Source organism: Escherichia sp. R1 (assembly GCF_003000935.1).
Lineage (GTDB): Bacteria > Pseudomonadota > Gammaproteobacteria > Enterobacterales > Enterobacteriaceae > Escherichia > Escherichia coli.
Window position 1 is genome coordinate 57,672 of record NZ_PSRU01000010.1, and the last position, 57,671, is coordinate 115,342.

A 57,671-nucleotide genomic window follows, 5' to 3' on the forward strand; every position below is an offset into this window, starting at 1 on the left:
TACCGCCTCTTATCGATTCAACTTGTTGATAATTGTAGCGGAAAAGTGAAGAAGAAGAACTAATTGCTGTAAGAGGTATTGCCTGAGGAGGATGAGCAGACCTGCCCGAGAGCAGATCTGCGGCGGCTTGATTAGCCGAGAATTTTTTCCAGAGCTGCGCGAACTTCAGCCACCGGCTTGGTGCCGTCAACTTTCGCGTATTTGGTGTTACCCGCTTCCGCTTCTTTGGAGTAGTAGCCGATCAGCGGTGCAGTCATCTGATGGTATTCAACCAGACGTTTACGTACGGTCTCTTCCTGATCGTCTTTACGGGTAGTCAGCTCTTCACCGGTAACGTCGTCTTTGCCTTCTACTTTCGGCGGATTGAATTTAACGTGATAAACACGACCAGACGGCGCGTGAACGCGGCGGCCTACGATACGGTCAACAATCAGTTCGTCCGGTACGTCGAATTCCAGAACGTAATCAACATTGATGCCCGCTTCTTTCATCGCGTCTGCCTGCGGAATGGTACGCGGGAAGCCGTCCAACAGGAAACCGTTGCGGCAGTCTTCCTGAGCAATGCGCTCTTTAACCAGCGCGATCACCAGTTCGTCGGTGACCAGTTTGCCAGCATCCATAATGTCCTTTGCTTGTTTACCCAGCTCGGAGCCAGATTTGACCGCAGCACGCAGCATATCGCCAGTGGAGATTTGCGGAATACCATATTTCTCCATGATGAACTGAGCCTGAGTCCCTTTCCCCGCGCCCGGAGCGCCAAGCAGAATGATACGCATTGCGAAAATCCCCTTAAAATGTGTCGAATTTTTTGAAAAAGCGATAAACGATACCACCAACAGGCGATTGCCTCAAGAAAGGCACCTGAGGCTGAAACGGTTAATGGCAAGATAATTTGCGGAAAGTGCAGATGAAGAAAAGAAAAATGCCGGATGACACGAAGGTCATCCGGCATGACATCAGGAAACCAGCAGCTGGTTCATACGACGAATAAACAGGTTCGGATCTTCCAGCGTACCGCGTTCTGCCAGCAGCGCCTGATCCAGCAGCAGTTCTACCCACTCGCTGAACTTCGCTTCATCTTCAGTATCCGCCGCACGTTTCACCAGTACGTGATCCGGGTTCAGTTCGAAGATGTATTTCACTTCTGGCACTTTCTGGCCCGCCGCAGCGAACAGTTTCGCCATCTGAGTGCTCATTTCGTCCGCGTCGGTCGAAACGATCGCTGGCGTATCGGTCAGACGGTGAGTCAGACGGACATCTTTCACGCGCTCGCCGAGCAGGGCTTTCACACGGTCGATGAACGGAGTCAGTGCTTTCTCCGCTTCTTTCGCGCTCTCATCAACTTCGTCAGCCAGTTTTTCCAGCGACTCGTCAACTTTAGACACCGACTGGAACGGTTTACCGTCGAACTCAGTCAGATAGTTCATCATCCACTCATCGATGCGGTCGGAAAGCAGCAGAACTTCGATGCCTTTCTTACGCAGCAGTTCCAGGTGCGGGCTGCTCTTCGCTGCCGCATAGCTGTCTGCGGTGATGTAGTAGATTTTCTCCTGCCCTTCTTTCATGCGGGAAACGTAGTCTTCCAGAGATACGGTCTGCGCAGAAGAATCGGTATGGGTAGAAGCAAAACGCAGCAATTTGGCGATCGCTTCCTGGTTAGCGAAATCTTCCGCCGGACCTTCTTTCAGTACCAGGCCAAACTGTTGCCAGAAGGTCTGGTATTTTTCCGCGTCGTCTTTCGCCAGTTTTTCCAGCATTTGCAGCACACGCTTGGTCAGCGCATTGCGCAGGTTACGCGTTACCGTGCTGTCCTGGAGGATTTCACGGGAAACGTTCAGCGGCAGATCGCTGGAGTCAATCAGACCACGCACGAAGCGCAGATAGTTCGGCATGAACTGTTCTGCGTCGTCCATGATGAACACACGCTGGACGTACAGTTTCAGGCCGTGTTTATGATCGCGGTTCCACATATCCCACGGAGCCTGGGACGGAATGTACAGCAGGCTGGTGTACTCCTGCTTACCTTCAACGCGGTTGTGGCTCCAGGTCAGCGGATCGTTAAAGTCGTGGGCGATGTGTTTGTAGAACTCTTTGTACTCTTCATCGGTGATTTCCGACTTGTTACGAGTCCACAGCGCCTGCGCTTTGTTGATTTTCTCCCAGGAGATAATGGTTTCGCCGTCTTTCTCTTCGCGTTTTTCGATCTCTACCGGCAGCGCGATATGGTCGGAATATTTGCTGATGATGGAACGCACACGCCAGTCATCGAGGAACTCGTCTTCGCCTTCACGCAGATGCAGGGTGATTTCAGTACCACGATCTTCTTTAGTGATGTCGGCAACGGTGTATTCACCTTCGCCAGCCGATTCCCAGAAGACGCCGTTTTCTGGTTTTTCGCCTGCCGCGCGAGTACGCACGGTCACTTTGTCAGCCACGATAAACGCAGAGTAGAAACCAACACCAAACTGACCGATCAGCTGGCTGTCTTTCGCCTGGTCAGAGCCCAGGGATTCGAGGAATGATTTGGTGCCGGATTTAGCGATAGTCCCCAGATGGTCAATCACTTCGTCGCGGGTCATCCCCACGCCGTTATCGGAGATGGTCAGCGTGCGCTTGTCTTTATCGAAAGAGACACGAACGCGTAGTTCACCATCACCTTCGTACAGGTCCGGGTTAGAAAGCGCGCGGAAACGCAGCTTGTCCGCCGCATCGGAGGCGTTAGAGATAAGCTCACGCAGGAAGATTTCTTTATTGGAATAGAGAGAATGGATCATCAGGTGCAGAAGCTGTTTCACTTCTGACTGAAAACCACGAGTTTCTTGTCCTTTCATGTAGGTCTACCTCAATAATGCCATTTTAAGGTTAAAAACAGGATGAGGGAGAGATGGGGACAAGGGAGAATAATTTCAAGCGAGAGCAGGTGATCCTGCTCTCGTTTGCTTAAAAACGAATCTTATGACGCCCGGCAAGGGAGTGTGACAGCGTGGTGCCATCGACCATTTCCAGTTCGCCGCCAACCGGTACGCCATGAGCGATTCGGCTGGCTTCCACGTCATATTGCGCACAAAGCTCGGCAATGTAGTTAGCGGTAGCTTCACCTTCAACCGTGGGGTTGGTGGCGAGGATCACTTCAGTGATTTTTTCCTCTGCCAGACGCTGTTCCAGACGATCAAGCCCGATATCATCAGGACCGATGCCGTCCAGCGGTGACAGGTGCCCCATCAACACAAAATAACGGCCTGAAAACTGCCCCGTCTGCTCAATGGCGTAGATGTCCGCCGGACTCTCCACCACGCAGATTTGACCGTTTTCCTGACGACGCGGATTCGAACAGATGTTACAGACTTCCTGTTCGGTGAAGGTGCGGCAATCGGCGCAGTGACCGATTTCCGACATCGCCCGGGTGAGCGCCTGCGCCAGACGCATCCCGCCGCTACGATCGCGCTGAAGCAGCGTGAACGCCATACGCTGCGCCGACTTCGGGCCAACGCCCGGCAGACAGCGCAGTGCTTCCATAAGCTGTGTTAACAGCGGGCTGGTTTGCATCAGAACGGCATCTTAAAGCCAGGCGGCAGCTGCATTCCGGAGGATACAGAGGCCATTTTTTCTTTCTGCGTTTCTTCAATACGACGTGCTGCGTCGTTGAATGCTGCAGCCACCAGGTCTTCCAGCATCTCTTTGTCGTCTTCCAGCAGGCTCGGGTCGATCTCTACGCGACGGCAGTTGTGTGCACCGTTGATGGTCACTTTTACCAGACCTGCGCCAGATTCGCCGGTGACTTCCAGCTGCGCGATCTCTTCCTGCATTTTCTGCATTTTTTCTTGCATCTGCTGGGCTTGCTTCATCAGGTTACCCAGACCGCCTTTACCAAACATAGGTTTCTCTCTCAATCACGTTAAGGATGACGAACGTAAGCTGTGCTTACGATCAAATGGGGCGGATACTTTCTTCATCCAGCTCCGCATCGAAGAATCGACGCAGGGTCTGAATATTATTATCCGCAATAATGGACTCGCGCGCCTGCGCAAGTTTTTCTTCGTATATCGCCTGACGCCATTCCAGCGGCGTACGCACCGCGGGATTATCATCTTCAACGATAGTCAGTTCAACCGTTGAACCTTTTAACGTGCTCAACGCTTCAGCCAGTTTTTGCTGTGCGCCGCGGTTGTTCAAATGCCGCTGAGAGGAGCGCAAATGCAGACATACTGCGTTGTCGCTCTCCTCTTTCCAGGCATTTAACGCCACCTGTTCGACCAGTTTTGGTAGCGAAAGTTGACTCACCTGAGCCGCCCACGGGTCGCGCTCAATGGCTTCTGCCGCCAGCTTCGCCGCCAGTTCCGGCGTTTTTTCATGTTCCAGCGCTTTTTTCAGCGCCTTCGGCGTGGCGACCACTTCTTTTTGCTGCATCACTGGAGTGGTCGCCTTCCAGCGATACGCTTCTTTTTTGGCTGGCGCTTTTTCCAGCGCCGATGGCACCGGGCGCGCCTGAACGCGATCGGTGACCGAAGCCAGTCTTTCCAGCGCAGCGTTATTCACCGGCCGCGCGCGGGTAGCGGCTGCCGGTTCACTCTTTTTTGCTTTGGTTGCTCCCTGCACGCGCTGCAACTGCTGGCGCGCCGCCAGCACCTGGCTGGTGGTTTCCGGGAGCGGTACAGTCGGTGCCTGCTGCGGCGCTGATTGCGGTTGTGGCGGCACCTGGGTTGGCGTCATTACTGCCGTTGGCGCAACGGGCGCAAAGGACTGGCGTGGCACTTCTGGCTCAGGCAGAGGCATACGCGGATGGAACGCCAGCGCGCGCAGCAGCGTCATCTCAACACCCATACGGCGGTCTGGCGCATACGGTAATTCTTTGCGACCAATCAACAGCGTCTGATAGTAAAGCTGAATATCCGTCGGCGGTATGGTGCGCGCCAGTTCACGCATCCGCAGCTCAATGGCGGCCATGTCGTTGCCAAGAGCAGCAGGCGAAAGTTGTACCATCGCAATACGATGCAACAGACCGAGCATTTCCACCAGCAACGCTTCCCACTCGATACCACGGGCAGCAGCTTCATTAATTAGCGCCATTACGCGCTCGCCGTTGGCCTCGACCATCGCTTCAACCAGCGATAACGCCTGATCGTCGTCAAGCGTACCCAGCATCGCACTGACGGCCTGGGTTGAAACCTGGCCGTCACCGCTGGCAATCGCCTGGTCGGTCAGACTTAAGGCATCTCGCAGGCTGCCTTCAGCGGCGCGTGCCAACAATTGCAGCGCCCGCGGCTCGTGAGCGATATGTTCTTCGTTGAGGATGTGCTCAAGCTGATGGCGAATTTGCTCGACATCCAGCGCCTTGAGATGAAATTGCAGACAGCGTGACAAAATCGTCACCGGCAATTTCTGCGGATCGGTCGTCGCCAGCAAAAACTTAACGTGCTCTGGCGGCTCTTCAAGGGTTTTTAACAGTGCGTTAAAGCTGTGACGCGACAGCATATGCACTTCGTCGATGAGATAAACTTTGAAACGACCACGCGCCGGAGCGTACTGAACGTTATCCAGCAGGTCGCGGGTATCTTCGACTTTAGTGCGCGAGGCGGCGTCGATTTCAATCAGATCGACAAAGCGCCCCTGCTCGATTTCACGACAGTTATCGCACACGCCGCACGGCGTCGCGGTAATGCCGGTTTCGCAGTTTAGCCCCTTCGCCAACAGTCGGGCGATAGAGGTTTTTCCGACGCCACGGGTGCCGGAAAAAAGATAAGCATGATGAATACGCCCTAACGACAAGCCGTTCGCCAGTGCGGTCAGCACATGTTCCTGGCCGACGACGTCAGCAAAGGTTTGTGGGCGCCATTTTCGGGCTAAGACCTGATAACTCATTGGCAGGCTCTGAAACGCTGGAAGGTGGATTCACGAAGGGGTAATGCTAACACAGCCCCGTCAGAACGGCGAGGCTGAATGCACATCTTGTGCTGCCCGTAGCGTGAGCAGCGCAAGACTGACGATAATTAATGGCCCGGGAACGGGACAAGGCTGTAGCTGGTAATGCCCTGTTTTTCGAGACGCTGTTCGCCGCCGAGATCGAACAGGTTGATAATGAACGCAGCGTCAGCTACTTCACCACCCAGACGACGGATCAGTTTAACGGTCGCTTCGATAGTGCCGCCGGTTGCCAGCAGATCGTCCACCACCAGAACTTTGTCGCCCGGTTTGATGGCATCAACGTGGATTTCCAGCTGATCGGTGCCGTATTCCAGGTCGTAAGTTTCACTGATGGTTTCACGCGGCAGTTTGCCCGGTTTACGGACCGGTACAAAGCCAACGCCCAGACCCAGAGCTACCGGAGCGCCAAACAAGAAGCCACGCGCTTCGGTGCCGACCACTTTGGTAATGCCCGCATTTTTGTAACGCTCAACCAGCAAGTCGATGCTGAGAGCGTAAGCTTTCGGGTCTTCCAGTAAGCTGGTGACATCGCGGAAAAGAATGCCGGGTTTTGGGTAGTCCTGAATGCTTTTGATGCTATTTTTGAGATACTCAAGCTGCTGTGCAGTCGCGGTCATAAGTGTATGCCTGCTTGTTACGGTGGTACTCACGGCGCGTTTTAAACGTATCAAAAGTAACAGTTGTTTAACCTTTGACCGCCTGCGCCTGTGCTCGAAAACGCCAGAATGTACTGGCTGTACGCAATAATTGCAACTGCGATTGTTGTGCTTCAGTGCTTTTCTTGCTTTTCATCAATCACCGGAATTCGCCACATATAAAAAAGCAAACAGGCGAGAATTACCAGCAACATGATGCGCACCCACGGCATCTGGACGAACCACAGCGAAATCGTAAACGTAATCAAAATAAGCAAAATCGCCCGTGGTTTTGCGCCGCGCGGCATCGCATGATGTTTCTGCCAGAAACGTAGATAGCTGCCAAACCATGAGCGGTACAGCAACCAGGCGTGAAAGCGCGGGGAAGAACGGGCAAAGCACCAGGCCGCCAGCAGAATAAACGGCGTCGTCGGTAATACCGGTAATACCACGCCCAGCGTACCCAGCACTACCGCCAGCCAGCCAATGATGATTAAAATGATTCGTTGCATATTGAGTGTTGTCAGCTTACAGAGTGGCTACTTTAGCATAACAATTATCATTTTCATTGAGGTCTTATCGTGAAAACCGCCCTGCTGCTGGAAAAACTGGAAGGACAGCTCGCCACGCTGCGTCAGCGTTGTGCCCCGGTAGCGCAATTTGCCACGCTAAGTGCCCGTTTTGACAGGCACCTTTTTCAGACCCGTGCGACAACACTACAGGCTTGTCTCGATGAGGCGGGCGATAACCTGGCTGCGCTTCGTCATGCGGTTGAGCAGCAACAGCTGCCGCAAGTCGCCTGGCTGGCAGAACATCTGGCGGCGCAACTGGAGGCTATAGCGCGTGAAGCCACAGCCTGGTCGCTACGCGAGTGGGATAGCGCACCACCGAAAATTGCCCGCTGGCAGCGTAAACGTATTCAGCATCAGGATTTTGAGCGGCGGCTACGTGAGATGGTTGCCGAACGTAGAGCCCGTCTGGCACGAGCGACCGATCTCGTGGAACAGCAGACGCTGCATCGTGAAGTGGAAGCCTATGAAGCGCGCCTGGCACGCTGCCGCCATGCGCTGGAAAAAATCGAAAACAGGTTAGCGCGTTTAACCCGCTAGCAATGGAGAGAGTATGTCACTGGAAAATGCCCCTGACGATGTCAAACTGGCCGTCGATTTGATTGTGCTGCTGGAAGAAAATCAGATCCCAGCCCGCACCGTGCTGCGCGCGCTGGATATTGTAAAACGCGATTATGAAAAGAAATTAACGCGCGATGATGAGGCGGAAAAGTGAGAAATAAATGGGGCCGCTAAATGTCCCCTAAGATTGTGGGCAAACGCAAAACTGCCTGATGCGCTACGCTTATCAGGCCTACACCGCTCCTGCAATATATTGAATTCTTGCGGTTTCGTAGGCCGGATAAGGCGGTCACGCCGCATCCGGCATGAACAACGCGCACTTTGTTAGTAATCTCGGGGCAACTAAATGTCGCCCCCTTTGGTTATTACCCAACCGCTGGTGTCGGATCGTCGCCTTTGTAGTCGCGTTTGACTTCCGTCACCTCATCGCCCTTCTCGTTGTGCAGATGCACTTCAAGCTGGTTAAAGGCAATGTTGATGTCGTTTTCACGGCACAACTGATCGATAGTACGGTTCAGCTCATCGACAGTACGGCTACGGTCACGCAGTTCACGCACATACAGACGCAGCTCATGATCCAACGTGCTGGCACCAAATGCCGTAAAGAAGACTTCCGGCATTGGTTCGTGCATCACCCTTGGGTGCTCAGTCGCCGCCTTCAGCAACACTTTACGCACTTTTTCCAGATCGGAGCCATAAGCTACGCCGAGACGGATCACCAGACGCGTAGTCGTGTCAGTCAACGACCAGTTGATCAGACGCTCGGTAACAAACGCTTTGTTCGGGATAATCACTTCTTTGCGATCGAAATCGGTAATCGTTGTCGCACGAATACGGATCTTGCTGACCGTACCCGAGAAGCTACCAATGGTTACCGTGTCGCCTATGCGCACCGGACGTTCGAACAGAATGATCAAACCGGAAACGAAGTTACCGAAGATCTCTTGTAAACCAAAACCAAGACCTACGGATAATGCTGCCGCCAGCCACTGGAGTTTATCCCACGAGACGCCCAGCGATCCGAACACCGTCATCGCACCAACGGCAATGATGATGTAGTTAAGGATAGTGGTGATGGCATACGATGCCCCCTGGCGCATATTCAGTCGCGAGAGCACCAGCACTTCCAGTAAACCAGGCAGGTTGCGAATCAACGCCCAGGCCACCATTGAGGCGATAATCGCAAACAACAGACTGCCCATGGTGACGTTTTTCACCACCGCAGCACCAGCTTCAGTACCGTTGTAATGCCAGAGCGTAATGCTGTCGAGATAGCTGAACACGGTGATCAAATCAGACCAAATTGCCCAGAACATGACACCGAACAGCGCAAACATCAGCAACATGGTAATACGCAGCGTCTGCTGGTTAACCTGCTCCAGCGCAATGGTGGGTTCTTCCGGCGGTTCGGCACCTTCTGCGCCCTCTTTCACCAGATTCTGCCGACGCGCCAGTGCACGACGCCAGGCGATACGCCGCGCCGCTACGCTTAAGCCGCGCAATACCGTCTGGTACAGCAGGTTCCAGATGATCACCAAATAAACGGTTTCAATCCAACGCCCGGAGAGGCGCAGCGTGGTGTAGAAGTAACCCGTGGCGGTCAGCACCATCAACGCAATCGGGATAATCGACAGCACGGTAATGGTGACCAGTCGCATGGTGTGCGACTCTTTATCACGCCAGCTTTCGCGGCACATCGGCCACACCAGGAAGGCAATCAGCAGCAGGTTGAAGAAAATCATCGCCTGCCCCAGCACATCATCCATCAGATGCAGCGGGGAGAGTTCTGCCACCACAGACCAGAAATGGATCGGCAGCAACGCGAGGCTGATGCGGACAATTTGCCGACGCCAGTGGCTGGTCTGCTGTTCCGGCATACCAAAGTGACGCACGGCAACACCATTTTTCTCCAGCACTTTCCAGCACAGGCCAAATACCAGCCAGAAAATCGCCAGTTTTTTGCTGAACGACCACAATAACTCGCTGATATTGAGCTGCATAGTCAGCAGAATCAGGCCGACAGCGAGAATAATCAGGCACACCGGCAGTGCGCGGATCAGGTCGATAAGGATCGCTTTTGGTGTGTTGAGCTGGCTGTCGTTACGCAGGGAACCCACAGCGGAAGCCAGTTTTTGTTGATACGCTTTCAGCCAGCCCAGACGCCAGTGGATCAGCCCGGCAATCAACAGCAGCGGCAAACCAGCGAGGAAGGCGATGAATACGGCGGGCCAGGCTTTTTCCCAGTTCACCGTGATTTTCATCGACTTAAATTCATCTTTCAGCGTTTGCGGGAACGCTTTAATCCAGTCCCAGTCCATCGGGCGGTTACTGTTCACCCAAAAAATTTGCTGCGTCAGGATGGATTTCAGGTTTTTCGACACACTCATTAACTGCTGCTGGTTGATTTGCAGGTTAATGGCCATCATCAACTGGTTACCCAACTGTTTGTTAAGCTGATCCAGCAATTCGCGACGCATATCAACTACTTGCAATAATGCATCGTGAACTTCGCTGTTGACTTCGTTGGTGTGACCTTCTTCCAGTTTGCTGACGAACGCATCGCTCTGGAACAGCGCGTCACGCTGCTGGTTGACTTCAAACTGTTCGAGACGCAAATCCGCGATGCGGTTGGTCATGTTTTCCAGTTCATCTGCCGAGGGGAGTGTTTGTTGTTGCTGGTACAGGATACGTGACAACAGCAGACTGCCCTTCAGAACGGCAATCTGCTCCTTAATATTACGTTCCGATTGCAGCGCACGCTCCAGCCAGTTTTTGACTTTAATGTTTTGCTGCATCAACTGATTACCGTTTTGAGTCGCGGTAATCAGACGCTGACTTAACTGCTGGTTAATTTCCAGTTCCTGCTTCACCAGCGGATTAGCCTGAATACGCGCGGCTTCATCCGGGGAGACAGCTTCCTGCGCCGTTTTTTCGGTTAAAGTCAGGCGCTTGCTGTTTACCGCTTCTTGCAACAGTTGTAACTGGTGCTCCAGACGGGCGCTGTTCGCCGTCACGTAATCACGCTGCTTTTGCAAGGTATCCTGCAAGACAGTGTTCCCTTCCAGGCTTTTACGCTGCTGGTCAATCTCGGCATTCAGCAAAGCCTGCTGGACCTGCATTAACACTTTCTGGCTGGGACGTAAGGCAGTCTCGCCGACATCAGTCCCATCCAGACGACTGCGAATTTGTTGCAGCTGCTGCGAAGCGTTATACATCGCATTTTGTACGCGTTCGGGCTGCGTCTGTAGCGAAACCAGTTGGCTGTTATAAGACGCCAGATCGTTTTGTGCGTTTTGCAAATCGTCCAGCGCCTGGGCAACGCGAGTTTCCAGCTGGCGCAACGAAAGCGTGCTCAGAATTTTGCGCGTTTCTTCGTCGTTATCGACATCACTAAGTGCTGTTAACGCCGCGGTCGCCTGGCGCATTTTTTCCGGCGCTTCAGCGACTTTTTGCCGTAGCTGAACTGTCTCTTCTTTTACGCGATCGATTTTATCGAGGGTGGCTAATGTATCTGTCAGATCCTGCTGCACCAGTTTGTCCTGAGCAGAAAGATCTTTTTGTTTATTCAGTGAGTCAAGTTGTGCCTGCAGGTCCGCTTTTGTCGGTAAATCACCATTCGATGACGCCCGTGCAAACGCCGTGTTCTGGCATAACAAGACAAAAACAAAAGCAATAAATGCTGAAAAAACAAAATGCCGTGATCGTTTGTAATACTGGAACATAGTCATGATGAATGAAGGTTTCTGAACCTGAAGAACGACCTGAAAAAGTCAAACCGCAAGAATATCACGACGCAGTGAACCAGAATAGCAACGACGAAAATGTCCAGGAAAATTCCTGGAGTCAGATTCAGGGTTATTCGTTAGTGGCAGGGTTACGAAGCGTGGGGCACAGGAGATACATCTCCAGTAAGATGGCGACGTAATCGCGGGCTTCTTTTTTAAGATCAAAAGATTGCGGGGCAAAGAGCCAGTTTTCCATCAGGCCGGAAATATAGCCGCGCATAATAATTGCTGCGCGACGCGTCATTAAATCCGCAGGCAACATTTTCGCTTCAATACAATGTTTTAACGTTTGTTCTATACGGTCATAACTTTCCAGACAGAGATTACGTTGTGCCTGTTGCACAACAGCCATTTCGCCGACAAATTCGCATTTGTGGAATATAATCTCCATCAATAATCGACGCCGTTCTTCTGTCACCGTGGACTCAAGAACATGAATTAATATCTCTCTTAATACTGAGAGTGGATCGCCAGGGAATTTTGCCTGATACTCAAGCTCGAGTTCACCAATATTGGATTCTGACAGTTCCCAGATCTCACTGAACAAATCCGACTTGTCTTTAAAATGCCAGTAGATTGCACCGCGCGTAACGCCAGCTGCTTTTGCAATCTCACCCAGCGAGGTGGATGATACCCCCTGCTGTGAGAAAAGACGTAGAGCCACATCGAGGATGTGTTGGCGCGTTTCTTGCGCTTCTTGTTTGGTTTTTCGTGCCATATGTTCGTGAATTTACAGGCGTTAGATTTACATACATTTGTGAATGTATGTACCATAGCACGACGATAATATAAACGCAGCAATGGGTTTATTAACTTTTGACCATTGACCAATTTGAAATCGGACACTCGAGGTTTACATATGAACAAAAACAGAGGGTTTACGCCTCTGGCGGTCGTTCTGATGCTCTCAGGCAGCTTAGCCCTAACAGGATGTGACGACAAACAGGCCCAACAAGGTGGCCAGCAGATGCCCGCCGTTGGCGTAGTAACAGTCAAAACTGAACCTCTGCAGATCACAACCGAGCTTCCGGGTCGCACCAGTGCCTACCGGATCGCAGAAGTTCGTCCTCAAGTTAGCGGGATTATCCTGAAGCGTAATTTCAAAGAAGGTAGCGACATCGAAGCAGGTGTCTCTCTCTATCAGATTGATCCTGCGACCTATCAGGCGGCATACGACAGTGCGAAAGGTGATCTGGCGAAAGCCCAGGCTGCAGCCAATATCGCGCAATTGACGGTGAATCGTTATCAGAAATTGCTCGGTACTCAGTACATCAGTAAGCAAGAGTACGATCAGGCTCTGGCTGATGCGCAACAGGCGAATGCTGCGGTAACTGCGGCGAAAGCTGCCGTTGAAACTTCGCGAATCAATCTGGCTTACACCAAAGTCACCTCTCCGATTAGTGGTCGCATTGGTAAGTCAAACGTGACGGAAGGCGCATTGGTACAGAACGGTCAGGCGACTGCGCTGGCAACCGTGCAGCAACTTGATCCGATCTACGTTGATGTGACCCAGTCCAGCAACGACTTCCTGCGCCTGAAACAGGAACTGGCGAATGGCACGCTGAAACAAGAGAACGGCAAAGCCAAAGTGTCGCTGATCACCAGTGACGGCATTAAGTTCCCGCAGGACGGTACGCTGGAATTCTCTGACGTTACCGTTGATCAGACCACTGGGTCTATCACCCTACGCGCTATCTTCCCGAACCCGGATCACACTCTGCTGCCGGGTATGTTCGTGCGTGCACGTCTGGAAGAAGGGCTTAATCCAAACGCTATTTTAGTCCCGCAACAGGGCGTAACCCGTACGCCGCGTGGCGATGCCACCGTACTGGTGGTTGGCGCGGATGACAAAGTGGAAACCCGTCCGATCGTTGCAAGCCAGGCTATCGGCGATAAGTGGCTGGTGACAGAAGGTCTGAAAGCAGGCGATCGCGTAGTAATAAGTGGGCTGCAGAAAGTGCGTCCTGGTGTCCAGGTAAAAGCACAAGAAGTTACCGCTGATAATAACCAGCAAGCCGCAAGCGGTGCTCAGCCTGAACAGTCCAAGTCTTAACTTAAACAGGAGCCGTTAAGACATGCCTAATTTCTTTATCGATCGCCCGATTTTTGCGTGGGTGATCGCCATTATCATCATGTTGGCAGGGGGGCTGGCGATCCTCAAACTGCCGGTGGCGCAATATCCTACGATTGCACCGCCGGCAGTAACGATCTCCGCCTCCTACCCTGGCGCTGATGCGAAAACAGTGCAGGACACGGTGACACAGGTTATCGAACAGAATATGAACGGTATCGATAACCTGATGTACATGTCCTCTAACAGTGACTCCACGGGTACCGTGCAGATCACCCTGACCTTTGAGTCTGGTACTGATGCGGATATCGCGCAGGTTCAGGTGCAGAACAAACTGCAGCTGGCGATGCCGTTGCTGCCGCAAGAAGTACAGCAGCAAGGGGTGAGCGTTGAGAAATCATCCAGCAGCTTCCTGATGGTTGTCGGCGTTATCAACACCGATGGCACCATGACGCAGGAGGATATCTCCGACTACGTGGCGGCGAATATGAAAGATGCCATCAGCCGTACGTCGGGCGTGGGTGACGTTCAGTTGTTCGGTTCACAGTACGCGATGCGTATCTGGATGAACCCGAATGAACTGAACAAATTCCAGCTAACGCCGGTTGATGTCATTACCGCCATCAAAGCACAGAACGCCCAGGTTGCAGCTGGTCAGCTCGGTGGTACGCCGCCGGTGAAAGGCCAACAGCTTAACGCCTCTATTATTGCTCAGACGCGTCTGACCTCTACTGAAGAGTTCGGCAAAATCCTGCTGAAAGTGAATCAGGATGGTTCCCGCGTGCTACTGCGTGATGTGGCGAAAATTGAGCTGGGTGGTGAGAACTACGACATCATCGCAGAGTTTAACGGCCAACCGGCTTCCGGTCTGGGGATCAAGCTGGCGACCGGTGCGAACGCGCTGGATACCGCTGCGGCAATCCGTGCTGAACTGGCGAAGATGGAACCGTTCTTCCCGTCGGGTCTGAAAATTGTTTACCCGTATGACACCACACCGTTCGTGAAAATCTCTATTCACGAAGTGGTTAAAACGCTGGTCGAAGCGATCATCCTCGTGTTCCTGGTAATGTATCTGTTCTTGCAGAACTTCCGCGCGACGTTGATTCCGACCATTGCCGTACCGGTGGTATTGCTCGGGACCTTTGCCGTCCTTGCCGCCTTTGGCTTCTCGATAAACACGCTAACAATGTTCGGGATGGTGCTCGCCATCGGCCTGTTGGTGGATGACGCCATCGTTGTGGTAGAAAACGTTGAGCGTGTGATGGCGGAAGAAGGTTTGCCGCCAAAAGAAGCCACCCGTAAGTCGATGGGGCAGATTCAGGGCGCTCTGGTCGGTATCGCGATGGTACTGTCGGCGGTATTCGTACCGATGGCCTTCTTTGGCGGTTCTACTGGTGCTATCTATCGTCAGTTCTCTATTACCATTGTTTCAGCAATGGCGCTGTCGGTACTGGTGGCGTTGATCCTGACTCCGGCTCTTTGTGCCACCATGCTGAAACCGATTGCCAAAGGCGATCACGGGGAAGGTAAAAAAGGCTTCTTCGGCTGGTTTAACCGCATGTTCGAGAAGAGCACGCACCACTACACCGACAGCGTAGGCGGTATTCTGCGCAGTACGGGGCGTTACCTGGTGCTGTATCTGATCATCGTGGTCGGTATGGCCTATCTGTTCGTGCGTCTGCCAAGCTCCTTCTTGCCAGATGAGGACCAGGGCGTATTTATGACCATGGTTCAGCTGCCAGCAGGTGCAACGCAGGAACGTACGCAGAAAGTGCTCAATGAGGTAACGAATTACTATCTGACCAAAGAAAAGAACAACGTTGAGTCGGTGTTCGCCGTTAACGGCTTCGGCTTTGCGGGACGTGGTCAGAATACCGGTATTGCGTTCGTTTCCTTGAAGGACTGGGCCGATCGTCCGGGCGAAGAAAACAAAGTTGAAGCGATTACCATGCGTGCAACACGTGCTTTCTCGCAAATCAAAGATGCGATGGTTTTCGCCTTTAACCTGCCCGCAATCGTGGAACTGGGTACCGCAACCGGCTTTGACTTTGAGCTGATTGACCAGGCTGGCCTTGGTCACGAAAAACTGACTCAGGCGCGTAACCAGTTGCTTGCAGAAGCAGCGAAGCACCCTGATATGTTGACCAGCGTACGTCCAAACGGTCTGGAAGATACCCCGCAGTTTAAGATTGATATCGACCAGGAAAAAGCGCAGGCGCTGGGTGTTTCTATCAACGACATTAACACCACTCTGGGCGCTGCATGGGGCGGTAGCTATGTGAATGACTTTATCGACCGCGGTCGTGTGAAGAAAGTTTACGTCATGTCAGAAGCGAAATACCGTATGCTGCCGGATGATATCGGCGACTGGTATGTTCGTGCTGCTGATGGTCAGATGGTGCCGTTCTCGGCGTTCTCCTCTTCTCGTTGGGAGTACGGTTCGCCGCGTCTGGAACGTTACAACGGCCTGCCATCTATGGAAATCTTAGGCCAGGCGGCACCGGGTAAAAGTACCGGTGAAGCAATGGAGCTGATGGAACAACTGGCGAGCAAACTGCCTACCGGTGTTGGCTATGACTGGACGGGAATGTCCTATCAGGAACGTCTCTCCGGCAACCAGGCACCTTCACTGTACGCGATTTCGTTGATTGTCGTGTTCCTGTGTCTGGCTGCGCTGTACGAGAGCTGGTCGATTCCGTTCTCCGTTATGCTGGTCGTTCCGCTGGGGGTTATCGGTGCGTTGCTGGCTGCCACCTTCCGTGGCCTGACCAATGACGTTTACTTCCAGGTAGGCCTGCTCACAACCATTGGTTTGTCGGCGAAGAACGCGATACTTATCGTCGAATTCGCCAAAGACTTGATGGATAAAGAAGGTAAAGGTCTGATTGAAGCGACGCTTGATGCGGTGCGGATGCGTTTACGCCCAATCCTGATGACCTCGTTGGCGTTTATCCTCGGCGTTATGCCGCTGGTTATCAGTACTGGTGCTGGTTCCGGCGCGCAGAACGCAGTAGGTACCGGTGTAATGGGCGGGATGGTGACCGCAACGGTACTGGCAATCTTCTTCGTTCCGGTATTCTTTGTGGTGGTTCGCCGCCGCTTTAGCCGCAAGAATGAAGATATCGAGCACAGCCATACTGTCGATCATCATTGATACAACGTGTAATCACTAAGGCCGCGCAAGCGGCCTTTTTTATGCATAACCTACGAACATTAAGGATGTATTGAACCACCAACTCAGGATCTCATACGAAAACCAGTATTAACCACGTATAAAATTCATAAAAAATACTGATTGTTAGTTAATTTATATTAAGTAGTGCTAATAGATTTAATAATCCATAACCATTTAGAGGCTATTCTTAATTATTTGCGGTAATTCTTTATTCATTCCTCGGTTATTACGTCATATTCAGAGCAATCCTGGTATTAGTGTCACCAATTTCTTCTGGCGATAATTCTGAAATGTTATGAACAGTTCGAGCAAACTGCTTTTACCTGCTGCGGGTTGGTGCTAGTATGAAAAAGTGAGTCCTGTCCCGCTTCCTTCCTAATTGTAATTTTTCGTAATAATGCGATGAAAACCTACAAAGAGTGGCTTATAGTTAAGCTAACAAACGAGAGGGCAAGTCCAGGTCAGTAAGTTTTTTCCATCCCGAAAGGTGTCCGTTAGTTCAACCGCTAAGAAGGGGACGCGTTATGGATGAATACTCACCCAAAAGACATGATATCGCACAGCTTAAGTTTCTCTGTGAAACCCTGTATCATGACTGCCTTGCAAACCTTGAAGAAAGCAATCATGGCTGGGTTAACGACCCAACCTCGGCGATCAACCTCCAGTTGAATGAACTGATTGAGCATATTGCGACCTTCGCACTTAATTACAAAATTAAGTATAATGAAGACAATAAGCTCATTGAGCAGATCGACGAATATCTGGATGACACCTTTATGTTGTTCAGTAGTTATGGTATTAATATGCAGGATCTTCAGAAATGGCGGAAGTCAGGTAATCGACTATTCCGTTGTTTTGTCAATGCGACGAAAGAGAATCCTGCGAGTTTATCTTGTTAGAATTATTACAACCATGGGTAGAAGTATGTCCGAAAAACCTTTAACGAAAACCGATTATTTAATGCGTTTACGTCGTTGCCAGACAATTGACACGCTGGAGCGTGTTATCGAGAAAAATAAATACGAATTATCAGATAATGAACTGGCGGTATTTTACTCAGCCGCAGATCACCGCCTCGCCGAATTGACCATGAATAAACTGTACGACAAGATCCCTTCCTCAGTATGGAAATTTATTCGCTAATAAATAACTCACTTTCGGAGCTATAACTGGCTGTTTATTAAGAATTTTGCACTTTTTTCGCCATGAAGACATACCCTATGTGATCTTCATCACACAGATGTAATGGGAACGTTCTCTTCACTGACTTTTCGTCTTACTGTGTTGCCGCATTTTCAGCAACCGGAAGTCAGTAATGAGCACAGAAAAAGAAAAGATGATTGCTGGTGAGTTGTATCACTCGGCAGATGAGGCGTTATCTCGCGATCGCCTGCGAGCTCGTCGGCTTATTCACCGATACAATCATTCCCTGGCGGAAGAGCACACATTACGCCAGCAAATTCTTGCTGATTTATTCGGTCAGGTGACAGAGGCTTATATTGAGCCAACGTTTCGCTGTGACTATGGCTATAACATTTTTCTCGGCAATAATTTTTTCGCCAACTTCGATTGCGTGATGCTTGATGTCTGCCCTATTCGCATTGGTGATAACTGTATGTTGGCACCAGGCGTTCATATCTACACGGCAACACATCCCATCGACCCTGTAGCACGTAATAGCGGTGCTGAACTGGGGAAACCCGTCACCATCGGTAATAACGTCTGGATTGGCGGACGTGCAGTCATTAACCCTGGTGTGACCATTGGTGATAACGTCGTGGTAGCCTCAGGTGCAGTTGTCACAAAAGATGTCCCGGACAACGTTGTCGTGGGCGGTAATCCAGCCAGAATCATTAAAAAATTGTAACCAGCTTTTCTCAACTGTTATGCAAAATCGTGGCAAATCTGTTACTTCCCCTCTACTATTCCCACGTTAAAATAGGGTGTTCCCTGGAAAGTTGCAGATATCACGAAGGCAAACGATGACCGAAATACAACGCCTGCTGACAGAAACGATTGAGTCTCTGAATACCCGCGAAAAACGCGACAACAAACCCCGCTTTAGTATCAGTTTTATCCGTAAACATCCGGGGCTGTTTATCGGTATGTACGTTGCTTTTTTTGCTACCCTGGCGGTGATGTTGCAATCCGAAACGCTTTCAGGCTCTGTCTGGCTACTGGTTGTATTATTTATCCTGCTTAATGGTTTCTTCTTTTTCGATGTCTACCCACGTTACCGCTATGAAGATATCGACGTGCTGGATTTCCGCGTTTGCTATAACGGCGAATGGTACAACACGCGCTTTGTACCTGCCGCACTGGTTGAAGCCATCCTGAACTCTCCGCGTGTCGCGGATGTTCATAAAGAACAACTGCAAAAAATGATCGTCCGTAAAGGTGAACTATCTTTTTACGATATTTTTACCCTCGCTCGCGCCGAATCAACATCTTAAGTTAGGGTTACATACCAGGCGTAAAGCTCTACGCCTGGTCAAATGACAACGATCGTTTCCACCCATCACTTCACGAAATACCAGCCCTACTTCCTTATCTCCTGCCAGCCTTTTTCCACAATCAGATATACTTTCCCTACACTGTGTTAATAAGGATATGCTGGTGAGAACACGACATCTGGTCAGCCTTATTTCGGGAGTTCTGATTCTTTCAGTATTGCTGCCTGTCGGCTTAAGCATCTGGCTGGCCCATCAGCAGGTAGAAACATCATTTATTGAAGAGCTGAATACGTATTCCTCCCGCGTCGCTATTCGGGCCAATAAGGTGGCGACACAAGGGAAAGATGCGCTGCAAGAGCTGGAAAGATGGCAAGGCGCTGCCTGTAGCGAAGCCCATCTCATGGAAATGCGTCGGGTATCTTACAGTTATCGCTATATTCAGGAAGTGGTTTATATCGATAACAACGTTCCCCAGTGTTCGTCTCTGGAGCATGAAAGCCCGCCCGATACCTTCCCCGAGCCAGGTAAAATTTCGAAAGATGGTTATCGTGTCTGGTTAACATCGCATAGCGATTTAGGCATTATCCGTTACATGGTCGCCATGGGAACGGCACATTATGTCGTCATGATCGACCCTGCCTCCTTTATTGATGTTATTCCCTATAGCTCATGGCAAATTGATGCCGCCATTATTGGCAATGCCCATAACGTTGTCATAACCAGCAGCGATGAACTTGCTCAGGGAATTATTACCAGGCTACAAAAAACACCCGGTGAGCATATCGAAAATAATGGAATCATTTACGATATCCAGCCCTTACCGGAGATGAATATTTCGATCATCACCTGGGCTTCAACGAAAATGTTGCAGAAAGGCTGGCATCGGCAAGTCTTTATTTGGTTACCGCTCGGGTTGGTGATTGGCCTGCTGGCAGCGATGTTTGTGCTGCGTATTTTGCGCCGTATCCAGTCACCGCATCATCGGCTGCAGGATGCTATCGAAAATCGTGATATTTGCGTGCACTATCAGCCGATTGTCTCCTTAGCCAATGGCAAAATTGTCGGTGCTGAGGCACTGGCGCGCTGGCCGCAGACAGACGGTAGTTGGTTGTCACCAGATAGTTTTATTCCGCTGGCACAGCAAACGGGCCTTTCTGAGCCATTGACGCTACTGATTATAAGAAGCGTCTTTGAAGATATGGGCGACTGGCTGCGTCAGCATCCTCAGCAGCATATTTCGATCAATCTTGAATCCACCGTGCTCACCTCGGAAAAAATCCCGCAATTGCTGCGTGAAATGATCAATCACTATCAGGTTAATCCCAGACAGATCGCGCTTGAACTCACTGAACGCGAGTTTGCCGATCCGAAAACCAGCGCCCCGATAATTTCTCGCTACCGGGAGGCGGGCCATGAAATTTATCTCGATGATTTTGGTACAGGGTATTCAAGTTTAAGCTATTTACAGGATCTGGATGTCGACATTCTGAAGATCGATAAATCTTTCGTTGATGCGCTGGAATATAAAAATGTCACGCCGCATATCATCGAAATGGCAAAAACACTGAAACTGAAAATGGTTGCGGAGGGAATCGAAACCAGTAAACAAGAAGAGTGGCTACGCCAGCATGGCGTGCACTACGGTCAGGGCTGGCTCTACAGCAAGGCATTACCGAAAGAGGATTTCTTACGCTGGGCCGAGCAACATTTGTGAATTTTAGGGCTGACGGCACGCCGCACAGCCCGTCACGCTACCTACTCGTCGATGATTGATTCGAATCCACCATAGATCATTCGCTTGCCGTCAAACGGCATGGACTCGCCGAACTCTTTCATCCGTGGGTCCGACATCATCTTTTGATTAGCAGCGTCGCGGACCTCTTTTGAAGGGTATTCAATCCAGCTAAAGACAACCTCTTCATTCTCTTCCGCTTTCACCGCCATACGAAAATCGGTCACTTTACCATCCGGTACATCGCTGGCCCAGCATTCGACAATACGAAGCGCACCGAACTCTTTAAATAATGGCGCGGCCTTAGCGGCCATTTCCCGATAGGCATCCTTTTTATCGGCAGGAACGGCAACAACAAAACCATCAACATACTTCATCAGACATACCTCCGAAGCGTACTGCGCAGCCAGACAATTCTTGCGACGTCAGTTGTGGTTAAAGTTTAGCCATGTTGGGATTTTTTGACGAAACGGTGGGAGGCAGAAATGGGTGGGGGCCCTGCCAGCTACATCCCGGCACACGCGTCATCTGCCTTGGCTGCTTCCTTCCGGACCTGACCTGGTAAACAGAGTAGCGTTGCGGGAGAACCAACAGAGCCCCCATTGAGAGCGTTGAGAACCAACGCGCAGGCGCATTATCACTGCTGCCCCGGCTAATTGCAACCCATTGCGTGCCAGATGCTGGTTTCTTGCGCAATGCGGCTTCACTCGGGCGTTTTTCCAGATTATGCTGAAAAATTACCTCAGGAAGAAAAGATGGAAAAAGAAGATTCATTTCCCCAACGCGTCTGGCAAATCGTAGCCGCTATTCCCGAAGGCTATGTCACCACTTACGGTGATGTGGCGAAACTGGCGGGATCGCCGCGCGCCGCGCGCCAGGTAGGCGGTGTGTTAAAGCGTCTCCCCGAAGGCAGCACCTTGCCCTGGCACCGGGTGGTTAATCGCCACGGCACCATTTCACTGACCGGACCGGATTTACAGCGTCAGCGACAGGCATTACTGGCAGAAGGTGTGATGGTGTCGGGAAGCGGGCAAATCGACTTGCAGCTTTATCGCTGGAACTACTAACCCTCTCCGGGCGGAGAGGGTTAACTTCGCTTAATATTGCGTTGGAGCTGGAACTGCCGAAGACGGATTCACCTGGGTTGGTGAAGTTGAAGGTACGGTAGTCGTTGCGCCACCGCTAGCCTGAACCGGCACGGCGGTTTGCTGCACCGGCACCAATGTCAGGTCGGCTTTAGTTCCGCCCTGGTTGATCACCGGCTGAACGGTATCGGTAATAAATACCAGTTTGTCATTCACGGTAATCGCCGCACTCAACAGAATACGCGCGTTCGGCTGAACATCTGCCGGGTTAAATGGCAGAACAAAGCTGAATGGTGACTGTTTACCTTCGGTACGCACCGCTTTCTGCGCCAGCACTTTCGACGGCGCATCGGCTAACGACGCGTCAGAAAGTGTCACGGTCAGCACGGCATCAGGCGGCAGTGCGACTTTCTGACGGATCCAAACGGTACCGGAGACATTCGGTTGCTGGATAGCAGGTTGTTGTGTTGCTGAAATAGACGTATTTGCAGCCGGTGCTGGCGTCTGAATATCCGCGCTTTTATCTGCGCAAGCCGCCAACGCAATCGCAACCGCTAAACCACTGGCCATGTGCACGAGTTTCATTCACTTCTCCTTATTATCAATGCACCAGCGGGCTAACTTTCCTCGCCGGAAGAGTGGTTAACAAAATAGTAACGTCAACAAGTGTGGCACACATCACGCATTTCTGCCTGTAATTAGCCCGTAATTCAGACCATTGCACCCATCGGACCAGTGGCAAATTTGCGTTATACTCAACTCACTTTGGCTTGCTGCGGCAGCTTTGTTACTGGAGAGTTATATGAGTCAGGCGCTAAAAAATTTACTGACATTGTTAAATCTGGAAAAAATTGAGGAAGGACTCTTTCGCGGCCAGAGTGAAGATTTAGGTTTACGCCAGGTATTTGGCGGCCAGGTCGTGGGTCAGGCCTTGTATGCTGCAAAAGAGACCGTCCCTGACGAGCGGCTGGTACATTCTTTTCACAGCTACTTTCTTCGCCCTGGCGATAGTAAGAAGCCGATTATTTATGATGTCGAAACGCTGCGTGACGGTAACAGCTTCAGCGCCCGCCGGGTTGCTGCTATTCAAAACGGCAAACCGATTTTTTATATGACTGCCTCTTTCCAGGCACCAGAAGCGGGTTTCGAACATCAAAAAACAATGCCGTCCGCGCCAGCGCCTGATGGCCTGCCTTCAGAAACGCAAATCGCCCAATCGCTGGCGCACCTGCTGCCGCCAGTGCTGAAAGATAAATTCATCTGCGATCGTCCGCTGGAAGTCCGTCCGGTGGAGTTTCATAACCCACTGAAAGGTCACGTCGCAGAACCGCATCGTCAGGTGTGGATCCGCGCAAATGGTAGCGTGCCGGATGATCTGCGCGTTCATCAGTATCTGCTCGGTTATGCTTCTGATCTTAATTTCCTGCCGGTAGCTCTACAGCCGCACGGCATCGGTTTTCTCGAACCGGGGATTCAGATTGCCACCATTGACCATTCCATGTGGTTCCATCGCCCGTTTAATTTGAATGAATGGCTGCTGTATAGCGTGGAAAGCACCTCGGCGTCCAGCGCACGCGGCTTTGTGCGCGGTGAGTTTTATACCCAGGACGGCGTGCTGGTTGCCTCGACCGTTCAGGAAGGGGTGATGCGTAATCACAATTAAAAAAATAGCCGGAGGTGAAAACCGTCCGGCTGTTTTTTGCAGTGCTTGTTACGCGTTATAGGCATTCTCGCCGTGGCTGTTGACGTCCAGCCCTTCTCGCTCCTGCTCTTCCGGTACACGCAGACCAACCGTCAAATCCGCCAGTTTGTAGCCGATAAATGCCACCACACCAGACCAGACAATCGTAATGGCGATGCTTTCCAGCTGTACCAGCAACTGATGGCCCATCGTCACACCTTCAGCGAAGCCCACGCCGCCCAGCGAACTGGCGGCAAAAATCCCGGTCATGATACAGCCGACAATGCCACAAACACCGTGCACACCGAAGACATCGCAGGGATCATCCACCCGCAGCAAGCGTTTGAGCATGGTAACGCCCCACAAGCCCGCCAGACCAGCTACCACGCCGATAATCAACGCGCCGCCAACACCAATGTAGCCACACGCTGGCGTCACGCCGACCAGACCGGCAATCGCGCCAGAACACGCTCCCAGCAGTGAAGGCTTACCGCGCAGCGCCCATTCACCGAAGATCCAGCCAAGAATTGCTGCCGCCGTTGCGACCACAGTATTCACAAATGCCAGTGCCGCGATTTCATTCGCCGTGCCCGCTGACCCGGCGTTAAAGCCAAACCAACCGATATAGAGAATAGCAGTCCCGGTGAAGACCATCGGCAGGTTGTGCGGTTTAAACGCCTCTTTACCGAAGCCCACGCGTTTGCCTATCAGATACGCGCCCACCAGACCGGCGATTGCGGCGTTAATGTGCACCACCGTGCCACCCGCGAAATCCAGTGCCCCGTGAGAAGCCAGCAAACCGCCGCCCCAGACCATATGCGCAATCGGAATGTAGGAGAGCGTCAGCCATACCACCACAAAAATCAACACAGCTGAGAAGCGGATTCGTTCCGCCAGCGCCCCAACTATCAAGCCTACGGTAATGCAGGCAAACGATCCCTGAAACGCCACGTGGATATACTGATAAATGCTGCCCATCACCGCCGTCAGTTCAATGTTTTTCAGCATCAACCCGTTAATGTTGCCGAAGAAGTTGTTGCCTTCGCCAAACGCCAGCGAGTAGCCGTAAACCACCCAGAGAATACAGACCAGTGCAAACGTCACGGTCACCTGCGTCAGCATCGACAGCACGTTTTTGCCACGAATCAGCCCTCCATAAAACAGGGCAATCCCCGGAACGGTCATAAACAGCACCAGCGCAGTACAAATCATCATAAACGCATTGTCGGCTTTATCGGCCACCGCAGGTGCAGCCATTACCAGTCCCGGCAGCATCGCCAGTGAAGTAAGCCCAGTTTTTATCGTTGCTATCTTCATTTTTCGTTCCTGTTGCTGTGTGCCAGAGATTACAGCGCCGCTTCGTCGGCTTCGCCGGTACGAATACGAATGACGCGTTGCAATTCAGCGACGAAGATTTTGCCGTCGCCAATTTTTCCGGTGTAAGCCGCTTTGCTGACGATATCGATCACTTCATCGAGTTGGTCATCAGCAATCGCCACATCAATTTTTACTTTTGGCAGGAAGTTGACGCTGTATTCCGCCCCCCGGTACAGCTCGGCATGCCCTTTCTGACGCCCGAAACCTTTCACTTCGGTGACGGTCAGGCCCTGAATACCAATGGAAGATAACGCTTCACGAACGTCTTCAAGTTTGAATGGTTTGATAATCACGGTCACCAGCTTCATAGATCCCCTCCGGTCAGAATTCGGTAATGGTTCTGCTACACGAAGAAGGTATTGCAAGCGGTGTGCCAAAAATGAAAAACGAGAAAGAGAGCAGGAAGTTAAGAAGATTGAAAATGAAAACGCACTATGACAGTGCACAGTGCGTTACATTTTTGCACCAACGATGAAATATTGCGCTATTCAGGCGCTCAATGATTCCTCTTCACGCACGCTGGCTGCCAGCTCTTCGCCCGCAAGTTGCAGTTGATACATCTGCCAGTATCGTCCCTGGGCCGCCAGCAGTTGCTGGTGAGTGCCCTGCTCCACGGCTTGCCCACGATGAAGCACCAGAATGGTGTCGGCATCAACAATAGTCGATAAGCGGTGAGCAATCACCACAAGCGTAGTATGTTCACGCACCACCGCCAGAGCATGTTGAATCGCCTGTTCAGTCCCGGAGTCAATGCTAGCGGTTGCCTCATCAAGGATCAGGATTTGCGGCGTCTCCACCAGCACGCGCGCCAGTGCCAGCAGTTGCTTTTGCCCGACTGAGAGATTATTCCCCTGCTCGCCAAGCGGCGTGTAAATACCATCACTCATGCTACGCGCCAGCTCCGCCAGCTGCACGGTTTCCAGCGCCTGCCAGACGCGTTCTTCAGAGATATCACGTCCCAGCGTCACGTTGGCGAGGAAGGTATCCGCCAGCACCACCGGATCTTGCTGCACCATTGCCACGCCCTGGCGCAGCGCGCTGTGACTTAGCGTACTTAATGGACGACCATCAAGGCGAATCTCACCTTCCGTTAGCGGGTAATAGCCCATCAATAAACTGGCGAGGGTGCTTTTGCCACTGCCGGTATGCCCGACCAGCGCCACAAAGTTGCGCGAAGGCACAGAGAGATTAATGTTCTTTAGCACCAGATTGTCATCGCGATAAGCAAATGACACGTTATCGACTTCGATGGTGCCGCTCTGCAACGGGCGATCATCATTGCCATATTGCTGGCGCGGTCCGTCCATCAGCTCAAAAACGCGCTCACCAGCAACAACAGCCTGTTGCAGCATCGCCTGCTGCGTGGTCAGTTCGATTAAGGGTTCGTTAAGTCGCCCCAAATAACTGATGAACGCATACAACACGCCCACTTCAATGGTGCCGCTGGCGGAGAAGCCAAACAGCATCAACAAGCCACAAAGAATGAGCGATGAAAACAGACTCAGCAGCGGACGCAGCAGAAAACCGTCGAGGCGCAGGGTTTGCATCCTCGCCATATAGTGTGAACGACTGGCCTCACCCATACGTTCGCCAAATCGCGCCTGCTGACGGAACTGCTGGATAACGCTCATGCCATTGATGATTTCGTTAAAGCCGTCGTTGATATCCGCCAGATAAGCGCGCACACGACGGACAATCGGCGTGCTGTAACGCTGATATATCACCATTACCACCAGCACCACCGGGAAAATCATTATCGCCACCAGCGCCATTCGCCAGTCGAGGCTGAACATCGCCACCAGCATCGCGCCCACCAGTGCGGCGCTACGCAGGACAGTTGCCACTACGGTAACGTAGAGATCGCGGATCACTTCAGTGTCATTAGTGACGCGGGAAATCACCTGCCCGACGGGTTGGGTATCAAACTCGCTTAATGGCTGGCGTAACGCAGCATCCATCACGTCGGTACGCAACTGTTGCACTACGCCTACTGCCGCCCGATTAAACAGCAGCGACTGCGCGTAATGTAGCCCGGCTGCAAACAGTTGCAGCCCAACATACGCCGCCGCCAGCCCTGCAACCACTTTCAACGGCAGGTTATTTTTCGCTACCATATTGTCGATAAAATAGCTGATAAGCAGCGGCCCACTGACTTCTGCCGCCGCCGCAACCCACATCATCAGGACCGCAATCCCCAACGGTTTACGCCACGGTGAACCGTACGCTAACAGACGCTTGAGAGTCGGCCACAGTTGGCTAAAACTACGCATCGACAGCCTCCTCGCGAATTTCCGGGGCGTCGTCGAGCGCTGCCTCCAGTTGTTGATAGCGATACATATCGCGATACCAGCCGCTTTGTTGTACCAGCACATCATGATTGCCACGCTGGGCGATATGCCCGTGCTGCATCACAATAATTTCACTGGCTTCCGTCAGTGCAGAAAGGCGATGGGCACTGATGATTACCGTTCTTCCCTGCCCCCACTGACGCAGGTTATGCAGGATCTGGTGCTCTGTGCGTCCGTCCACCGCTGAAAGCGCATCGTCAAGGATGAGGATTTCCGCGTTGACTAATAACGCTCGAGCAATGGAGATACGCTGTTTTTGTCCGCCAGAAAGCATCACGCCGCGCTCGCCCACTTCTGTGTCGTAACCTTGCGGCAGACGCAAAATATCGTCATGTACGCTGGCTAACCGCGCTACGTGTTCAATCTCTTGCTGGGTGGCATTCGGGCAACCCAACGCGATGTTGTTCGCCACGGTGTCGGAAAAAAGGAATGGTGTCTGGCTGACCACCGCCAGACGGCTACGCCAGCTATCGAGTTGTAACTTCGTCAGAGGAATATCATGAAAACGGATATCACCCTCGCTGACGTCGAAATGACGCTGAATGAGCGACAACAGGGTACTTTTGCCGGAACCAGTCGGCCCGCAGATACCCAGCATCTGACCGGGTTTCAGGGCGAAATTGACGTTTTCCAGCGCAGGATGGTCAGTCTGCGGATACGTAAACTGGCGAATATTCACATCCAGTTCACCACGACCTTCTGGCACCTTATCACTACCATCAATAACGACTGGCGCTTCGGCCAGCATGGTACGAATTCGGCTATACGCCGCGCTGCCACGTTCCACAATGTTAAACATCCATGCCAGCGCCAGCATTGGCCAAATCATCAGACCTAAATACATCATAAAACTGGTGAGCTGGCCCAGCGTTAAACTGCCCTGTACCACCATCCAACTACCGCCGCCAATCGCCAGCAAGTTCGCCATACCAATCGCGATATAGATGGTCGGGTCGAAACGAGCATCAATACGCGCCACCCGCATGTTTTTTTTGCCGGTATCTTCGGCATCCGCGGCAAATAACGCCGACTGACGATCTTCCAGACCAAAGGCTTTGATCATGCGGATACTGGTGAGGCTTTCCTGGGTGCGGTCATTAAGACTGGAAAACGCCGCCTGTGCCAGCTTAAAGCGTTCATGCAAGGCATCGCCGTTGCGCTTGATCATGATCGCCATCACTGGCATCGGCAACAGGGCAAATAAGGTCAACTGCCAGCTAATTTGCGTAGACATCATAATCAACACAGCGCAGCCCATTACCAGTGAATCCACCAGCGTCAGCACCCCTTCTCCGGCGGCAAACACGACGCGATCGACGTCATTGGTCGCACGAGCCATGAGGTCACCCGTGCGATGACGCAGGTAAAACTCAGGATGCTGCCGGCTTAGCTGGCGGTAATAATCTTCACGCAGTTCAACAGCCAGTTGATAAGACGCACCAAACAGCAATACGCGCCAGACGTAACGCAGGAGATAAACCACAACGGCAATCAGCACCATGGTGGCGATCCACATCAGGATCTGCCCGGTAGTAAAGTGTTGTTCTGTCACGCCATCAACAACAATACCAACCACTTTTGGCGGAACCAGTTGCAGCATCGCGATAATGACAAGCAAGGCGACAGCCCCGAGATAGCGACGCCATTCCCGACGGAAATACCAGCTTAATTGAGCAAATAATCGCACGCGTTGTGTCCTGACTTGATTCTGGATATTTATTCGATGGGTAAAGAAGTGGTGTATTTAATCTGTTCCATCGCGAAGCTGGAAGTGACGTCCGACAGCCCCGGTACACTGTTTACCAGACGCTTATAAAACTCGTCGTAGCGTTTCATGTCGGCAACCTGGACGCGCATCAGATAATCGTATTCACCAGCCATGCGCCAGAACCCCAGCACTTCTGGCATTTCGGTAACCACCGTGACAAAGCGGCAATACCATTCGCTGCTGTGATGTTGCGTTTTTATCAGCACAAAGGCGGTCAGGCCGAGGCCTATTTTTTCCGGATCCAGCAGGGCGACTTTGCCGATAAGGATACCGTCGTCCTCCAGCCGTTTCAGACGCTTCCAGCAGGGGGTGGTTGTCAGATTAACGGCTTCAGCCAGTGCCTGCAAAGAGAGGGTGCAATCCTGCTGTAGCAAGGCCAGCAGCTTACGGTCAATTTTATCTAACATAGCCCTTCCACAGAGAATTTTTTTCTCTTTTAATTCTATTTTAAAGGTGAAATCGCGACAATTTATTCTGTGCGGTTTAAGCACCACGGCACAAAATGACAAATTCAACGCAAAAAAAACCGGGCAATTGCCCGGTGCTGGAAGGGATCTCGTTATTCGGGGGAATAAGGTAGATGTGGATAGTCCAGCCAGTGCGTCAAATAGTGAGAGACAGCCTGATTTCGGCAATGTCCAATCACCGGTAAATGCGGGAGCTCCGCGCGCAGTTGCGGCATCGCATTGCCCATAATAAATCCGCTACCGACGCTGCCTAACATTTCGCGATCGTTCATCGCATCACCAAAGGCCATGCAATCGCGTAACGATAAACCTAAATGTTGGGTCAGCACCGTCAATGCAGCGCCTTTATTGCAGCCCACCGGCAGCACTTCGAGGCAATCCGTGGCGGAAAAACATAAATGTGCACGCTCGCCTAATGCTTCGTATAGCTGGATCTGCAAGCGTGTAAGATCGTCGTGATCGCCACAGAAGCAGATCTTGGTGACGCTGCCGAGTGGCATTTTTTTGACATCGATTATCTGATAACGAAAACCGCTATAGACAAATGCCTGCAACAACGCAGGGATCTCTTTCCCGGTAAACCAACCATCGTCATTGAAGATATGCATGCTTGCTCGGGTATCCCATTGCTGATACAGCACCAGCTCCGCGACATCCGCAGGTAAATCATCACGATGTAAAAGTTCACCTTCCAGAGAATGCACGCGCGTTCCGTTGCCAGTAATCAAATATGCCTCCAGCGATAGCGCCCCGAGAATATGCTGCATCTCCAGCGCATGACGCCCCGTGGCAAAAGTGAGGGTAATGTCGCGTTCACGCAGTCGCGCCAAAGTAGAGAGGGTTTTCTCACCTAAATGATGGTCAGGCATCAATAAAGTGCCATCCATATCAAATGCTGCCAGACGAGCCATTTCTTTCTCCACTCTGTGACACGGTTAATGGTGATTGAGTATCACCTGATATATACGGAAGTAATAGTGAATAGTTAAATAATATTGTTCCGGGTTTATATGCGACTGCTCAACCGTCTTAACCAGTATCAACGTCTGTGGCAACCTTCCGCCGGAAAGCCGCAAACCGTCACCGTCAGCGAACTGGCCGAACGCTGTTTTTGCAGCGAACGCCATGTTCGTACGCTGTTGCGTCAGGCACAGGAGGCGGGATGGCTGGAGTGGCAGGCGCAGTCAGGACGCGGAAAGCGCGGACAATTACGCTTTCTGGTCACGCCAGAATCGCTACGCAATGCGATGATGGAACAGGCGCTGGAAACCGGAAAGCAGCAAGATGTGCTGGAGCTGGCGCAACTGGCCCCAGGTGAGCTGCGCACTCTGTTACAGCCGTTTATGGGCGGACAATGGCAAAACGATACGCCCACGTTGCGTATTCCCTACTATCGCCCGCTCGAACCGCTACAACCGGGCTTTTTGCCCGGTCGTGCCGAGCAGCATCTCGCCGGACAGATATTTTCCGGCCTGACCCGCTTCGATAATAATACCCAGCGCCCGATTGGCGATTTAGCGCATCACTGGGAAACCTCTACTGACGGGTTACGCTGGGATTTTTATCTTCGCTCAACCTTACACTGGCATAACGGCGATGCAGTAAAAGCCTCCCACTTACACCAGCGGTTATTGATGCTGTTACAACTGCCAGCACTGGATCAATTATTTATTAGCGTGAAGCGTATTGAAGTCACCCATCCGCAGTGTCTGACCTTCTTTTTACATCGCCCCGATTACTGGCTTGCGCACCGGCTGGCGAGCTATTGCAGCCATCTGGCGCATCCGCAATTCCCCCTGATCGGCACTGGTCCTTTTCGCTTAACACAATTCACAGCGGAACTGGTGCGCCTGGAAAGCCATGATTATTACCATTTACGTCATCCGCTGCTTAAAGCGGTTGAGTACTGGATAACTCCTCCGCTTTTCGAAAAAGATTTGGGAACCAGTTGTCGGCATCCCGTGCAAATCACTATCGGCAAACCTGAGGAGCTGCAACGGGTCAGCCAGGTCAGTAGTGGCATCAGTTTAGGTTTTTGCTATTTAACGTTGCGCAAAAGTCCCCGACTGTCCCTCTGGCAGGCGCGAAAAGTGATCTCCATTATTCATCAATCCGGTTTATTACAAACGTTAGAAGTCGGAGAAAACCTGATCACCGCCAGTCATGCATTACTGCCAGACTGGACTATTCCACAATGGCAAGTACCGGATGAAGTTAAACTACCGAAAACCTTGACGCTGGTTTATCACCTACCGATAGAACTTCATACCATGGCAGAACGCCTAGAGGCGACACTGGCAGCGGAAGGCTGTGAACTCACAATTATTTTTCATAACGCAAAAAACTGGGACGACACGACCCTACTGGCACACGCAGACCTCATGATGGGCGACAGATTAATTGGCGAAGCACCGGAATATACCCTGGAGCAATGGCTGCGTTGCGATCCACTGTGGCCACATGTTTTCGACGCTCCAGCATATGCACATTTGCAATCGACACTGGACGCGGTGCAAGTAATGCCTGATGAGGAAAACCGATTTAATGCCCTGAAAGCGGTTTTTAGCCAGTTAATGGCAGATGCGACGCTGACGCCGCTGTTCAACTATCACTATCGCATTAGCGCCCCTCCCGGCGTGAACGGTGTGCGACTGACACCGCGCGGCTGGTTTGAATTTACCGAAGCCTGGCTTCCCGCGCCGTCGCAATGAATAGCTGGTCCGGGTTAATCGCAGGCGTTACCATAACGTTTTTATTGTTCAAGCAGGATTATCTATGAAACGTGCTGTCGTTGTGTTCAGTGGAGGCCAGGATTCCACCACCTGTCTGGTGCAGGCATTACAACAATATGATGAAGTCCATTGCGTGACGTTCGATTACGGTCAACGCCATCGCGCAGAAATCGACGTGGCACGCGAACTGGCGCTGAAACTGGGGGCACGCGCGCATAAGGTGCTTGATGTAACGCTGCTCAACGAGCTGGCGGTCAGCAGCCTGACGCGTGACAGCATTCCGGTGCCTGATTATGAACCTGAAGCCGATGGTATCCCGAATACGTTTGTCCCAGGGCGTAATATTTTGTTCCTGACACTGGCGGCAATATATGCGTATCAGGTAAAAGCAGAAGCCGTAATTACCGGCGTCTGCGAAACGGATTTCTCCGGCTACCCGGATTGCCGCGATGAGTTTGTGAAAGCACTAAACCATGCCGTCAGTTTGGGCATGGCGAAAGATATTCGTTTTGAAACGCCGCTGATGTGGATTGATAAAGCGGAAACCTGGGCGCTGGCAGATTATTACGGCAAGCTGGATTTAGTCCGTAACGAAACGCTGACCTGTTATAACGGCATTAAAGGCGACGGTTGCGGTCATTGTGCGGCGTGTAATTTACGTGCCAACGGTTTGAATCATTATCTGGCCGATAAACCGACGGTGATGGCAGCGATGAAGCAGAAAACCGGGTTGAAGTAATTATTCCGGGTGTCGCCGGATGCGGCTTGAGCATCCGGCACCACAAAACGTTTACTTAACCATCTGCTCCAGCTTTTCGCGCAATTCCCCTTCCAGAGCTAATGCTTTCTGCGTTTTAAGATCAATACAAACAAACGTAATAAGCGCATCCGCTACCACCTGTCCTTCCGGCCCCAGTGTAATGACCTGGCTTAAGATGCCACTTTTACCGTTTAATTGCTGCAACTGACTGGTAATGGTTAACAGGTCGCTTAATACCGCCGGGCGGCGATAGTTAATATTGATATTGACCACGACGAAAGCGATGTTATGGGCCGTCATCCAGTGAAAACTGTCGCTATTTTCCAACCCATGCCAGCGGGCTTCTTCGAGAAATTCAAGGTAGCGGGCGTTGTTTACGTGCTGGTAAACGTCGAGATGATATCCACGAACTTTGATTTGTGTTTGCATAGCGCAATAACCTTACGTTGTTGTTATAAGAACTGTTATAAGTACAGAGGTCATAACTGGTATGACCTCTTCAGTCTGGCAAAAAATTGCCACTATGCAAATTAATTACAGGGTTAATACCGCCAGATTACGTTCCACCAGCGAATTGCCCATCCCCGGCACCTGCTTTAGATCCTCCACCGTTTTAAACGGACCGTACTCTTCGCGATAACTGACAATCGCCTGCGCTTTCTTCAGGCCAACGCCATTCATCGCGCGGGCTAACTCTTCCGCGCTGGCATTATTAATGCTGACCCGAGTGCCTTCTTCGTCACTGGCTTTCGCCGGAACTGCTGCTTTACTTTGTGCTGCAGGAGCTTCCGCTTTGGTTTCTACCGTTGTCGGTTTTGCCGCAGGAGCTGCCGCCAGAGCACTATGAGACATTCCGGCACAGGCCAGGGACAGGGTAATGAGCAGTGCTTTAATTCCGTGTTTCATACTGTTTTCTCCTTGTTTGTTAACAGTGGAATCACCTTAACGGCAGTGAAAACAGTAAACAAATGGCAATGTTCGGAAATGGAAAAGGCCGCGAAAGCGACCTTTTCTTGTTACAGCTGCAAAGCATTTTTTTGCGAGGCGGCTTCAGGATTATTGCTGTTCCAGCGCATCGCCAATTTTGATTTTCGCCTCTTTACGCAGGTTACTCATCAGAGCTTCAAAGACGATTTGTGCGTTGTTCTGGGTGATACCCTGCACCATCGCTTTTTTCTGATCTTCCGGCATTGAACCTTGCTTCACTTCATCCAGCGCCAGCAGAACTACATTACCTTGCATATCGGTCGCCATACCGTAGCTCGGTTTGTCTTTCGCTGGCAGCGGCAGTGCAAACGCAGCCTGGCTAATCGGGTCACGACCGGAACGACTTAAGGTTTTCGGCTCGCCAAATTTCAGACCGGCAGCCTGCATAGCTTCCGCACCTTTGCCTGCTTTCAAATCAACCAGCAGTTTCTCAGCATCCACTTTCGCCTGTTGTTCAGCTTTGTTGTGCTGAACCAGTGCCTTAACTTGTTCCTGAACATCTGCCAACGGTTTCACCGCTTCCGGTTTGTGCTCGCTGATGCGCAGCACGAATGCGCGGTCGCCGTCTACGGTGATGATGTCAGAGTTGATGCCCGGCGCGCCGTTTTCACCTACCAGACCGCCGTTGAAGATAGCGTCGGCAACTGGCTTGAAGTTCAACTCTTCCGGCAGGTTATCTTTGCTGAACCAACCCGTCTGAGTGGCTTTAACGCCGGCAGCTTGCTCTGCACCGGCCAGAGACTCGGTGTCGTTGCTTGCCGCATCGCTCACTTTCTGCTGCAGCGCGTAGTACGCATCGAGGGCTTTTTCGTGTTTCACTTTCGCCGCAATGTCGTCACGTACTTCGTCTAACGATTTCACTTTCGCTGGCTGAATGTCGTCCAGACGCACAATCAGGAAACCGACCGAAGATTTGATAACACCAGACAGTTGGCCTTTTTCTTTCAGACCCGCATTTTTCAGTTCGTCCGGGATAGTGGCATCTTCTAACCAACCCATATCACCGCCGTTGCGGGCAGAGATAATATCGGCAGATTTTTCTTTGGCTAATGCAGCAAAATCACCGCCCTTATTCAGCTCATCAAGTACCGCTTTCGCTTCATCTTCAGTTTTGGTCTGGATGATGCTGTAACGGGTACGCTGCGGCTGGGTGAATTGATCCTGATGCTGATCGTAGTAGCTCTGGATATCCGCATCGCTAACCGGTTGCTGCATCGTCGCGGCATCCAGCTTGATGTAACTCACGCGGAATTGTTCCGGCGTCATGAAATTGTTTTTGTTTTGTTCGTAGTAGCTGGCAATTTCCTGTTCGGTCACAGGCTGCTTCGCCGCCAGCGCGTTAACATCGATAGTCGCTTCACGCACCACGCGTTGTTGAGCTACCAGTGCCGCCAGCTCGTCGGTTTCACCTTTCAGCATAAAATCGGTACCGGCAACGCCGTTAATCAGCTGTTGGGTAGTGAGCTGGTTACGCAGCGCCTGGGCGTACTGATCGGCGGTCATCCCCATCTGGTTGAGGATACCGTTATAGCGGCTGTTATCAAATTTGCCGTCAACCTGGAAGGCTGGGGTCGCGAAAATCGCCTGTTTAACCTGCTCATCGCTGATACCCAGTTTCAGCTCACGAGCGTACTGATCCAGAAGCGCCTCGTCGATCAGACGATTCAGCACCTGTTGACGCAGGGTTTTCATATAGCCTTCGTTCGCTGCCAGCTCGGAGTATTGATCGCCCAGCTGTTGCTGCATGCGATTACGCTCGCTGTTGAAGGCGTTCTCGAATTGCCCACGGCTGATTTCCTGGTCATTCACTTTTGCGGCGTAGTTATTGCCTCCGCCAATCAGGTAACCACTCACGCCGGTCAATATGAACGACACGATAATGATACCGAAAATAATCTTGAGCACGAGACTGTTTGCAGCCGTGCGTAAGCTGTCCATCATGGTGTAACAACACTCCGCTGTAGATGACTGTGTACCTCACGCAACGTATCGATGCGCGCAAAGGCCTATTGTGACAAGAAACGGGGGCAATTGTCAGCCCACAAGACGCAGAAAGTCACCGAATACAAATAAAAAAGGCACATCAGTAGATGCGCCCTTGAACTTCGTCACATCCCCACTGGGGACAACGCTTAGTTTACCGCGTCTTTCAGTGCTTTACCTGCACGGAAGCTCGGTACTTTAGCAGCAGCGATGGTGATCTCTTTACCGGTCTGCGGGTTGCGGCCAGTACGGGCAGCACGCTCTTTAACGGCAAAAGTACCAAAACCTACCAGTGCTACATCATCCCCTTCTTTCAGAGATTCAGTTACGGAAGCAATAATAGCATCTAACGCACGGCCAGCCGCAGCTTTAGAGATATCAGCCCCTGCAGCAATCTTGTCGATCAATTGAGATTTATTCACTCTTCTCTTCCTCTTTATAATTTATATCGCACTTGAATCCTTCAAGGTACGAACGCGCAGCAGTTATATCAGGCCAGCCATCCCCTTACAACACCCCTTAATAAGGGCAAGCCTGATCCGCCATCTAACTTAGCGAGACAAAAAAAGGCTGGCAAGCCCGAATTAGCCTGCCAGCCCTGTTTTTATTAGTGCATTTTGCGCGAGGTCACTATTTTGCAGTCACAACCTGCATGCCAGACGGTTCATTTTGTAGCGCCAGAGTCAGAACTTCCTCAATGCGCTTCACAGGATGAATGTCCAGATCGGCAATTACGTTGTCAGGAATCTCTTCCAGATCGCGTTTATTTTCGAACGGAATTAACACTGTTTTAATCCCGCCGCGATGCGCTGCCAGTAGTTTTTCTTTCAAACCACCGATCGGCAGTACCTGACCACGCAGAGTGATCTCACCGGTCATTGCCACATCGGCACGAACCGGGTTACCGGTCAGGCAAGAAACCAGCGCGGTGCACATGGCAATACCGGCACTCGGACCATCTTTCGGCGTCGCACCTTCCGGTACGTGGACGTGGATATCACGTTTTTCGTAAAAATCAGGGTTGATCCCCAGTTTTTCCGCACGCGCACGAACCACTGTTAACGCCGCCTGAATAGACTCCTGCATCACTTCGCCGAGCGAACCGGTATAGGTCAGTTTACCTTTCCCCGGAACGCACGCGGTTTCAATGGTCAGCAAGTCACCGCCCACTTCCGTCCACGCCAGACCGGTTACCTGGCCGACACGGTTTTCGTTATCCGCGCGCCCATAGTCGAAACGCTGAACACCGAGGTAGTCATGCAGGTTATCACCGTTAATTTCGATATGTTTTAATGACTTATCGAGCAGTAACTGCTTAACCGCTTTGCGACACAGTTTGGAGATTTCACGCTCCAGACCACGCACGCCCGCCTCACGGGTGTAGTAACGAATAATGCCGATAATGGCGCTATCGTCGACGGTCAGCTCACCTTTTTTCAGTGCATTACGTTCAATCTGCTTCGGCAGCAGGTGACGTTTGGCGATGTTCAGTTTTTCATCTTCGGTATAACCGGAGAGGCGAATCACTTCCATACGATCCAGCAGCGGTGCCGGAATGTTCATGGAGTTCGACGTAGCGACAAACATTACGTCGCTGAGATCGTAATCCACTTCCAGGTAGTGGTCGCTGAACGCTACGTTCTGCTCTGGATCCAGCACTTCAAGCAGTGCGGAGGCCGGATCGCCACGCATGTCAGAAGACATTTTGTCGATCTCATCGAGCAGGAACAGCGGGTTTTTCACGCCCACTTTCGCCATTTTCTGGATCAGTTTACCCGGCATAGAACCGATGTAAGTACGGCGGTGACCACGGATTTCCGCTTCATCACGCACGCCGCCCAGCGCCATACGGACATATTTACGCCCGGTGGCTTTGGCGATGGACTGACCCAGGGAGGTTTTACCTACCCCCGGCGGCCCTACCAGGCAGAGGATCGGTCCCTTGATTTTGTTGACACGGCTTTGAACCGCAAGATACTCAAGGATACGATCTTTCACGCGCTCCAGACCATAATGGTCGGTATCAAGGATTTCCTGCGCCTGACGCAGGTCTTTTTTGACCTTGCTACGCGCATTCCACGGCACCTGTACCATCCAGTCGATATATCCACGCACTACGGTCGCTTCTGCCGACATCGGAGACATCATTTTCAGCTTCTGCAGCTCTGCTTCCGCTTTCTCTTTTGCCTCTTTCGGCATCTTCGCCGCGTCGATTTTGCGCTTCAGGGCTTCGTTTTCGTCCGGCGCGTCGTCCATTTCACCGAGTTCTTTCTGAATAGCTTTCATTTGCTCGTTCAGATAGTACTCACGCTGGGATTTCTCCATCTGCTTTTTAACGCGGTTGCGAATGCGTTTCTCAACCTGCAGCAGATCGATTTCCGATTCCATCATTGCCATCAGATATTCCAGACGTTCGTTAACGTCGGACATCTCCAGAACGGACTGTTTGTCAGCCAGTTTCAGCGGCATATGTGCAGCAATGGTATCCGCCAGACGCGCCGGATCGTCGATGCTATTCAGCGACGTCAGCACTTCTGGTGGGATTTTTTTGTTTAGCTTGATGTAGCCTTCGAACTGGCTGATTGCAGTACGCACCAGCACTTCCTGTTCCCGCTCATCAATGGTCGGCGACTCCAGATACTCCGCCTTCGCAGAAAAGTGTTCGCCATTGTCAGAGAGCGCAGAAATACGCGCGCGCTGTAACCCCTCGACCAGCACTTTGACGGTGCCGTCAGGCAGTTTCAGCATCTGCAATATAGAGGCCACGGTCCCGACAGTGAAAAGATCGTTTACACCCGGCTCATCCGTTGAAGCTTCTTTCTGCGCGACCAGCATAATTTTTTTATCATGGTCCATCGCCGCTTCCAGACAACGGATGGATTTTTCCCGCCCGACAAATAAGGGGATGACCATGTGCGGATAAACCACCACATCGCGCAGCGGCAATACGGGGATTTCAATGCGTTCAGAACGCTCAGGATTCATAGAGCTCTCTCTTAGTTTAATTTCCGCCAGGTAATCAGATGACACGACTGTGCTTCACGCCATCTATTAACATGTACGTCAGTATATGGGGATGTTTCCCCCACATTCAACGCCGAGAATAGAGGAAAAATTAAAGGGGAGATAAAATCCCCCCTTTTTGGTTAACTAATTGTATGGGAATGGTTAATTATTCACCAGATGCCTGTTGCGCTTCCGGCTTACCATAAATCAGCAACGGTTTGCTTTGACCATCAATTACCGACTCGTCGATAACCACTTTTTCGACATCTTCCATGGACGGCAGATCGTACATGGTATCGAGCAGTGCGGCTTCTACGATAGAACGCAGGCCACGGGCACCGGTTTTACGCGCCATCGCTTTCTTAGCGATAGCATCCAGCGCCTCGTCACGGAATTCCAGATCCACGCCTTCCAGATTAAACAGCGCCTGATACTGCTTGGTCAGGGCGTTTTTCGGCTCTTTGAGGATCTGAATCAGAGCTTCTTCGCTCAGTTCATTCAACGTTGCGACAACCGGCAGACGACCAATGAACTCAGGGATCAGACCAAACTTGATCAGATCTTCCGGTTCAACCTGCGCCAGCAGCTCGCCTTCGCTTGCTTTGTCGGACTTCGCTTTTACCGTCGCGCCAAAACCAATGCCGGAACCGGTTTCTACACGATGGGAAATCACTTTATCCAGACCGGCAAACGCACCGCCACAGATAAACAGGATCTTAGAGGTATCAACCTGCAAGAATTCCTGTTGCGGATGTTTACGCCCACCTTGCGGCGGAACAGCAGCTACCGTACCTTCGATCAGTTTCAACAGTGCCTGCTGTACGCCTTCACCGGAAACGTCTCGGGTAATGGACGGGTTGTCTGACTTACGAGAAATCTTGTCAATTTCATCGATGTAGACAATCCCGCGCTGCGCTTTCTGTACGTCGTAATCGCACTTCTGCAACAGCTTCTGAATGATGTTTTCAACGTCTTCGCCCACATAACCGGCTTCGGTCAGCGTGGTTGCGTCAGCCATGGTGAACGGAACGTCCAGCAGGCGCGCCAGCGTTTCGGCCAGCAGCGTTTTACCGGAACCGGTCGGACCGATCAGCAGAATGTTACTTTTGCCCAACTCGACGCCATTGCTGGTATCTCCGTTGCGCAGACGTTTGTAGTGGTTGTATACCGCGACCGCCAGCACTTTTTTCGCCTGTTCCTGACCGATAACGTAATCGTCCAGGTGGTTGCGAATTTCATGCGGCGTCGGTAGCGCACTGCGTTCACGATGCGGTGCAACTTCTTTAATCTCTTCGCGAATGATGTCGTTACATAAATCAACACATTCGTCGCAGATATACACGGATGGACCGGCAATCAGCTTGCGCACTTCATGCTGGCTTTTGCCGCAAAAAGAGCAATACAGCAATTTGCCTGAGCCATCTTTGCGTTTATCTGTCATGGGTCAAAACCTCTTCTTTGTTCTTTGTGCCGCACACGACGACGCAAATGCCATTCTCAGGCGCAAGCCGCTTACAGCGTTGTGCCGCCCTGGATAAGTATAGCGGCACAGTTGCGCCTCTGGCATCAATTACGATGGGTCAGAATCGAATCGACCAGACCGTATTCCACCGCTTCAGGGGCAGAAAGGAAGCGATCGCGCTCGGTATCACGTTCAATCTGTTCTAATGATTGACCCGTATGAAGCGCCATAAGTTCATTCATGCGCCCTTTAACTTTCAGAATTTCACGGGCATGAATTTCGATATCGGTCGCTTGGCCCTGGTAGCCGCCCAACGGCTGGTGAATCATCACGCGCGAATTCGGCAGGCAGAAACGTTTACCTTTTGCCCCTGCAGTCAGCAAGAAAGCACCCATCGAGGCCGCCTGGCCCATACAGATGGTGCTGACATCAGGCTTGATAAACTGCATGGTGTCATAGATAGACATCCCGGCAGTAATCACCCCGCCTGGAGAGTTAATGTACAGATAGATATCTTTTTCTGGGTTTTCTGCTTCCAGGAACAGCATCTGCGCCACAATCAGGTTAGCCATGTGATCTTCAACCTGGCCAGTCAGAAAAATGACGCGTTCCTTAAGTAGACGAGAATAGATATCAAAAGAGCGCTCACCTCGTGAGGTCTGTTCAATGACCATCGGCACCAGCGCCATATGGGGTGCAAAGTTATCTCGTTCGCCGCTGTATGACATTTCCGTCTCCTGGATAAAATTGAAAAAACCTGCTGTACCGATTGTAACCTTATGGACGGATTATCAGCTAGTCCCTGTGTTATGGGTACGGCATCACCATATTTCAAGCATAACAATCTTTTGTTGTTACGCTAACACCGAAAGAGGCTTTTCGCACGGTTCCATGCAAAATTCATGACAAAAAAAAGCCCACCACCTGGCGGTGACGGGCCTTTGTGCGAATTTAGCGCGTTATGCTACGTAAATTACGCCTGCTGGTTCATCAGCTCGTTGAAAGTGGTTTCTTTTTCAGTCACTTTCGCTTTCGCCAGTACAGCTTCAACAGCCTGTTCTTCCAGAGCAACATTGCGCATGTTGTCCATCAGTTCTTTGTTTTTGCTGTAGAACTCGATAACTTCTTTCGGATCTTCGTACGCAGAAGCCATCTCTTCGATCAGGCCTTTCACGCGCTCTTCGTCAGCTTTCAGCTCGTTGGTGCGGATAACTTCGCCCAGCAGCAGGCCAACAACTACGCGGCGTTTAGCCTGTTCTTCGAACAGTTCGCGCGGCAGTTCCAGAGCTTGTTTTTCGTTGCCACCGAAACGCTGTACAGCCTGGCGACGCAGAACGTCGATTTCGCTGTCGATCAGCGCAGCCGGTACGTCGATGTCGTTAGCTTTTACCAGACCTTCGATCGCCTGAGACTTAACGCGGTTACGGATGGCGCTCTTCAGCTCGCGCTCCATGTTTTTACGCACTTCAGCGCGCAGACCTTCTACGGAACCATCTTCAACGCCGAAACGTTTGATGAATTCTGCAGTCAGTTCCGGCAGTTCACGCTCTTCAACTTTCTTCAGGTTGATAGCGAATTTCGCTGCTTTACCCTTCAGGTTTTCTGCGTGGTACTCTTCCGGGAAGGTCACGTCGATGGTGAACTCTTCGCCAGCTTTGTGGCCTTTGATACCGTCTTCAAAGCCCGGGATCATGCGCCCCTGACCCATCGCCAGTACGAAATCAGACGCTTTACCGCCTTCGAACTCTTCGCCGTCTACAGAACCGGTGAAGTCGATGGTCACACGGTCTTCTGCTTCAACAGCGCCGTCTTTTTCTTTCCAGGTTGCCTGCTGTTTACGCAGAGTATCCAGCATGCCGTCAACGTCAGCGTCGGTCACTTCAACGATCGGTTTTTCAACTTCGATCGCTTCCAGACCCTGCAGTTCAACTTCCGGATAAACTTCAAACTCTACAGAGTAGGTGAAGTCTTCACCCAGCTTGTATTCGCCCGGAACATAGGTCGGTGCGCCAGCCGGATTGATTTTTTCTTTAATGATGGCGTCAATGAAGTTACGGCTCATCAGGTCGCCCAGGACGTCCTGGCGTACAGACGCGCCATAACGCTGAGCAACGATATTCATTGGCACTTTGCCTTTGCGGAAGCCGTCAATACGTACTTTTTTCGCAACGTTGACCAGCTCGCTTTTAACAGCGGTCTCGATGCTGTCAGCAGCGATAGTAATCGTTACACGGCGGCCAAGGCCTTGAGTGGTTTCAACTGAAACTTGCATCTTGTTACCTCAAAAAATCACAGTGCTCGGTCAACTCTTACCCCGCAAGCACAGGTTGTTGGCTTCGCGGAACCGGGATGTTCTTATAATCAATCACATTCCCTGTTACCAGAATCATCCCGAAAGCATTCAAATAGGACGCGGCATTATAGCGGCATCACTTTTATGAGTCGAGAACGGTTATTGCGCGCTGTCGCGTATTTTTTCACAATTCCCGGGCGATTTTCGTCTGAATGCTGGGCAAAAAGCGCAAAATCCAGACAAAACAAAACGGCCCGCAGGCCGTTTTTCATAAAATCTTTAGCAACATACTGGAAAAGCGCCGACAGTTGCAAATGCGTTTTTACGCGATGCTTCCTGCTCCACGACAGGGAGGAGAGGCAAAGACGGTGTCCTGCAACCCTTCCCACTCCTTAATAGTGTAAGTATGCAGAGCCAGCGCATGAACGGTAGTAGAGAGTTCCTCCGCTAAAGTACTGTAAATCATTCGATGACGATTCAGAAAACGTTCACCCGTAAAACGATCGCTGACCAGCACAACTTTAAAATGGCTTTCAGAGCCGGCTGGGACATTGTGACGATAGCTTTCATCCACTACTTCGAGGAATACGGGTTGGAACGCCGCCCTTAATTTTTCTTCTATCCGCTCACGTATCATCATGAAATATCTCCTCCGACAACGCTGAGATGTCATCCATCCCTTTAAATACTAGCCGCTTTTACCGTTTCCATTGCAGCTTAACAACAAATATTTAGGTTTCGTCCTGGTTTTTCCGTCAAGCGTATGAAGTTTACTGATTTAAAGATTGAAACACAGGCCTCGCATCAGCGTTTCTTTTACCAGGGGCGATTATTTCGTCAACATGATGAATTTACATGCCTTACCCACTTCCCCTCGCCGTTGGCAATGTTATGATGGCGGGAATTTTTACCAAACACGCTTAAGAGTCTCTGAGAGCCCGAACATGTTCAAAAAAATCCTCTTCCCGTTAGTTGCTCTGTTTATGCTTGCAGGATGCGCAAAACCGCCAACAACTATCGAAGTTTCCCCGACGATTACACTGCCACAGCAGGATCCAAGCCTGATGGGCGTCACCGTAAGCATTAATGGTGCCGATCAGCGTACCGATCAGGCGCTGGCAAAAGTCACCCGCGATAATCAAATCGTTACCCTGACCGCCTCCCGCGATCTGCGTTTCCTGCTGCAAGAAGTGCTGGAAAAACAGATGACCGCCCGTGGATACATGGTTGGTCCGAATGGCCCGGTTAATCTGCAAATCATCGTTAGCCAACTGTATGCTGACGTGTCCCAGGGCAACGTGCGCTACAACATCGCGACCAAAGCGGATATCGCCATCATCGCTACCGCGCAGAATGGCAACAAAATGACCAAAAACTATCGTGCCAGCTACAACGTTGAAGGTGCATTCCAGGCCTCCAACAAAAATATCGCCGATGCGGTTAACAGTGTGCTGACCGATACCATCGCTGATATGTCTCAGGACACCAGCATCCACGAATTCATCAAGCAGAACGCGCGTTAATTTCTGCCCTCTGGCCCGGTGCAAGCTGGGCCTGTAGACGCCCATGTCCAGTCAATATTTACGTATTTTTCAACAGCCGCGTTCAGCCATATTGCTGATCCTGGGTTTTGCTTCCGGGCTACCGCTCGCCCTGACGTCCGGCACCTTACAGGCCTGGATGACGGTCGAGAATATCGATCTCAAAACCATTGGTTTCTTCTCTCTGGTAGGCCAGGCTTACGTTTTTAAATTCCTCTGGTCACCACTGATGGACCGCTACACGCCCCCATTTTTCGGGCGGCGGCGCGGTTGGCTGCTCGCCACGCAAATTCTGTTATTAGTCGCCATTGCGGCGATGGGTTTTCTCGAACCAGGCACCCAGCTCCGCTGGATGGCGGCACTGGCGGTGGTGATCGCTTTTTGCTCTGCCTCCCAGGATATTGTCTTCGATGCGTGGAAAACCGATGTGCTCCCGGCAGAAGAACGTGGTGCGGGCGCGGCAATCAGCGTGCTGGGTTACCGTTTAGGGATGCTGGTTTCCGGCGGCTTAGCCCTGTGGCTGGCAGATAAATGGCTGGGCTGGCAGGGCATGTACTGGTTGATGGCGGCGCTGTTGATCCCCTGTATTATCGCGACGTTGCTTGCACCAGAACCCACCGACACCATTCCTGTGCCCAAAACGCTGGAACAAGCGGTTGTTGCACCTCTGCGAGATTTCTTTGGTCGCAATAATGCCTGGCTTATTTTGCTTCTTATCGTGCTGTATAAGCTGGGCGACGCATTCGCTATGAGCCTGACAACCACGTTTTTGATTCGCGGCGTCGGGTTTGATGCGGGTGAAGTAGGCGTGGTTAACAAAACGCTTGGCTTACTGGCGACCATTGTTGGCGCATTGTACGGTGGGATTTTGATGCAGCGCCTGTCGCTGTTCCGTGCACTGCTGATTTTCGGCATTTTACAAGGTGCATCTAACGCCGGTTACTGGCTGCTGTCGATTACTGATAAGCATCTCTACAGCATGGGTGCAGCCGTCTTTTTCGAAAACCTCTGTGGCGGGATGGGTACATCAGCCTTTGTCGCGCTGTTAATGACGCTGTGTAATAAGTCATTTTCCGCTACTCAATTTGCCCTGCTCTCAGCGCTTTCTGCTGTAGGGCGAGTTTATGTCGGCCCCGTGGCGGGTTGGTTTGTTGAAGCACACGGCTGGTCGACATTCTATCTATTCTCCGTCGCCGCTGCCGTACCAGGGCTTATTTTGCTGCTGGTTTGCCGCCAGACGCTTGAATATACACGAGTAAATGGCAACTTTATCTCCCGTACCGAATATCCTGCAGGTTATGCCTTTGCCATGTGGACACTGGCGGCGGGTATCAGCCTGTTGGCCGTGTGGTTACTGCTGTTGACAATGGACGCGCTGGATTTGACGCACTTCTCTTTCCTGCCTGCGCTGCTGGAAGTCGGGGTTTTAGTCGCCCTTTCTGGCGTTGTGCTTGGTGGTTTGCTGGATTATCTGGCGCTACGAAAAACACATCTGACGTAATCTGTAAATATTATTTAGCTGTAGTAATCACTCGCCGTAATTATTACGGCTAAATAAACATCAGCATCGCTTATTAATATTTGTTCTTTTGTGCGGCTTAGCGTTTGGAAATTATTGACGCAATTTATGAATTCTATTTTTCTTACACGATTCAGCTAATGAGTCCTTATTTTCTCACCACCCAGTTGTCACCTCAATGATAATTATTTGTTAAATAATTGTTTTATTTTATATTGATTATACCAATTGCCCACCCAAACTCCTTCTGCACTCCCCTTTCGTTATAACGCCCTTTTGCAACAGCTTCTTAAAATCAACTTGATATGTTTTGCAACATATGTGACCTGACAGCCAAATCCAAGTAACAGGAATTTAATCATGTTTACAGTAATGTAACCTTCCCGTAAAATGCCCACACACTTTAAACGCCACCAGATCCCGTGGAATTGAGGTCGTTAAATGAGACTCAGGAAATACAATAAAAGTTTGGGATGGTTGTCATTATTTGCAGGCACTGTATTGCTCAGTGGCTGTAATTCTGCGCTGTTAGATCCCAAAGGACAGATTGGTCTGGAGCAACGTTCACTGATACTGACGGCATTTGGCCTGATGTTGATTGTCGTTATTCCCGCAATCTTGATGGCTGTTGGTTTCGCCTGGAAGTACCGTGCGAGCAATAAAGATGCTAAGTACAGCCCGAACTGGTCACACTCCAATAAAGTGGAAGCTGTGGTCTGGACGGTACCTATCTTAATCATCATCTTCCTTGCGGTACTGACCTGGAAAACCACTCACGCTCTTGAGCCTAGCAAGCCGCTGGCACACGACGAGAAGCCCATTACCATCGAAGTGGTTTCCATGGACTGGAAATGGTTCTTCATCTACCCGGAACAGGGCATTGCAACCGTGAATGAAATCGCTTTCCCGGCGAACACTCCGGTGTACTTCAAAGTGACCTCCAACTCCGTGATGAACTCCTTCTTCATTCCGCGTCTGGGTAGCCAGATTTATGCCATGGCCGGTATGCAGACTCGCCTGCATCTGATCGCCAACGAACCCGGTACTTATGACGGTATCTCCGCCAGCTACAGCGGCCCGGGCTTCTCAGGCATGAAGTTCAAAGCTATTGCAACACCGGATCGCGCCGCATTCGACCAATGGGTCGCAAAAGCGAAACAGTCGCCGAACAGCATGTCTGACATGGCAGCGTTCGAAAAACTGGCCGCGCCTAGCGAATACAACCAGGTGGAATATTTCTCCAACGTGAAACCAGACTTGTTTGCCGATGTGATTAACAAGTTTATGGCTCACGGTAAGAGCATGGACATGACCCAGCCAGAAGGTGAGCACAGCGCACATGAAGGTATGGAAGGCATGGACATGAGCCACGCGGAATCCGCCCATTAAAGGGGTTGAGGAAGAATAAAGATGTTCGGAAAATTATCACTTGATGCAGTCCCGTTCCATGAACCTATCGTCATGGTTACGATCGCTGGCATTATTTTGGGAGGTCTGGCGCTCGTTGGCCTGATCACTTACTTCGGTAAGTGGACCTACCTGTGGAAAGAGTGGCTGACCTCCGTTGACCATAAACGTCTCGGTATCATGTATATCATCGTGGCGATTGTGATGTTGCTGCGTGGTTTTGCTGACGCCATTATGATGCGTAGCCAGCAGGCTCTTGCCTCGGCGGGCGAAGCGGGCTTCCTGCCACCTCACCACTACGATCAGATCTTCACCGCGCACGGCGTGATTATGATCTTCTTCGTGGCGATGCCTTTCGTTATCGGTCTGATGAACCTGGTGGTTCCGCTGCAGATCGGCGCGCGTGACGTTGCGTTCCCGTTCCTCAACAACTTAAGCTTCTGGTTTACCGTTGTTGGTGTGATTCTGGTTAACGTTTCTCTCGGCGTGGGCGAATTTGCGCAGACCGGCTGGCTGGCCTATCCACCGCTATCGGGAATAGAGTACAGTCCGGGAGTCGGTGTCGATTACTGGATATGGAGTCTCCAGCTATCCGGTATAGGTACGACGCTTACCGGTATCAACTTCTTCGTTACCATTCTAAAGATGCGCGCACCGGGCATGACCATGTTCAAGATGCCAGTATTTACCTGGGCATCACTGTGCGCAAACGTACTGATTATTGCTTCCTTCCCAATTCTGACGGTTACCGTCGCGTTGTTGACCCTGGATCGCTATCTGGGCACCCATTTCTTTACCAACGATATGGGTGGCAACATGATGATGTATATCAACCTGATTTGGGCCTGGGGCCACCCGGAAGTTTACATCTTGATCCTGCCTGTATTCGGTGTGTTCTCCGAAATTGCGGCAACCTTCTCGCGTAAACGTCTGTTTGGTTATACCTCGCTGGTATGGGCAACCGTCTGTATCACCGTGCTGTCGTTCATCGTCTGGCTGCACCACTTCTTTACGATGGGTGCGGGCGCGAACGTAAACGCCTTCTTTGGTATCACCACGATGATTATCGCCATCCCTACCGGGGTGAAGATCTTCAACTGGCTGTTCACCATGTATCAGGGCCGCATCGTGTTCCATTCTGCGATGCTGTGGACCATCGGTTTTATCGTCACCTTCTCGGTAGGCGGTATGACTGGCGTGCTGCTGGCAGTACCGGGCGCGGACTTCGTTCTGCATAACAGCCTGTTCCTGATTGCGCACTTCCATAACGTGATCATCGGCGGCGTGGTCTTCGGCTGCTTCGCAGGGATGACCTACTGGTGGCCTAAAGCGTTCGGTTTCAAACTGAACGAAACCTGGGGTAAACGCGCGTTCTGGTTCTGGATCATCGGCTTCTTCGTTGCCTTTATGCCACTGTATGCGCTGGGCTTCATGGGCATGACCCGTCGTTTGAGCCAGCAGATTGACCCGCAGTTCCACACCATGCTGATGATTGCAGCCAGCGGTGCGGTACTGATTGCGCTGGGTATTCTCTGCCTCGTTATTCAGATGTACGTTTCTATTCGTGACCGCGACCAGAACCGTGACCTGACTGGCGACCCGTGGGGTGGCCGTACGCTGGAGTGGGCAACCTCTTCCCCGCCTCCGTTCTATAACTTTGCCGTTGTGCCGCACGTTCACGAACGTGATGCATTCTGGGAAATGAAAGAGAAAGGCGAAGCGTACAAAAAGCCTGACCACTATGAAGAAATTCATATGCCAAAAAACAGCGGTGCCGGTATCGTCATTGCGGCTTTCTCCACCATCTTCGGTTTCGCCATGATCTGGCATATCTGGTGGCTGGCGATTGTTGGCTTCGCAGGCATGATCATCACCTGGATCGTGAAAAGCTTCGACGAGGACGTGGATTACTACGTGCCGGTGGCAGAAATCGAAAAACTGGAAAACCAGCATTTCGATGAGATTACTAAGGCAGGGCTGAAAAATGGCAACTGATACTTTGACGCACGCGACTGCCCACGCGCACGAACACGGGCACCACGATGCAGGCGGAACCAAAATCTTCGGATTTTGGATCTACCTGATGAGCGACTGCATTCTGTTCTCTATCTTGTTTGCTACCTATGCCGTTCTGGTGAACGGCACCGCAGGTGGGCCGACAGGTAAGGACATTTTCGAACTGCCGTTCGTTCTGGTTGAAACTTTCTTGCTGTTGTTCAGCTCCATCACCTACGGCATGGCGGCTATCGCCATGTACAAAAACAACAAAAGCCAGGTGATCTCCTGGCTGGCGTTGACATGGTTGTTTGGTGCCGGATTTATCGGGATGGAAATCTATGAATTCCATCACCTGATTGTTAACGGCATGGGTCCGGATCGCAGCGGCTTCCTGTCAGCATTCTTTGCGCTGGTCGGCACGCACGGTCTGCACGTCACTTCCGGTCTTATCTGGATGGCGGTGCTGATGGTGCAAATCGCCCGTCGCGGCCTGACCAGCACTAACCGTACCCGCATCATGTGCCTGAGCCTGTTCTGGCACTTCCTGGATGTGGTTTGGATCTGTGTGTTCACTGTTGTTTATCTGATGGGGGCGATGTAATGAGTCATTCTAACGCAAGCAGCGGCGCATCCCATGGCAGCGTAAAGACCTACATGACAGGCTTTATCCTGTCGATAATCCTGACGGTAATTCCGTTCTGGATGGTGATGACAGGGGCTGCCTCTCCGGCCGTAATTCTGGGAACAATCCTGGCAATGGCAGTGGTACAGATTCTGGTGCATCTGGTGTGCTTCCTGCACATGAATACCAAATCAGATGAAGGCTGGAATATGACGGCGTTTGTCTTCACCGTGCTAATCATCGCTATCCTGGTTGTAGGCTCCATCTGGATTATGTGGAACCTCAACTACAACATGATGATGCACTAAGAGCGGCGGTTATGATGTTTAAGCAATACCTGCAAGTAACGAAACCAGGCATCATCTTTGGCAACCTGATCTCGGTGATTGGGGGATTCCTGTTGGCCTCAAAGGGCAGCATTGATTATCCCCTGTTTATCTACACGCTGGTTGGGGTGTCACTGGTTGTGGCGTCGGGTTGTGTGTTTAACAACTACATCGACAGGGATATCGACAGAAAGATGGAAAGGACGAAGAATCGGGTGCTGGTTAAAGGCCTGATCTCTCCTGCTGTCTCGCTGGTGTACGCCACCTTGCTGGGTATTGCTGGCTTTATGCTGCTGTGGTTTGGCGCGAATCCGCTGGCCTGCTGGCTGGGGGTGATGGGCTTTGTGGTTTATGTCGGCGTTTATAGCCTGTACATGAAACGTCATTCTGTCTACGGCACCTTGATTGGTTCGCTCTCCGGCGCTACGCCTCCGGTGATCGGTTACTGTGCGGTAACCGGCGAGTTCGATAGCGGCGCAGCGATCCTGCTGGCTATCTTCAGCCTGTGGCAGATGCCTCACTCTTATGCCATAGCCATTTTCCGCTTTAAGGATTATCAGGCGGCAAACATTCCGGTACTGCCGGTGGTGAAAGGCATTTCGGTGGCGAAGAATCACATCACGCTGTATATCATCGCCTTTGCCGTTGCCACGCTGATGCTCTCTCTTGGCGGCTACGCTGGGTATAAATATCTGGTGGTCGCCGCTGCGGTGAGCGTCTGGTGGTTAGGCATGGCTCTGCGCGGCTATAAAGTTGCTGATGACAGAATCTGGGCACGCAAGCTGTTCGGTTTCTCTATCATCGCCATCACTGCCCTCTCGGTGATGATGTCCGTTGATTTTATGGTGCCGGACTCGCATACGCTGCTGGCTGCTGTGTGGTAACACAACCTCTCAGTTAAAAAGGTGCTACGGCACCTTTTTTCTTAGCATTAGAATCATATCCCTCTCGAAATATTTACTAAAAAATCCGCATGTTTACCCCATTCGTTTGCCGCTTTACACTAGTCGCGAATTTAAAACAGAGGTGGTAATGAACGATTATAAAATGACGTCAGGTGAGCGGCGCGCGACCTGGGGTTTAGGCACCGTTTTCTCGTTGCGCATGCTGGGCATGTTCATGGTTCTGCCGGTTCTGACCACGTACGGCATGGCTCTGCAAGGTGCCAGCGAAGCATTAATCGGTATTGCCATTGGTATTTATGGTCTGACTCAGGCCGTTTTTCAGATTCCGTTTGGCCTGCTTTCAGACCGCATTGGTCGCAAACCATTAATTGTCGGTGGGCTGGCGGTGTTTGCCGCCGGTAGCGTTATCGCTGCGCTCTCTGACTCCATCTGGGGAATTATTCTGGGCCGGGCGCTACAAGGCTCCGGTGCGATTGCCGCTGCCGTTATGGCGCTGCTTTCCGATCTCACGCGCGAACAAAACCGCACCAAAGCGATGGCGTTTATCGGCGTGAGCTTTGGCATTACCTTTGCCATTGCGATGGTGCTTGGCCCGATCATCACTCACAAACTTGGGCTGCACGCGCTGTTCTGGATGATCGCTATTCTGGCAACAACCGGCATTGCGTTGACCATTTGGGTTGTGCCCAACAGTAGCACTCACGTACTTAATCGTGAGTCCGGAATGGTGAAAGGCAGTTTCAGTAAAGTGCTGGCGGAACCGCGGCTGCTGAAACTCAACTTTGGCATTATGTGTCTGCATATTTTGCTGATGTCGACCTTTGTTGCCCTGCCCGGACAGATGGCTGATGCGGGGTTCCCGGCGGCTGAACACTGGAAGGTCTACCTGGCAACGATGTTAATCGCCTTTGGCTCGGTCGTGCCTTTCATTATCTACGCTGAAGTTAAGCGCAAAATGAAGCAAGTCTTTGTCTTCTGCGTCGGGTTGATCGTGGTTGCGGAAATTGTGTTGTGGAACGCACAAACGCAGTTCTGGCAACTGGTGGTCGGCGTGCAGCTTTTCTTTGTGGCGTTTAATTTGATGGAAGCCCTTCTGCCTTCACTTATCAGTAAAGAGTCGCCAGCAGGTTACAAAGGTACGGCGATGGGTGTTTACTCCACCAGCCAGTTTCTTGGCGTGGCGATTGGCGGTTCGCTGGGTGGCTGGATTGACGGCATGTTTGACGGTCAGGGCGTATTTCTCGCTGGCGCAATGCTGGCCGCAGTGTGGCTGGCAGTCGCCAGTACCATGAAAGAACCGCCGTATGTCAGCAGCTTGCGCATTGAAATCCCGGACAACGTGATGGCAGATGAAAAACTGGAAAAAAGCTTACTGACAACGCCTGGTGTCAAAGATGTACTGCTGGCGAAGTTAGAGCATAGCGTCTATGTGAAAATAGACAGTAAAATCACCAATCGCTTCGAAATAGAGCGAGTTATCAACGAAGTATCTTATTAAATATTAAGCACGGTGCTATTCATGAACAGCACCGTGCTTCGTCACGTCATTATTCTTTAAATCCCACATTATTAAAACTTCATGTAATTCCATAAAACTGGACGATTCGATCAGAAGTAAATTATACTTTTTCCGAAAATCAGGGATAAATTATTCATATGGAGAATATATTATGGTAAAACCATTACTTACTATTATCACTCTATTGTATTGCGCCAGTTCATCAGCAAAAAGTGGATCCCCTCCCGCAAGCACTATAACTTTCATCGCACAAATCGAGCATGTTGAGCTAAATAAAACAGCATTATCTCATGATATGAAACTCATTCTTGCCGATCGTTTTTATTTCAAGACCAGTAATCCTTGTGAAACAAATTCAATTTCCGCTCGACCAGAATCAATGGGCATTACTGACAAAGCCTATGCCGACAAACTAAGAAATTTAGAAACTCCTTTTCTTGATGATCGCTATTTCTTTATGACCATCAATCAGTGTGACGGTAATGGTAGCCCCATGCTGACAGATATAAAAGTATGTACAACAGAATTATGTGGTGCTGAATATACAAAGAAAATACCTACTGTATGGCTTGATGAAACATTAAAACCAACTGCTAAACGCCTAGCAATTTATTTTATTCAATCTCCTTTACCCTATGACGATAAGAAAAAACAATGGAAAGTTACCGGATGGTATATCTCATCAACTGATAATCCGTCTTCAACTAAACAGATTGCATTTGAAGGATATACAGACACAGATAACTTCTCCAATTCTAAATTTATTTCTTCATTTCAATCCTGGTTTGAAAATGGAAAGATAAAAAGCATTGTTAACTATAATCCACAAGGAGAAAGAGATGGAAAATACGAAAGTTATTACAATAGCAATGGTAATGTCTATGAATCTCTAAGTTTTTCTAATGGACTTATCAACGGCGAGTATATTACATATTATGAAAATGGGACCATTGAAAATAAACGTTATTTTAATAACGGAAAAATTAAAGATGGTGAATGCCCTCATTTTTATGAAGATGGAAAAATCAAACAGCAACATAGCTATCTGAATAGTAAACTCGATGGTCCGGCATATGAATATTATCCTGATGGCAAACTCATGCAGGAAAATTTCTATCAGCAAAGTGAGTTGATTGGAAAAGATACCAGTTACTACCAATCAGGAAAAATAAACTCTATACACAATAGAAATTCCCGTGGTCAGTATGATGGAATTAACGAACGTTATAGTGAGGAGGGTAAGTTACTGTCTAAATCCGTCTATAAAGACGGAAAACAAATTTCTGTTCAAACCTGGTATGAAAATGGGCAGAAAGAAGAGGAGAAACATTTTGATGAGCAAGGCCAATTAAATGGTTTGGTTAAGCAATGGTATAAAAATGGAAATCTTGCAAAATCACAAAACTATAAACATGACATACTCGATGGTGATAGTGAAGAGTGGTACGAAAATGGCATCCCTGAGAGTCTGTATCCTTATAAGAATGGAAAAACCGACGGCGTTGCCAAATCATGGAATAAGTATGGTAAATTAACCTATTCAATCGAATACAAAAATGGCGTAGAGAATGGGGTATATCGTAACTGGAGCAAAAACACAGGTAAACTAACCAAAGAAACCCAGTACGTCAATGGTATCAGGCAGGGCGTGGAAAAAGAGTTTAACGATCGCACGGGTAAACTATTAACCGCCACGCAATACGTTAATAATAAACGAAATGGCACGGAGGAAACTTATGATCAAAATGGAATAAAATATATTACGTGCTATCAAAATGATGAGGAATTATCGTCTTTATACACTCCAACACAAATAAAAGATAATGCAACAAAAGGCAACTCCAGCGCTCAATTTACATTAGGAAAATACGAATTCACCTGTGCAAATATAGATGAAGGGATTAAATGGTTAACCAAATCGGCAGAGCAAAAAAACACTGATGCGATATACTTTTTAGCTACAGCCTACAAAGGCAATGGCATACCTGCAAACAATGAAAAATACATAACATATCTGCAACAAGCAGCAATGCTGGGCAATAGTAATGCACAGGCGGAAATTGGCTATTTATATCTCATCGGAAAAGAACTACCACAGAATCTGCCTGATGCTGGTGTCTGGTTTAAAAAAGCAGCTGCTCAGGGTAATTTTGTTGCACATTTCTACCTGGGAAGAATGTATCAAAATGGTGATGGCGTTGAGAAAAATATGGAAAAAGCCAGGTTTCATCTATCTAATGCAGCAGAAGGTGGAATAAAACCTGCGCTTAAAGCATTAAATGAACTTGAACATCAAACAAAATAAAGCGTTCAGGGACCATGTAAGGTTCATTAAACAGAAAAGGATATGGATTGCGATGAAAGTGAAATCTACTTTGTTATTAATAATTTTATCTGTGTTTTATTCTCATCAGGTTTTATCCAGCGCCCCCACTCAGCCGGATGTTTATTCTGTCGTCGAGCAAAAACTTAACTCTGCTTTACCTCTGAAAGAAAATACTACCTTCAGATCGCAGGCTGAATGGTTCAATTTGCAATATAAATTATTAGTATCTGGCTACCCTGAACGTGCTTACAATTTACTGAGCAAACTTGAAACAGAATCGAAAAACGCTAAATATTATCTAGATTTAACTGCCTCCAGAGTCGCTGAAGAAGGAGCACCAGAGACTGCCTTAACTTTTTTATCAAAAATTGGGTTAAATAAACCGGCAACTCTTACATCCTTTGAGAGCTATATCAATAGCTGGATAAAAAGCAAACAACCCGATAAGGCTATGCAACTTCTCAGTCTCGATGACAATGCCCTGCATTATTATTTACCTACTGTGTTAGTCGCATATCAGAGCGATCCTGACAAGGCAATAAGTATTTATAATAATGTATATGGTGACAATGTTATTATACCCTATCAGCAAGCCACCATGTTACTTACAGTTGCGGAGGGTTATCAAACAAAAGGCGATATAAAAAACGCTATTCATTATGCCGATAATGCGCTGAATATGTTTGGCAGTCGTGAATCCCATTATGGTGATGAGTATTTGAAACTCATGAATATCTACGCTACCAATGGCAACAAAGAAAAAGCGGTAGTTTTATCTCAACGTCTACAAAAAGCCATCACCGAATCTCAATCGAATTACTTAAGTACTCTGGAAGGAATTTTACTGTTTTATAGAAATAATGATATGCAGCAAGACTATCAAAAAAGCCTTTCAAATTACATAGTATTTATTGATAAAACCTTTGCCTTTTCCCCATCAACAAGAAGTGAATTAAGCCTCATTAATTTATTAAATTCATTAAATGAGGTGGAATTGATGAAAAAACGTCTGGTGCTTCTGATGACAGCACCAGAATACACTTGTTATGATAGTCAGTATTGTTATGAAGACAAAGTCAGCGCATTAAAAACCCTGCATAGTCATCAGGATAATGAGCTAATGGACAAATATTTCACGACTCTTCTTAAAGAGATCAGTAATCAACCATTAGAAGACTGGGATATAATAATAAGTAATACCGGTGAAAAATTTAGTGAGGTGGGACTAACCAAATATGCTCAACATCTCGCATCTTTCGCTGAAGAATTTTATATAAAAGAGCAAAAATCACATTCTGAAAGTGAAATGAGAGGACTATTTTCATCACTTGCCGAAATATATAGTTTTGGTAACGATACTGCCAGCGCAAACCGAGTGTTGCATCAACATGTCCCTGCCTTCAATACAGATCATATGATTCAATATTATATAAATGCCAAAGAATGGAACAATGCCAGGGAATTATTGATAAAAGAGGAAATGTTGGGTATGCATAATCTGATATTGTTGGAGAACATTTGTATGCAGAAAACTGCACAATGCATGGCACACATTACCTTTACGCTCAACAAATTGACAACACAACCTGCAATAACAAAAAAAGATAGCGTGGGTAATGAGCAACTTTATCAGATTGGCAAAATCTACCATAAGCTGGGAGTTAAACCAGAGCCAAAGCAGCAGGCTTTAATTCAGTCGCTTTATGACCAGGCATCAGGAAGCACCTCTTCAACTCAATAAACACATGGTCAAAAGGGCCACCACGGTGGCCCTGACAATCAATAGCTATATCCAGAAAGTTAATCGCGGAAGTTTTTGAACTGGAACGGCTGACCCAGATCGCCACCACGTACCATCGCCATGACAGCCTGTAAATCATCACGAGATTTACCCGTTACGCGGATCTCATCGCCCTGAATTTGCGCCTGCACTTTCAGTTTGCTGTCTTTGATCATTTTGACGATTTTCTTCTGAGTCGCGCTCTCAATGCCCTGTTTCAGTTTCGCTTCCACAAACCAGGTTTTACCGCTATGAACGATATTTTCCGGTACATCCAGTGAACTGCCTTCAATGCCGCGCTTCAGCAACTTGGCACGCAGAATATCCAGCAACTGATTGACCTGGAAGTCGGACTCGCTCAACACTTTGATGGTTTTGCTGGCGTCATTCAGCTCAAATGAGGCTTCAACGTTACGGAAGTCAAAACGGGACTCCACTTCGCGGCTCGCGTTATCGACCGCGTTACGTGCTTCCTGAAGATCAACTTCAGAGACAATATCGAAAGATGGCATCTTTTCCTCTCCCTTCATTTTTGATGCGAAGCATAATACCTGCAAAGTTAAATAACCAACAGTCCTGCACCAGGACGTATCCCTTAATTGTGCATAGTCGCAACAGCATGCACAATTAAGGGATAGCCTTATTGAACACCCGGAGTGGTTGCGGGTGAGGAGGAACAATGAAAATTACCGTATTGGGATGCGGTGCCTTAGGGCAATTATGGCTTACAGCACTTTGTAAACAGGGTCACGACGTTCAGGGCTGGCTGCGCGTACCGCAACCTTATTGTAGTGTGAATCTGGTTGAGACAGATGGTTCTATATTTAACGAATCGCTGACCGCCAACGATCCCGATTTTCTCGCCACCAGCGATCT

General features: G+C 50.3%; 51 protein-coding genes, 1 other RNA gene and 1 other annotated feature (1 of these 53 only partly in view). Of the genes, 24 read left to right on the plus strand and 28 right to left on the minus strand.

Annotated elements, in window-relative coordinates; genetic code table 11:
• Positions 1–131: 131 nt before the first annotated feature.
• From adk to C4F37_RS13715, 7 genes are all read right to left on the minus strand, one after another.
• Positions 132–776 (minus strand): adenylate kinase, encoded by a 645-nt coding sequence (gene adk, locus C4F37_RS13675; protein ID WP_001313630.1) that lies wholly within the window; start codon positions 774–776, stop codon positions 132–134.
• Between the two features lie 180 nt (positions 777–956).
• The gene (gene htpG, locus C4F37_RS13685; RefSeq protein ID WP_000678189.1) at positions 957–2,831 is read right to left on the minus strand and encodes a molecular chaperone HtpG; all 1,875 of its coding nucleotides are present in this window, start codon (positions 2,829–2,831) and stop codon (positions 957–959) included.
• Between the two features lie 109 nt (positions 2,832–2,940).
• Positions 2,941–3,546: a recombination mediator RecR gene (recR, locus tag C4F37_RS13690; protein WP_001195025.1), complete on the minus strand. Its 606-nt coding sequence runs from the start codon at positions 3,544–3,546 to the stop codon at positions 2,941–2,943.
• Positions 3,546–3,875 carry a YbaB/EbfC family nucleoid-associated protein gene (locus C4F37_RS13695; protein WP_000467098.1) on the minus strand — a complete coding sequence of 110 codons (330 nt, stop codon included), beginning with the start codon at positions 3,873–3,875 and terminating at the stop codon, positions 3,546–3,548. The genes recR and C4F37_RS13695 overlap by 1 nt, the downstream gene beginning before the upstream one ends.
• A 52-nt stretch (positions 3,876–3,927) precedes the next feature.
• Entirely contained in the window at positions 3,928–5,859 is a 1,932-nt protein-coding gene (dnaX, locus tag C4F37_RS13700; RefSeq protein ID WP_000122015.1) for a DNA polymerase III subunit gamma/tau, read from the minus strand.
• Positions 4,531–4,595 (minus strand) — a sequence feature (DnaX frameshifting element). It overlaps the preceding gene by 65 nt.
• A 128-nt stretch (positions 5,860–5,987) precedes the next feature.
• On the minus strand, positions 5,988–6,539 hold the full coding sequence (gene apt / locus C4F37_RS13705; protein WP_000127356.1) for an adenine phosphoribosyltransferase: 552 nt from the start codon (positions 6,537–6,539) through the stop codon (positions 5,988–5,990).
• Positions 6,540–6,691: 152 nt separating this feature from the next.
• Complete coding sequence (locus C4F37_RS13715) at positions 6,692–7,069, minus strand: DUF454 family protein (RefSeq protein ID WP_001188900.1); 378 nt, start codon at positions 7,067–7,069, stop codon at positions 6,692–6,694.
• Between the two features lie 69 nt (positions 7,070–7,138).
• On the opposite strand from C4F37_RS13715, the gene priC reads away from it, so the two are divergent.
• Together priC and rsmS are read left to right on the plus strand one after the other, a co-directional pair.
• A complete protein-coding gene (priC, locus tag C4F37_RS13720; RefSeq protein WP_000844854.1) occupies positions 7,139–7,666 on the plus strand; it encodes a primosomal replication protein N'' in 528 nt (175 codons plus the stop codon).
• A 13-nt stretch (positions 7,667–7,679) separates the two neighbouring features.
• Positions 7,680–7,841 (plus strand): pleiotropic regulatory protein RsmS, encoded by a 162-nt coding sequence (rsmS, locus tag C4F37_RS13725; protein WP_000051146.1) that lies wholly within the window; start codon positions 7,680–7,682, stop codon positions 7,839–7,841.
• Between the two features lie 211 nt (positions 7,842–8,052).
• Here rsmS and mscK read toward each other — a convergent pair whose 3' ends face one another.
• Together mscK and acrR are read right to left on the minus strand one after the other, a co-directional pair.
• Positions 8,053–11,415: a mechanosensitive channel MscK gene (gene mscK, locus C4F37_RS13730; protein ID WP_001538396.1), complete on the minus strand. Its 3,363-nt coding sequence runs from the start codon at positions 11,413–11,415 to the stop codon at positions 8,053–8,055.
• A gap of 127 nt (positions 11,416–11,542) precedes the next feature.
• Positions 11,543–12,190 carry a multidrug efflux transporter transcriptional repressor AcrR gene (gene acrR / locus C4F37_RS13740; RefSeq protein WP_000101737.1) on the minus strand — a complete coding sequence of 216 codons (648 nt, stop codon included), beginning with the start codon at positions 12,188–12,190 and terminating at the stop codon, positions 11,543–11,545.
• 141 nt (positions 12,191–12,331) lie between these two features.
• On the opposite strand from acrR, the gene acrA reads away from it, so the two are divergent.
• The 7 genes from acrA (at position 12,332) to pdeB (ending at position 20,885) form a co-directional block, all read left to right on the plus strand.
• Positions 12,332–13,525: a multidrug efflux RND transporter periplasmic adaptor subunit AcrA gene (acrA, locus tag C4F37_RS13745; RefSeq protein ID WP_001538394.1), complete on the plus strand. Its 1,194-nt coding sequence runs from the start codon at positions 12,332–12,334 to the stop codon at positions 13,523–13,525.
• Positions 13,526–13,547: 22 nt separating this feature from the next.
• Complete coding sequence (gene acrB / locus C4F37_RS13750; protein WP_001132480.1) at positions 13,548–16,697, plus strand: efflux RND transporter permease AcrB; 3,150 nt, start codon at positions 13,548–13,550, stop codon at positions 16,695–16,697.
• Positions 16,698–17,242: 545 nt separating this feature from the next.
• Positions 17,243–17,617 (plus strand): Hha toxicity modulator TomB, encoded by a 375-nt coding sequence (gene tomB / locus C4F37_RS13755; RefSeq protein ID WP_000344800.1) that lies wholly within the window; start codon positions 17,243–17,245, stop codon positions 17,615–17,617.
• A gap of 25 nt (positions 17,618–17,642) precedes the next feature.
• Entirely contained in the window at positions 17,643–17,861 is a 219-nt protein-coding gene (locus C4F37_RS13760; RefSeq protein ID WP_001291435.1) for an HHA domain-containing protein, read from the plus strand.
• Positions 17,862–18,033: 172 nt separating this feature from the next.
• Positions 18,034–18,585: a maltose O-acetyltransferase gene (gene maa, locus C4F37_RS13765; protein WP_000102539.1), complete on the plus strand. Its 552-nt coding sequence runs from the start codon at positions 18,034–18,036 to the stop codon at positions 18,583–18,585.
• Between the two features lie 115 nt (positions 18,586–18,700).
• Complete coding sequence (locus C4F37_RS13770; protein WP_000136192.1) at positions 18,701–19,171, plus strand: YlaC family protein; 471 nt, start codon at positions 18,701–18,703, stop codon at positions 19,169–19,171.
• A gap of 163 nt (positions 19,172–19,334) precedes the next feature.
• Positions 19,335–20,885, plus strand: a complete 1,551-nt coding sequence (gene pdeB / locus C4F37_RS13775; RefSeq protein ID WP_001538392.1) for a cyclic-guanylate-specific phosphodiesterase PdeB — start codon at positions 19,335–19,337, stop codon at positions 20,883–20,885.
• Between the two features lie 41 nt (positions 20,886–20,926).
• On the opposite strand, the gene C4F37_RS13780 is transcribed toward pdeB, so the two are convergent.
• Together C4F37_RS13780 and ffs are read right to left on the minus strand one after the other, a co-directional pair.
• Complete coding sequence (locus C4F37_RS13780) at positions 20,927–21,280, minus strand: DUF1428 domain-containing protein (protein WP_000878140.1); 354 nt, start codon at positions 21,278–21,280, stop codon at positions 20,927–20,929.
• A 119-nt stretch (positions 21,281–21,399) separates the two neighbouring features.
• Positions 21,400–21,496, minus strand: an RNA gene (gene ffs / locus C4F37_RS13785) — signal recognition particle sRNA small type.
• A 162-nt stretch (positions 21,497–21,658) separates the two neighbouring features.
• Between ffs and C4F37_RS13790 the strand changes: the two genes are divergently transcribed.
• A complete protein-coding gene (locus tag C4F37_RS13790; RefSeq protein ID WP_000409908.1) occupies positions 21,659–21,970 on the plus strand; it encodes an MGMT family protein in 312 nt (103 codons plus the stop codon).
• A gap of 30 nt (positions 21,971–22,000) precedes the next feature.
• Here the strand turns inward: C4F37_RS13790 and C4F37_RS13795 are convergent, their stop codons facing one another.
• A complete protein-coding gene (locus C4F37_RS13795; protein ID WP_000779831.1) occupies positions 22,001–22,573 on the minus strand; it encodes a YbaY family lipoprotein in 573 nt (190 codons plus the stop codon).
• A gap of 217 nt (positions 22,574–22,790) precedes the next feature.
• On the opposite strand from C4F37_RS13795, the gene tesB reads away from it, so the two are divergent.
• Complete coding sequence (gene tesB / locus C4F37_RS13800) at positions 22,791–23,651, plus strand: acyl-CoA thioesterase II (protein WP_001295832.1); 861 nt, start codon at positions 22,791–22,793, stop codon at positions 23,649–23,651.
• 48 nt (positions 23,652–23,699) lie between these two features.
• Here tesB and amtB read toward each other — a convergent pair whose 3' ends face one another.
• From amtB to cof, 6 genes are all read right to left on the minus strand, one after another.
• Entirely contained in the window at positions 23,700–24,986 is a 1,287-nt protein-coding gene (amtB, locus tag C4F37_RS13805) for an ammonium transporter AmtB (protein ID WP_000685055.1), read from the minus strand.
• A 29-nt stretch (positions 24,987–25,015) separates the two neighbouring features.
• Positions 25,016–25,354: a P-II family nitrogen regulator gene (gene glnK, locus C4F37_RS13810; RefSeq protein ID WP_000780338.1), complete on the minus strand. Its 339-nt coding sequence runs from the start codon at positions 25,352–25,354 to the stop codon at positions 25,016–25,018.
• Positions 25,355–25,534: 180 nt separating this feature from the next.
• Positions 25,535–27,316: a SmdB family multidrug efflux ABC transporter permease/ATP-binding protein gene (locus tag C4F37_RS13815; protein ID WP_001538391.1), complete on the minus strand. Its 1,782-nt coding sequence runs from the start codon at positions 27,314–27,316 to the stop codon at positions 25,535–25,537.
• Positions 27,309–29,081 carry a SmdA family multidrug ABC transporter permease/ATP-binding protein gene (locus C4F37_RS13820; RefSeq protein ID WP_001235630.1) on the minus strand — a complete coding sequence of 591 codons (1,773 nt, stop codon included), beginning with the start codon at positions 29,079–29,081 and terminating at the stop codon, positions 27,309–27,311. The genes C4F37_RS13815 and C4F37_RS13820 overlap by 8 nt, the downstream gene beginning before the upstream one ends.
• Before the next feature lie 29 nt (positions 29,082–29,110).
• On the minus strand, positions 29,111–29,569 hold the full coding sequence (gene decR / locus C4F37_RS13825; protein ID WP_000884589.1) for a DNA-binding transcriptional regulator DecR: 459 nt from the start codon (positions 29,567–29,569) through the stop codon (positions 29,111–29,113).
• A gap of 152 nt (positions 29,570–29,721) precedes the next feature.
• A complete protein-coding gene (cof, locus tag C4F37_RS13830; RefSeq protein WP_001556847.1) occupies positions 29,722–30,540 on the minus strand; it encodes an HMP-PP phosphatase in 819 nt (272 codons plus the stop codon).
• Between the two features lie 99 nt (positions 30,541–30,639).
• Here cof and C4F37_RS13835 point away from each other — a divergent pair, with 99 nt between their 5' ends.
• Positions 30,640–32,340 carry an SgrR family transcriptional regulator gene (locus tag C4F37_RS13835; protein ID WP_001538389.1) on the plus strand — a complete coding sequence of 567 codons (1,701 nt, stop codon included), beginning with the start codon at positions 30,640–30,642 and terminating at the stop codon, positions 32,338–32,340.
• 64 nt (positions 32,341–32,404) lie between these two features.
• Positions 32,405–33,100, plus strand: coding sequence for a 7-cyano-7-deazaguanine synthase QueC (queC, locus tag C4F37_RS13840; protein ID WP_000817227.1), 696 nt, complete (start codon positions 32,405–32,407; stop codon positions 33,098–33,100).
• A 51-nt stretch (positions 33,101–33,151) separates the two neighbouring features.
• Here queC and fadM read toward each other — a convergent pair whose 3' ends face one another.
• The 9 genes from fadM to bolA all read right to left on the minus strand — a co-directional run bounded on the left by fadM (position 33,152) and on the right by bolA (position 43,492).
• Positions 33,152–33,550 carry a long-chain acyl-CoA thioesterase FadM gene (gene fadM / locus C4F37_RS13845; protein ID WP_001538388.1) on the minus strand — a complete coding sequence of 133 codons (399 nt, stop codon included), beginning with the start codon at positions 33,548–33,550 and terminating at the stop codon, positions 33,152–33,154.
• A gap of 105 nt (positions 33,551–33,655) precedes the next feature.
• Positions 33,656–34,027: a helix-hairpin-helix domain-containing protein gene (locus C4F37_RS13850; protein ID WP_000680294.1), complete on the minus strand. Its 372-nt coding sequence runs from the start codon at positions 34,025–34,027 to the stop codon at positions 33,656–33,658.
• A gap of 150 nt (positions 34,028–34,177) precedes the next feature.
• A complete protein-coding gene (ppiD, locus tag C4F37_RS13855) occupies positions 34,178–36,049 on the minus strand; it encodes a peptidylprolyl isomerase (protein ID WP_000969372.1) in 1,872 nt (623 codons plus the stop codon).
• Between the two features lie 191 nt (positions 36,050–36,240).
• A complete protein-coding gene (gene hupB / locus C4F37_RS13860) occupies positions 36,241–36,531 on the minus strand; it encodes a nucleoid-associated protein HU-beta (RefSeq protein WP_254892905.1) in 291 nt (96 codons plus the stop codon).
• 190 nt (positions 36,532–36,721) lie between these two features.
• Positions 36,722–39,076: an endopeptidase La gene (gene lon / locus C4F37_RS13865; RefSeq protein WP_001295325.1), complete on the minus strand. Its 2,355-nt coding sequence runs from the start codon at positions 39,074–39,076 to the stop codon at positions 36,722–36,724.
• Positions 39,077–39,263: 187 nt separating this feature from the next.
• A complete protein-coding gene (gene clpX, locus C4F37_RS13870; protein WP_000130305.1) occupies positions 39,264–40,538 on the minus strand; it encodes an ATP-dependent protease ATP-binding subunit ClpX in 1,275 nt (424 codons plus the stop codon).
• Positions 40,539–40,663: 125 nt separating this feature from the next.
• Positions 40,664–41,287, minus strand: a complete 624-nt coding sequence (gene clpP / locus C4F37_RS13875; protein WP_000122253.1) for an ATP-dependent Clp endopeptidase proteolytic subunit ClpP — start codon at positions 41,285–41,287, stop codon at positions 40,664–40,666.
• 245 nt (positions 41,288–41,532) lie between these two features.
• Complete coding sequence (tig, locus tag C4F37_RS13880) at positions 41,533–42,831, minus strand: trigger factor (protein WP_001538385.1); 1,299 nt, start codon at positions 42,829–42,831, stop codon at positions 41,533–41,535.
• 343 nt (positions 42,832–43,174) lie between these two features.
• Positions 43,175–43,492, minus strand: coding sequence for a transcriptional regulator BolA (gene bolA / locus C4F37_RS13890; protein WP_000973448.1), 318 nt, complete (start codon positions 43,490–43,492; stop codon positions 43,175–43,177).
• 304 nt (positions 43,493–43,796) lie between these two features.
• On the opposite strand from bolA, the gene C4F37_RS13900 reads away from it, so the two are divergent.
• The 10 genes from C4F37_RS13900 to C4F37_RS13945 all read left to right on the plus strand — a co-directional run bounded on the left by C4F37_RS13900 (position 43,797) and on the right by C4F37_RS13945 (position 56,756).
• On the plus strand, positions 43,797–44,375 hold the full coding sequence (locus tag C4F37_RS13900) for a lipoprotein (RefSeq protein ID WP_001295326.1): 579 nt from the start codon (positions 43,797–43,799) through the stop codon (positions 44,373–44,375).
• Between the two features lie 43 nt (positions 44,376–44,418).
• Positions 44,419–45,894: a muropeptide MFS transporter AmpG gene (gene ampG / locus C4F37_RS13905; protein ID WP_000098442.1), complete on the plus strand. Its 1,476-nt coding sequence runs from the start codon at positions 44,419–44,421 to the stop codon at positions 45,892–45,894.
• A gap of 459 nt (positions 45,895–46,353) precedes the next feature.
• Positions 46,354–47,301, plus strand: a complete 948-nt coding sequence (cyoA, locus tag C4F37_RS13910; RefSeq protein WP_001239434.1) for a cytochrome o ubiquinol oxidase subunit II — start codon at positions 46,354–46,356, stop codon at positions 47,299–47,301.
• Between the two features lie 21 nt (positions 47,302–47,322).
• The gene (gene cyoB / locus C4F37_RS13915; RefSeq protein WP_000467180.1) at positions 47,323–49,314 is read left to right on the plus strand and encodes a cytochrome o ubiquinol oxidase subunit I; all 1,992 of its coding nucleotides are present in this window, start codon (positions 47,323–47,325) and stop codon (positions 49,312–49,314) included.
• Complete coding sequence (locus C4F37_RS13920) at positions 49,304–49,918, plus strand: cytochrome o ubiquinol oxidase subunit III (RefSeq protein ID WP_000179819.1); 615 nt, start codon at positions 49,304–49,306, stop codon at positions 49,916–49,918. Before cyoB ends, C4F37_RS13920 begins: the two co-directional genes overlap by 11 nt.
• Complete coding sequence (locus C4F37_RS13925; RefSeq protein ID WP_000019796.1) at positions 49,918–50,247, plus strand: cytochrome o ubiquinol oxidase subunit IV; 330 nt, start codon at positions 49,918–49,920, stop codon at positions 50,245–50,247. The genes C4F37_RS13920 and C4F37_RS13925 overlap by 1 nt, the downstream gene beginning before the upstream one ends.
• Before the next feature lie 11 nt (positions 50,248–50,258).
• The gene (gene cyoE / locus C4F37_RS13930; protein ID WP_001773865.1) at positions 50,259–51,149 is read left to right on the plus strand and encodes a heme o synthase; all 891 of its coding nucleotides are present in this window, start codon (positions 50,259–50,261) and stop codon (positions 51,147–51,149) included.
• 148 nt (positions 51,150–51,297) lie between these two features.
• Positions 51,298–52,668 carry an MFS transporter gene (locus tag C4F37_RS13935; RefSeq protein ID WP_001538383.1) on the plus strand — a complete coding sequence of 457 codons (1,371 nt, stop codon included), beginning with the start codon at positions 51,298–51,300 and terminating at the stop codon, positions 52,666–52,668.
• 172 nt (positions 52,669–52,840) lie between these two features.
• Entirely contained in the window at positions 52,841–54,994 is a 2,154-nt protein-coding gene (locus C4F37_RS13940) for an SEL1-like repeat protein (RefSeq protein WP_001538382.1), read from the plus strand.
• Positions 54,995–55,046: 52 nt separating this feature from the next.
• Complete coding sequence (locus C4F37_RS13945; RefSeq protein WP_001556846.1) at positions 55,047–56,756, plus strand: tetratricopeptide repeat protein; 1,710 nt, start codon at positions 55,047–55,049, stop codon at positions 56,754–56,756.
• A 59-nt stretch (positions 56,757–56,815) separates the two neighbouring features.
• Here the strand turns inward: C4F37_RS13945 and yajQ are convergent, their stop codons facing one another.
• On the minus strand, positions 56,816–57,307 hold the full coding sequence (gene yajQ / locus C4F37_RS13950) for a nucleotide binding protein YajQ (RefSeq protein WP_001138904.1): 492 nt from the start codon (positions 57,305–57,307) through the stop codon (positions 56,816–56,818).
• 167 nt (positions 57,308–57,474) lie between these two features.
• Between yajQ and panE the strand changes: the two genes are divergently transcribed.
• On the plus strand, positions 57,475–57,671 hold the 5' end (the start) of the coding sequence (gene panE / locus C4F37_RS13955) for a 2-dehydropantoate 2-reductase (RefSeq protein WP_001773864.1). Its footprint extends 715 nt past the window's final position; 197 of the gene's 912 nt are visible here — the first part of the coding sequence; it begins with the start codon at positions 57,475–57,477; its stop codon lies beyond the right edge, outside the window.

What these genes read in the sequence shown, in the direction of transcription:
- C4F37_RS13760 (WP_001291435.1), top strand. Translation starts at nt 17,643, where the DNA reads ATGTCCGAAAAACCTTTAACGAAAACCGATTATTTAATGCGTTTACGT.
- C4F37_RS13945 (WP_001556846.1), top strand. Translation starts at nt 55,047, where the DNA reads ATGAAAGTGAAATCTACTTTGTTATTAATAATTTTATCTGTGTTTTAT.
- C4F37_RS13935 (WP_001538383.1), top strand. Translation starts at nt 51,298, where the DNA reads ATGAACGATTATAAAATGACGTCAGGTGAGCGGCGCGCGACCTGGGGT.
- adk (WP_001313630.1), bottom strand. Translation starts at nt 776, where the DNA reads ATGCGTATCATTCTGCTTGGCGCTCCGGGCGCGGGGAAAGGGACTCAG.
- htpG (WP_000678189.1), bottom strand. Translation starts at nt 2,831, where the DNA reads ATGAAAGGACAAGAAACTCGTGGTTTTCAGTCAGAAGTGAAACAGCTT.
- C4F37_RS13900 (WP_001295326.1), top strand. Translation starts at nt 43,797, where the DNA reads ATGTTCAAAAAAATCCTCTTCCCGTTAGTTGCTCTGTTTATGCTTGCA.
- C4F37_RS13850 (WP_000680294.1), bottom strand. Translation starts at nt 34,027, where the DNA reads ATGAAACACGGAATTAAAGCACTGCTCATTACCCTGTCCCTGGCCTGT.
- acrR (WP_000101737.1), bottom strand. Translation starts at nt 12,190, where the DNA reads ATGGCACGAAAAACCAAACAAGAAGCGCAAGAAACGCGCCAACACATC.
- cyoB (WP_000467180.1), top strand. Translation starts at nt 47,323, where the DNA reads ATGTTCGGAAAATTATCACTTGATGCAGTCCCGTTCCATGAACCTATC.
- cyoA (WP_001239434.1), top strand. Translation starts at nt 46,354, where the DNA reads ATGAGACTCAGGAAATACAATAAAAGTTTGGGATGGTTGTCATTATTT.
- apt (WP_000127356.1), bottom strand. Translation starts at nt 6,539, where the DNA reads ATGACCGCGACTGCACAGCAGCTTGAGTATCTCAAAAATAGCATCAAA.
- C4F37_RS13835 (WP_001538389.1), top strand. Translation starts at nt 30,640, where the DNA reads ATGCGACTGCTCAACCGTCTTAACCAGTATCAACGTCTGTGGCAACCT.
- ampG (WP_000098442.1), top strand. Translation starts at nt 44,419, where the DNA reads ATGTCCAGTCAATATTTACGTATTTTTCAACAGCCGCGTTCAGCCATA.
- clpP (WP_000122253.1), bottom strand. Translation starts at nt 41,287, where the DNA reads ATGTCATACAGCGGCGAACGAGATAACTTTGCACCCCATATGGCGCTG.
- amtB (WP_000685055.1), bottom strand. Translation starts at nt 24,986, where the DNA reads ATGAAGATAGCAACGATAAAAACTGGGCTTACTTCACTGGCGATGCTG.
- C4F37_RS13770 (WP_000136192.1), top strand. Translation starts at nt 18,701, where the DNA reads ATGACCGAAATACAACGCCTGCTGACAGAAACGATTGAGTCTCTGAAT.
- C4F37_RS13795 (WP_000779831.1), bottom strand. Translation starts at nt 22,573, where the DNA reads ATGAAACTCGTGCACATGGCCAGTGGTTTAGCGGTTGCGATTGCGTTG.
- yajQ (WP_001138904.1), bottom strand. Translation starts at nt 57,307, where the DNA reads ATGCCATCTTTCGATATTGTCTCTGAAGTTGATCTTCAGGAAGCACGT.
- C4F37_RS13695 (WP_000467098.1), bottom strand. Translation starts at nt 3,875, where the DNA reads ATGTTTGGTAAAGGCGGTCTGGGTAACCTGATGAAGCAAGCCCAGCAG.
- cof (WP_001556847.1), bottom strand. Translation starts at nt 30,540, where the DNA reads ATGGCTCGTCTGGCAGCATTTGATATGGATGGCACTTTATTGATGCCT.
- acrA (WP_001538394.1), top strand. Translation starts at nt 12,332, where the DNA reads ATGAACAAAAACAGAGGGTTTACGCCTCTGGCGGTCGTTCTGATGCTC.
- C4F37_RS13715 (WP_001188900.1), bottom strand. Translation starts at nt 7,069, where the DNA reads ATGCAACGAATCATTTTAATCATCATTGGCTGGCTGGCGGTAGTGCTG.
- dnaX (WP_000122015.1), bottom strand. Translation starts at nt 5,859, where the DNA reads ATGAGTTATCAGGTCTTAGCCCGAAAATGGCGCCCACAAACCTTTGCT.
- clpX (WP_000130305.1), bottom strand. Translation starts at nt 40,538, where the DNA reads ATGACAGATAAACGCAAAGATGGCTCAGGCAAATTGCTGTATTGCTCT.
- acrB (WP_001132480.1), top strand. Translation starts at nt 13,548, where the DNA reads ATGCCTAATTTCTTTATCGATCGCCCGATTTTTGCGTGGGTGATCGCC.
- ppiD (WP_000969372.1), bottom strand. Translation starts at nt 36,049, where the DNA reads ATGATGGACAGCTTACGCACGGCTGCAAACAGTCTCGTGCTCAAGATT.
- C4F37_RS13790 (WP_000409908.1), top strand. Translation starts at nt 21,659, where the DNA reads ATGGAAAAAGAAGATTCATTTCCCCAACGCGTCTGGCAAATCGTAGCC.
- queC (WP_000817227.1), top strand. Translation starts at nt 32,405, where the DNA reads ATGAAACGTGCTGTCGTTGTGTTCAGTGGAGGCCAGGATTCCACCACC.
- C4F37_RS13920 (WP_000179819.1), top strand. Translation starts at nt 49,304, where the DNA reads ATGGCAACTGATACTTTGACGCACGCGACTGCCCACGCGCACGAACAC.
- C4F37_RS13925 (WP_000019796.1), top strand. Translation starts at nt 49,918, where the DNA reads ATGAGTCATTCTAACGCAAGCAGCGGCGCATCCCATGGCAGCGTAAAG.
- tomB (WP_000344800.1), top strand. Translation starts at nt 17,243, where the DNA reads ATGGATGAATACTCACCCAAAAGACATGATATCGCACAGCTTAAGTTT.
- lon (WP_001295325.1), bottom strand. Translation starts at nt 39,076, where the DNA reads ATGAATCCTGAGCGTTCTGAACGCATTGAAATCCCCGTATTGCCGCTG.
- maa (WP_000102539.1), top strand. Translation starts at nt 18,034, where the DNA reads ATGAGCACAGAAAAAGAAAAGATGATTGCTGGTGAGTTGTATCACTCG.
- mscK (WP_001538396.1), bottom strand. Translation starts at nt 11,415, where the DNA reads ATGACTATGTTCCAGTATTACAAACGATCACGGCATTTTGTTTTTTCA.
- fadM (WP_001538388.1), bottom strand. Translation starts at nt 33,550, where the DNA reads ATGCAAACACAAATCAAAGTTCGTGGATATCATCTCGACGTTTACCAG.
- bolA (WP_000973448.1), bottom strand. Translation starts at nt 43,492, where the DNA reads ATGATGATACGTGAGCGGATAGAAGAAAAATTAAGGGCGGCGTTCCAA.
- glnK (WP_000780338.1), bottom strand. Translation starts at nt 25,354, where the DNA reads ATGAAGCTGGTGACCGTGATTATCAAACCATTCAAACTTGAAGACGTT.
- decR (WP_000884589.1), bottom strand. Translation starts at nt 29,569, where the DNA reads ATGTTAGATAAAATTGACCGTAAGCTGCTGGCCTTGCTACAGCAGGAT.
- tesB (WP_001295832.1), top strand. Translation starts at nt 22,791, where the DNA reads ATGAGTCAGGCGCTAAAAAATTTACTGACATTGTTAAATCTGGAAAAA.
- rsmS (WP_000051146.1), top strand. Translation starts at nt 7,680, where the DNA reads ATGTCACTGGAAAATGCCCCTGACGATGTCAAACTGGCCGTCGATTTG.
- recR (WP_001195025.1), bottom strand. Translation starts at nt 3,546, where the DNA reads ATGCAAACCAGCCCGCTGTTAACACAGCTTATGGAAGCACTGCGCTGT.
- C4F37_RS13780 (WP_000878140.1), bottom strand. Translation starts at nt 21,280, where the DNA reads ATGAAGTATGTTGATGGTTTTGTTGTTGCCGTTCCTGCCGATAAAAAG.
- C4F37_RS13940 (WP_001538382.1), top strand. Translation starts at nt 52,841, where the DNA reads ATGGTAAAACCATTACTTACTATTATCACTCTATTGTATTGCGCCAGT.
- tig (WP_001538385.1), bottom strand. Translation starts at nt 42,831, where the DNA reads ATGCAAGTTTCAGTTGAAACCACTCAAGGCCTTGGCCGCCGTGTAACG.
- C4F37_RS13815 (WP_001538391.1), bottom strand. Translation starts at nt 27,316, where the DNA reads ATGCGTAGTTTTAGCCAACTGTGGCCGACTCTCAAGCGTCTGTTAGCG.
- cyoE (WP_001773865.1), top strand. Translation starts at nt 50,259, where the DNA reads ATGATGTTTAAGCAATACCTGCAAGTAACGAAACCAGGCATCATCTTT.